The organism is Halomonas sp. BN3-1 (genome assembly GCF_003056325.1).
In the GTDB taxonomy this organism is placed as follows: domain Bacteria; phylum Pseudomonadota; class Gammaproteobacteria; order Pseudomonadales; family Halomonadaceae; genus Halomonas; species Halomonas litopenaei.
Window position 1 is genome coordinate 513,637 of record NZ_PYVV01000001.1, and the last position, 57,671, is coordinate 571,307.

Consider the following 57,671-nt stretch of genomic DNA (forward strand, 5'->3'; position numbering starts at 1 on the left):
GATCGTCTCAAGTCCGAGCTCGAGTTCAAGGGAAAGCTCGAAGAGCTGATGAAGGAGTTCGACAAGAGCGCATCTGACGTCATCGCCATCCTGGATCCGAAGGCCGCTGCTTCCCCGGCAAAGGCCGCTGCCCCGGCCGCTGGCGGTCGTCGCAAGCGCAAGCTCAAGATCTACAAGAACCCGAATACCGGCGAAGTCGTCGAAACTCGTGGTGGCAATCAGAAGACGTTGAAGGCCTGGAAGGAAGAGCACGGTAATGACACCGTCGAGTCCTGGCTGGTACGTGTAGAAGACTGATGATTGTTTGAGCCGCAGATGAGGCAGTGCCTGGGACGTTGCATCGGTCCGAGACTGTTTCGATCTTCAGGCTTGCGGTGCCAGAAGCCGTCTTGAACCATCGACATGACAGTGACGTCGTCGTATTGTTCGGGACGGTTTCTTTTTGCACGGTATTCCTTGATCGGCTACGTCTCGTTGGAGGCGAAGCCCGAAGCCCGTAGCTTCGACTGCCCCTTGCGATGTTTCTGATTTCCGGGGAGGGGGCGAAGCGTGGCCTCCCACTGCAACAGTGTGATGCAGGAACAGTGTGATCCAGGCGAGGCGGGGCTGTGGCCTTGTCGTTGCCGTTGCCGGTACTTCGCTTGAATTCTGGTATGATGGAACGCAAAAGGTGGCCACCGAAGTGGCCACCAGAAGGGAAGCTTGCGGGCTCGGAGAGGCTAAGCGATCAGTCCTCTTCGAGTAGCGGCAGTCGCAGTTCCAGCCCATACTTGCCTTTGACCAGCTGAGGCGCTTCGCCGCTCAGGTAGACGCCGTGTTCAGACAGGCCGCGACAGGCCATGAACAGCATGGCGCTGGTCAGGTGTGAGCTGTCCTCGAGGGTGATGCAGGCGTGTCGCTGGGCCGGCAGCATGACCAGGCGGAACGGCAGTGGCAGCGCCAGGCGGTGTGCGTGTTCTTCGTCGACGTGGACACCCAGGTCGATACGGGGCGCCTCGCTGGCCAGCGGGTGATCGTGAAGAATAGCGATCGGTGCCGCGTTGGTGAGGCGTGCCGGAAGATCGTAGGCGCCTTCGGCATTACGCTGCCAGTTGTCCAGGTTTTCGATGATTTCGGGCGGCTGATAGAGGCGGGTGACCGCGGCACGCCGCAGCGGCAGGTCGGCCATCTTCACCGAGAAGTGGGGCAGATTGTGGCGCTGGCGATAGAGTTCCAGACGCTGGTTCTGACGGTACTCCCGGGGAGCGACACGGTAGCGGCGCTGGAAGGCGCGGGTGAACGCCGAGTGATTGCGATAGCCGCAGCGTTTGGCGATATCATGCACGCCGTGGGGCGTATGGATCAGCAGCCTGGCGGCCTTCTCGAGTCGCAGCATGTCGCGGTAGGCACTTGGAGAAATGCCGAACGACTGGCGGAAGCGCCGACGCACCTGGGATGAGGAGTACCCCATACGCGTGGCAAGATCTTCGATACTCAGCTGACTGTCCAGGGTTTCCTGGAGCCAGATTTCGGCGCGCATCATCTCGTTGAACATGGTCTTGCCTCCCTGAACCATCGGCGCGGACTCGACCCTCCCTGGGTCCTCGGAGAGCGAATCCGAGCGTCCGTATCGCTGGTCGTTGTAGTCGGAACATCCGCCTGTCCCGAGGTATGATGGTGTAGGTTTGTAGCGTTAGGATACATCCTGTTACGTAGTTATGCAGTCTAGCGCGCCTGTCTGGCAAGTGCAATGTGCCGTTTTGATCGTTTGTGCACAAAACGTCAGTGATGGATTGCATATCTAACATGCTGTTGTGAAAGTAAAAAAGGCGTTATTTTCGAGCCTTTCTTGATAAGGTGGTGCCGCAGGATACTGAACCTGTCGCACCTCCATCGACGTTAACGACTGGTAACAAATGAAATCTCAGAGTTCCCAAAAGCCTATGGACGAACGCGAGAAGCTTCGCCGCTTTCGTGAATTGGATGACGCCTTCGCGGAAGCGCTGCGCAGCCTGGACAACCCTAACAAGGCCGCCGAGATCCCCACCGGCCCTCCGGTCCGCTCCATCGACAGCCTGGAAGAAGAAGAGCAGCGTCGAAAGGAAGAGGACTTCGAGCGGCGGCTGCTGGGCTTGATCCAGGAATATGCCCAGACCCCTGAATCGGTGCGGGAATTGGTTGCCACGCTGCAATCGATGGGGCGCATCGCCTGACCGCATGACCTCTGCCTTTGTCAGGGGTCATCGAGATGGGTCTTGCCGGACTTCAACCTGTGCGATTTTGACAGGGATTTTCCGACGGCTCTGTGGGTAAAGGCCGTGGCGTCTTTGCGCAAATACTGCAAAATGATGTCAGCAATTGCTGATGTCAGCGCTTGCCGACAGGCGCGCGCTGCTTTCGGCGGTTGCCGGAACGCAGGCGTCTAAGGTGGGGTGCAGGTGCTTTGGCAGGTCAGCGGCAAGCCTCGTTGAGCGGACGCTTTGGCGTGCGCCGCACCGGGCCCTTCAGCGGTAGCGAAAGACTCTCAAGCTTGGCAGGAAGGGGGTGTCCTCGAGGCGTTCGTCGCTTCTCCGGGCGCGTTGGCGTTCGGCTGGCGGTTGTGCCGGCGGAAGGTTGTGATGGGGGAGCTGCGCCTGGGGCACAAGCAGGGGTAGCGCCGCATTCATGGCACGCCTGAGGCGACCGTCCGGCAGAGGGTCCCGGTAAAAGAGGTTGGCTCGCATCAGCGGTGCCTGTCGTTGCACCTGGGCCAGGGGCTCGCTGGAAGGAATGCCGGCGAGGCGCTCGAGTTGAATGCGAATGTGCGGTGACTCGGTGTCGAAGGCCATCAGCTTGCGCTCGACTTCGGCCACGCTCAAGCGGGTGATGGAGCGTCCGCTGGCGTACCAGGCCAGACGAACCCGCTCCACCGGCGCTTCGGCAATGGGCAGGGCGCGCCAGGTCTGTTTCAGATGGAGGCGGGCGAGGCCAGCGCCCCCCAGGTGATCATTGAGTTCCGGGTGGCGTATCGGCAGCCTGGCCTTGATCTCGGGTATCAGTTGGGGCGATTGCTGGCGAATGACACTCAGCCGTTCAGAAAACTCCGCCTTGGCCTGGTTCAGCGCCAGAGCTGCCTCGCAGGTGACCGGGTCCGCGGCCACCAGTCCGATATAGCTGCGGGTGACACGGCCGTCCTGGCCGTCGACATACCACAGATCCAGTAACGCCTGGCGCAGCCAGTCCGCATCGGCTGTCTCGCGATCGAAGGACCAGGCAGGAAGGCGTGATGCCTGCCAGCGGTCGACGACCTCTCTGGCGCACGCGATGATCCGATCGAACCCTGCGTCGAGCTCTGCCAATAGCTGGTAGGCGGGCCGTGACGGGGCGCTGGCATTGCCTGGCCGGTCCATCGTTCAGTCCTGGTTGTGCAGGTCGCGTTCGGCTCTGGCGACCCATTCATCGATGCTGGTTTCGTCCATGGCGGGTTCGCCGGCAATGCGATGACTGCCATCGGCCCAGGCCCCCAGGTCAATCAGACGACAGCGCTTGCTGCAGAAGGGGCGATAGCTGTTCTCGGGCGTCCAGAGTACTTCCTTGCGACATTGTGGGCAGGCAACCTTCAAGGTGCCCTGACGAGTGCTGTGTGACATGTGGGGCTCCTGATGCAAGACGTAAACGTCGATAGCGGAAGTGAAAGGCTCAGGCCTTGGCGGCGAGCCTGCGATAGGTGGCATCCAGTGCCTTGACGGCCTCGGAGAGCGCCGCTAGATCACCGTCATTGGTGATGACATCGTCGGCCAGTGACACCCGCTCGTCACGCCCCATCTGCGAGGCCACGATAGCCTTGGCCTGGGCGAGATCGACATCATCGCGCTGGGTAGTGCGTTCGATCTGCAGCGCTTCTGGTACGTCTACCACCAGGGTGCGCTGGACCATGTCCACCTGCCCGGATTCAAACAGCAACGGGGAAACCAGCAGCACATAGGGGGCGTCTTGCTGCCGCAACAGCGACAGTCTCGTGACCAGCCGTTCGCGCACGCGTGGATGGGTGGTCGCTTCAAGCCAGCGGCGTTCCTTTTCGTCTGCAAAGACGAGGGCGCGCAAGGCAGCACGGTCGAGGCGACCTTCTCTGGTCAGTATGGCATCTCCATATCGGTCGACGATGGCCTTGAGGGCCGGCTCGCCCGGGGCGACGACCTCTCGCGCGATATCGTCGGCATCGACCCAGCGAGCGCCGAGATCGCCAAACAGACGGGCTACCGTCGATTTGCCTGAGGCGATGCCACCAGTCAGTCCAATTATCATGCCACCCATACTCCCTTCGTGTGTTCAGCGTAGTGCTTGTGTAGTGCAGTAGCCTGGGCCTTGAGTGCAACGTCGGCAAGCGACGATCAAAGGTTGCAGCGCTGAGAGAACGCAGTTTACGAGGTGCAACTTTCCATTTCGAGACGCCATTCACCCCGTGTCACCGAGCGCAGCGTGTCTTCATGTCAGTCCCGACAGCGCCTGATATCCGGTGAGCAGTTCATTGCCGGCGAGCAGGCCAAGACCGCCGGCCAATACCAGCGAAGGACCGAACGGCAAGGGCTGGCCCTTCAGGTGTCGGGACCTCCACTGTATCAGCAGACCCGAAATTGCACCTAGCAAGGCGGCGATCAATATCACCAGTGGCAACAGTTGCCAGCCGAGCCAGGCGCCGAGTGCGGCAATCAGCTTGACGTCACCAAGCCCCATGCCGTCGCGTCCGGTGAGGACGTGAAAGGCCTTGCCGATGGCCCACAGCACGGCGTAGCCGGCGGTGGCCCCGATCACCGCATCATCCAGACTGGCGGGGCTGAACAGCAGCTGGTAAAGCAGGCCACACCATAACAGGGGAAGGGTAAGGGCGTCGGGAAGCAGTTGGGTGCGCAGATCGATCACCGCCAGGGCCAGCAGCGTCAGGCTGGCGCCGTAAAGCCACAGGGCAGGCCAGGTGGGTCCGTGGAGGATGCAGAAGCAGACCGCGAGCAGGGCGCTGGCCAGTTCCACCAGCGGATACTGGATGCTGATGCGTCCCTGGCAGTTGGCGCAGCGTCCGCGACGCTTGAGCCATCCCAGCAACGGCAGGTTGTCGTGCCAGGCGATGGGTGTGAGACAGCGCGGACAGCGAGAGCGGGGGCGGGCCAGTGACAGTGGCTCCTCGATATCGTCTGACAATTCGAGAGCCGCGCGGGCCTCGGTGCGCCACTGTTGCATCAACATGACCGGAAGGCGGGTGATGACGACATTGAGAAAGCTACCGAGGCATAACCCCAGCAGAGCAACAAGAGCAAGAGAAGCGAAAGTGACATCCGAAAAAAGCAAAAGGAGCTCCGTGGTTCGGGGGCGGTCAAAGGAGGCTATTCTACCGTTGGCAAGAAGCAATTGTCTGGTGATACGACAAGGCAGCGGGTGATGTCAGGGGCCTGGACGTCCCTTGCCGGGCTTCCTGCGTCGCCCTTGGGGTGTCACCTGCTCAGCCATTAGTCTAAAATTGTTCCCTTTTTCCGATCAGGTAAGCGACATGACCCAGACGTTCGGACCCGTGATGCTGGATCTCGATGGCCATGAGCTATCGGCAGAGGAGCGATCGCTGCTCGAGCATCCCGCCACCGGTGGTGTCATCCTGTTTGGACGCAACACTCGAGATGCGCACCAGGTGCGCGAACTGTGCCGGTCGATTCGAGAGGTGCGTCCTGATCTTCTGCTGGGCATCGACCAGGAAGGAGGGCGTGTCCAGCGCCTGAAAGACGGAGTCACCCGGCTGCCGCCGATGTCCCGCCTGGGGCAGGAGTACCTGGACTCACCCGAGACGGCCGTACGGCTGTGCCAGGACGCCGGCTGGCTACTGGGTATGGAAATGGCCGCCTGTGGCCTCGATCTGAGCTTCGCGCCGGTGCTGGATGTCGACGTCGGGCTGTCATCGGTGATCGGTGATCGCAGCTTTGCCGGTGATCCCGAGACCGTGGCGCTGCTGGCGGGTGCCTTTGTCGAGGGGCTGCACGACGCGGGGATGGCGGCGGTCGGCAAGCACTTTCCGGGGCATGGCGGGGTGAAGGCCGATACCCACCATGAAGTCGCGCGTGACGAACGTAGCCTCGATGAACTCCGACAGCACGACCTGGTGCCGTTTCAGTCTCTGGCACCCAAGCTCGATGGCATGATGCCGGCTCATGTGGTGTATCCCGCCTTTGACCCAAGGCCTGCAGGATTCTCGCGCCCCTGGCTTGGCATGCTGCGTGAGAGCCTGGGTTTCAAGGGCCTGATCTTTTCCGATGACCTGACCATGGCCGGCGCTCAGGTCGCCGGTGGGCCGGTGGAGCGCGCCCAGGCGGCCCTCGACGCCGGTTGTGACATGGTGCTGGTGTGCAATGACCGAGCCGCTGCCAAGGCGGTGCTCGATGCCTGCGCCGAGCGTACCGTTCGCCGGGCTTCACGCTTGCGCTATGGCCGCGCTCGTCCTGACCTGGACGCCTTGCCGGCCCTGTCTCGCTGGCGCCGGGTACACGCTCGCCTCGAGGCGATGACTTCCGATTGATGTTTGAAACGAGTTGACTGTTATGCCGAAACTGGACCCTGCCCATAGCGCTTCACGTGACGATATGCGTGAGGTGATGGACACCGCGGATTGCCTGATCAGCCATGATGAAGTCGAGCGTGCGCTCGATCGCATGGCTGAGGAGATTACCCGGGATCTCGGCGATGAACTGCCGGTGTTCTATTGCGTAATGAACGGTGGCTTGATCACTACCGGTCACCTGCTGCCGCGTCTGGGCTTCCCGCTGGAGGTGGACTACCTGCACGCCACTCGCTATCGCGGCAAGACCCGAGGGGGCGAGCTGTTCTGGCGTGTCTCGCCGGAGATTCCCATGGCCGGACGTCATGTGGTGATCGTCGACGATATCCTCGATGAAGGTGCCACCCTGGCGGCCATCCTCGACTATTGCCGCGAGGCCGGCGCCAAGAGCATCTCCACCGCGGTACTGGTGGACAAGAATCACGACCGCAAGGCAGTGCCTGGCCTCAAGGCCGATTACTGCAGCCTGGAGGTCGCCGACCGCTATGTCTTTGGTTTCGGGATGGACATTAAAGGTTACTGGCGCAACGCCCCCGGCATCTTCGCGCCGAAGGGGATGTAGGGTAAGGGCAAGACCGACCGCTACGACTTTGGTTTCGGTCTGCTGATATAAGGTCAGCAAGGGCTATTGGCGCAACGCCCCGGGGATCTTTGCTCCCAAGGGGATGTAAAAAGGTAAGGGCCAGACCGACCGCCAGTGTCCGGCGTCAGCAATACAAGAAGCGCCTCGGGGATACCCTCCGGGGCGCTTCTGTTTTGGGGTGCCAGGTAAGCCAGGAGCTTGGCTTTCAAGTTCTTGGCTTTCAGGTCCTTGGCTTTCAGGTCCTGCTATTCAGGACTCAGGCCAGTCCTAGTTCGTGGGTGGCTTCCTCACGCATCTTGAACTTCTGCACCTTGCCGGTGACGGTCATCGGGAACTCGTCGACGAACTTGACGTAGCGCGGCACCTTGTAGTGCGCGATCTTGCCCTTGCAGAAGGCCTTGAGTCCTTCCTCGTCGAGCTGTTCGCCCTCGCTGAGCTTGACCCAGGCCATGACCTCCTCACCGTACTTCTGGTCGGGTACACCGATGACCTGAACGTCGGAGATGGCGGGATGGGTGTAGAGGAAGTCCTCGATCTCGCGGGGGTAGATGTTCTCGCCACCGCGAATGATCATGTCCTTGATACGCCCGACGATGGCCACATAGCCTTCATCGTCCATGGTCGCCAGATCGCCGGTATGCATCCAGCCGGCGTTGTCGATGGCCTTGGCGGTGGCTTCCTCGTTGTTCCAGTAGCCGAGCATCACGCTGTAGCCACGGGTGCACAGCTCGCCGGTCTCGCCCTTCGGGACCACCGCGCCGCTTTCCGGATGAACCAGCTTGACCTCCAGATGCGGGTGGATGGTGCCCACCGTGGTGACGCGCTTGTCCAGCGGGGCATCGGTGGTGGTCTGGAAGCTGACCGGGCTGGTTTCGGTCATGCCGTAGCAGATGGTCACGTCCTGCATGTTCATCTGGTCGATGACCCGGCGCATCACCTCGATCGGGCAGATGGAGCCTGCCATGATCCCGGTACGCAGCGACGACAGATCGTAGCTTTCGAAGTCCGGATGCTCGAGCTCTGCGATGAACATGGTGGGGACACCGTACAGCGTGGTGGCCTTTTCTTCCGCCACCGCTGCCAGGGTGGTCTCGGGGTCGAAGCCGTCGGCGGGGTAGATCATGGTGGCGCCGTGGGTCACACAGCCCAGGTTACCCATCACCATGCCGAAGCAATGGTAAAGCGGTACCGGAATCACCATGCGGTCCTGATCGGTCAGGTTCATCGCCCTGGCCACGAACATGCCGTTGTTGAGGATGTTGTGGTGGGACAGGGTGGCGCCCTTGGGCGCACCGGTGGTGCCGGAGGTGTACTGGATGTTGATCGGCTCGTCGAACTGCAGACCTGACTGCACCTCGGCCAGTTCCTCGGCGCTGACTTCGTCGCTGCGCTCGAAGATGCGCTCCCAGGCCAGCATGCCTGGCAGGGTCCTGGCCGAGTCGAGGCAGATGACACGCTTGAGCTCGGGCAGTCCGGCCAGTTTGAGCGGGCCAGCCCCCTGGACGTCGTTGAGCTCCGGGGCAAGCTCCGCCAGGGTGGCCACGTAGTCCGATGTCTTGAAGCTGCCCTGGAGGATCAGCGTCGAGGTGCCCGACTGCTTGAGCGCGTAGTCGAGCTCATGGGTGCGGTAACTCGGATTGATGTTGACCAGGATGGCGCCGATCTTGGCGGTGGCGAACTGGGTGATCGTCCATTCAGCGCAGTTGGGTGACCAGATGCCCACCCGGTCGCCTTTCTTGACGCCCATGGCCAGCAGCGCGCGGGCCGCCTGGTTCACCTCGTCCTGGAGCTCGCGCCAACGATAGCGTAGCCCCTGGTGGCGGCTGATCAAGGCGTCCTGGTCGGGGAAGCGGGATACCGTTTCGTCGAAGCAGTCACCGATGGTCTGGCCCTTCAGGGGCAGGTCACTGATGCCGCTGACGTAGCTCACGCTCGAGGGTGAGGGCGCGGTCGAGGGAGCGAGATCGGGAGAGGAAGCAGACTGGCGTGTCATCGTGGCTCTCGTCTTGTCGTCTGGTGATTGCCGTGGGGCAGGGTGTTGTCATTGTTCGGGGCAGAGCATTGGCAGTCAGGGTGTCGCAGCAGGCGAGGGACCAGCAGCCAGTCGTGGAGGACGGGAGCTAGCCCTTCTCGCCGAGCTGACCCAGGGCGTCCCGGGCTCGCCGGTCGACATCGTCCATCTCGAGGCGCATCAGGCGGATATCCTCGAGCTGACGGTCGAGCTCGGCACGCTTCTCGGCGATGATCTCGAGTAGACGCTTGAGCTGGCGGGCGTTTCCGTCCGGCATGGCGTCGTACATCATCACCACCTCGCGTATCTCGGCCAGCGAGAACCCGAGCCGCTTGCCTCTGAGCGTCAGTTTCAGGCGCACCCGATCCTTCTCGCGATAGATGCGCTTCTGACCCTGGCGTCGGGGCGCCAACAGCCCCTCCTGCTCATAGAAGCGGATAGTCCGAGGCGTCACCTCGAACATCTTGGCCAGCTCTCCGATACTGTAGGTGCGGGAGATCGCGGTGGGCTGGCGAGCTTCGCTGGAGGAGCCTGAGGCGCGGTTGGCGCTGGCGGTTTTGCTCATGATGCTCTGTCCTGTTGGGAGGACCCGACGCGGCGGGGTCCTTGGAAAAGACACTAGTCAAAGTTTACGTTAACGTAAAGTGGATGTGGCGAAATTGACCCTCGCCTGGGCAAGGCGCCCCGGTATTCAGGGCCGCAGCGACGTGTACGACTATGGGTTGATAGGTCGAAAACCGAGCAAGTGCTAGGTTGGGTCCCATTGCATGGCGGGGAAGCCGCCCGGCCGGCTGAATGGCCAGCCGAACGGTTCGCTGTCCGACTCGCTGTCTGGCTCGCCATCGACGTCTTGAACATGAGGATGCCACCATGGACTTTTCCCTTACCGACGATCAGAAGGCCCTGGTCGACGCCGCCGCCGACTTTGCCCGAGTCGAACTCAAGGATCACGCCGCCGAGTGGGACGCCACGTCGCACTTTCCGCTGGACGTCATCCGGCGTGCCGGCGAAGCGGGCTTTCTGGGGATCTATACCCCGGAAGAACACGGCGGACTGGGACTCTCGCGCCTGGATGCGTCGCTGATCTTCGAGCAGCTGTCGCAGGGCTGTATCGCCACCACCGCCTACCTGACCATCCACAACATGGTCACCTGGATGATTGCCAACTGGGCCACCGACGGCGTCCGTGATCGCTACGCCGAGGCCATGGTCAGTGGTGAGTGGCTCGGTTCCTATTGCCTTACCGAACCCGGTGCCGGTTCGGATGCCGCCAATCTGCGTACCAAGGCCGTGCGAGACGGTGATGATTATGTCATCGATGGGGCCAAGATGTTCATCTCCGGTGCCGGTTCCACCGAGGTGCTGGTGGTGATGGCGCGCACCGGTGAGCCGGATAGCGGCGCCCGTGGCGTCTCGGCCTTTGTGGTACCGGCGGACGCCGAGGGCGTCAGCTATGGCAAGAACGAGGACAAGATGGGCTGGAAGAGCCAGCCGACTCGACTGGTCAGCTTCGATGGTGTGCGGGTGGCCGCCGACCATCGTCTGGGTGAAGAGGGCGAGGGTTTCCGGTTTGCCATGAAGGGGCTGGACGGTGGCCGTCTCAATATTGCCAGCTGTTCGCTGGGGGCGGCCCAGCATGCGCTGACCCTGGCGCGCGACTACCTCGGCGAGCGCAAGCAATTCGGTCGCGAGCTGTCGTCCTTTCAGGCGCTGCAGTTCCGTCTCGCCGACATGGCCACGGAATTGATGGCGGCCCGTCTGATGGTGCGCCAGGCCGCCTGGCGGCTGGACCAGGGCGATCCCGAGGCGACCGCCCACTGCGCCATGGCCAAGCGCTTTGCCACGGACATCGGCTTCAAGGTCTGCAACGAGGCACTGCAACTCCACGGGGGCTACGGTTACATTCGTGAGTACCCGCTTGAGCGCCTGGTCCGCGATACCCGGGTGCACCAGATTCTCGAGGGGACCAACGAGATCATGCGCCTGATCGTCGGTCGTCGCCTGCTCGCCGACGGCGTGGTCGAATCGCTGCAGTGACGTCGGAGTGAACAGACAGCGCATGGAAAAGAGTGCAAGGAGCCAAACAATGAGTCACGACCTGGTCAGATTCGAACGCCGCCCGGCGGCTGGCGGCGGTTGCATCGGTATCGCCACCCTGAACGCGCCCAAGGCCTTGAACGCCTTGTCGCTCGAGATGATCGAGCTGCTCGACGAAAAACTCGAGGAGTGGGCCCAGGACCCCGATGTTCACGCGGTATGGCTTGACGGTGAGGGGGACAAGGCCTTCTGTGCCGGTGGCGATGTGGTGGCGCTGGTGCGAGAGCTCAAGCGCGAGCAGGAGTCCGGGCGCGATGTCGGCAGCTATGCCAGCCACTACTTTTCCGCCGAGTATCGCCTCGACTATCGGCTACATACCTATCCCAAGCCGTTGCTGGTGTGGGCGGACGGCATCGTCATGGGCGGTGGGCTCGGCCTGACCGCCGGTGGTCGGCATCGTCTGGTGACCGAGACCACTCGGATCGCCATGCCGGAGATCACCATCGGTCTGTATCCGGATATCGGGGCCAGCTGGTTTCTCAACAAGATGCCGCCGGGGGTCGGGCTCTACCTGGGCCTGACCGGTGCCAGCATCAACGCCAGGGACGCCCTCGACCTGGGCATGGCGGATCGTTTCGTCCCGCGCGAGCGGCGCGACGAGCTGCTTGCGCGACTCTGCGACTGCCACTTCGCCCCTGGCCACGTGGATGACGCCGAGGCGCTGGTGTGCGATGTACTCGGTGAATTCGAGGCGCCGGAGAAGGCCCCCGAGGCGCAGGTCTGGCCCCATCTGGATCACATCACCTCGCTGACCCTCAAGGGCCGCGTGGAGGACGCCGTGGCTGCCATCCTGGGCGATGATCGCGACAATGACTGGCTTTCGGCCAATCGCGCACGACTCGAGAAGGGCTGTCCACTGACCGCGCACCTGGCCTGGCGGATGCTCGAGCGACATCGCCACTCCTCGCTGGCCGACGCCTTTCGCGACGAGCTGGTGGTGTCGATCCAGTGCAACGTGCTGGGCGACTTCGCCGAGGGAGTGCGCGCGCTGTTGATCGATAAGGACAAGTCACCGCAGTGGCGGCATCGAGACGTGGCAAGCGTAGGCAGCGCCGATCTGGCGGCGATGTTCGGTGCCCCCTGGGGCAACGGTCCCGGACCACTGGACGACCTTTGATCGCCGCGAAACGCGCCAGCACAACAATCACAATTCGTTAGATAGCCAGGAGACATCTTATGCAAATCGCCTTTATCGGCCTTGGCAACATGGGCGCGCCGATGGCCGCCAATCTGGTCGGCGCGGGCCACCAGGTGCGGGTCTTCGACCTGGTCGAATCGGCCATGGCGACGCTTGAAGAGCAGGGCGCGAGTCGGGCGAGTTCCGCCCTGGAGGCCGCCGAAGGCGCCGAGGTGGTGGTCTCGATGCTGCCGGCGGGGGCGCACGTCAAGGCGCTGTACCTCGGCCGTGACGGTGCCGAGGGACTGCTTGACCAGCTCTCGTCGCGGCCCTTGCTGCTCGATGCCTCCACCATTTCGCCGGACGATGCCCGGCTGGTGGCGGGCGAGGCCGCCAAGCGTGGTCTGGCCTACCTCGATGCGCCGGTGTCTGGCGGTATCGGGGGCGCCAAGGCCGGCACCCTGACCTTTATCGTCGGTGGCGACGCCGACGCCTACGAGCAGGCCCGTCCGGTACTCGAGGCCATGGGCAAGAACCTGTTCCATGCAGGTCCCAGTGGCAGCGGCCAGGTGGCCAAGATCTGCAACAACATGCTGCTTGGCATCCTGATGAGCGGTACCGCCGAGGCGCTGTCTCTGGGGGTCAAGAACGGCATGGATCCGGCCGTGCTATCGGAGATCATGAAGCAGAGCAGCGGCGGCAACTGGGCATTGAACGTCTACAACCCCTGGCCCGGGGTGATGGAGGGTTCCGCCGCCTCACGTGACTATCAGGGCGGCTTCTTGACCGACCTGATGGTCAAGGACCTGGGGCTTGCCTGGGAGCTGGCGCTTGAGTCCCGCGCCAGCGTGCCGATGGGTTCCCAGGCGCGCAACCTGTTCGCGCTGCACAGCGCCCAGGGCAACGGCGGTCTGGATTTTTCCAGCATCCAGTCGCTGTACCGGGCCGGCGAGTCGTCCGGCCAATAGCCGGGCTGACGATGTTCGGGCCTCGTCGTTCGACGTCGAGGCCCGTGATTCGTCATCGCTCGACCAAGGTGGGGGTTGGCAAGATCGACCATTAGGTCTACATTTGGTAAAAATGTAGAAATTCTGGAGCCCCCGCCATGACCAGCATCACCCCCGTTACCTGGGAAGATCCCTTCCGCCTCCTCGATCAACTCGACGAGGAAGAGCGTATGGTCCAGCAGACCGCCCACGACTACTGCCAGGAAAAGCTGCTTCCCCGGGTGCTCGAGGCCAACCGTCACGAGCGCTTCGATCGCGAGATCATGAACGAGATGGGGGAGCTTGGACTGCTCGGCGCCACCATCGATGGCTACGGCTGTGCCGGCATGAACTACGTCAGCTACGGCCTGATTGCCCGCGAGGTCGAGCGGGTCGATTCCGGCTATCGCAGCGCCATGAGCGTGCAGTCGAGCCTGGTCATGTACCCGATCCACGCCTTCGGCAGCGACGCCCAGCGCGATCGCTACCTGCCGAAGCTTGCCAGCGGTGAGTGGGTGGGCTGCTTCGGTCTGACCGAGCCGGACCATGGCTCCGATCCCGGCAGCATGTCGACCCGGGCCTATCGCACCGACTCCGGCTGGCGCCTGAACGGCACCAAGACCTGGATCACCAACTCGCCGATCGCCGACGTCTTCGTGGTCTGGGCGCGGGACGAGGAGGGGGTGGTGCGCGGCTTCGTGCTCGAGAAGGGCATGCCTGGTCTCAGCGCGCCCAAGATCGAGGGCAAATTCAGCCTGCGCGCCTCCATCACCGGCCAGATCGCGATCCAGGACGTCGAGGTCTCCGACGACCAGCGTCTGCCTGGCGTGCAGGGCCTGAAGGGGCCTTTCTCCTGTCTCAACCGCGCCCGCTACGGCATCAGCTGGGGTGCCATGGGCGCCGCCGAGGCCTGCTGGCACGCCGCACGTGACTACACCATGGAGCGCAAGCAGTTCGGCCGCCCGCTGGCCGCCAATCAGCTGATCCAGAAGAAGCTCGCCGACATGCAGACCGAGATCGCCCTGGGCCTGCAGGCGTCGCTGCGGGTGGGGCGGATGATCGACGACGGCCAACTGGTGCCCGAGGCGATTTCGCTGATCAAGCGCAACAACTGTGGCAAGGCGCTGGATATCGCCCGGGTCTCCCGGGACATGCACGGCGGCAACGGCATCAGCGACGAGTACCACGTCATCCGTCACGTCATGAACCTCGAGGCGGTCAACACCTACGAAGGCACCCATGATGTGCATGCCCTGATCCTCGGGCGTGCCCAGACCGGCCTGCAGGCCTTCACCGGGTGAGTGACACCGCCATGCACCAGGCAGACAGCTCAGCGGAGGCCGGCGCCGGCAATACGGCAGGCGGTAGCGGTCCAGGCAAGAGCGCGCAAGCTGCCAGCGCCGCCAGGCCGCTCGAGGGGGTTACGGTGCTGGACATGTCGCGGGTGCTGGCCGGCCCCTGGTGCGGCCAGCTACTCGGCGACCTCGGCGCTCGGGTGATCAAGATCGAGCACCCCGGTCGTGGCGATGACACCCGCGGCTGGGGGCCGCCCTGGCATCAGGGCGAGCCGATCGACGGTGATGCGGTCGAACGCCAGGCCGCCTATTACCTCTGTGCCAATCGTGCCAAGCAGTCGCTGGCGGTGGACATCGCAAGCGCGGATGGCCAGCGCCTGATCAAGGCGTTGGCCAAGGGCGCCGACATCGTGCTCGAGAATTTCAAGGTCGGTGGGCTCGCTCGCTATGGCCTCGACGCTGCCTCGCTGCGAGAGATCAATCCGGCGCTGGTGGTGTGCTCCATCACCGGCTTTGGCCAGACCGGCCCCTACGCCCACCGGGCCGGCTACGACTTCATGATTCAGGCCATGGGCGGCTTGATGAGTCTGACCGGCGACGCCGACGGCATGCCGATGAAGACCGGAGTGGCGATCACCGACGTGATGACCGGGCTTTACGCCACCGTCGGGGTGCTGGCGGCATTGCATCGCCGGCGCGAGACCGGTGAGGGCAGCCACGTAGACCTGGCGCTGCTCGACGTTCAGGTGGCGACCCTGGCCAACCAGGCGCTCAACACCCTGGTCAGCGGTGTAGCACCGCAGCGCTTCGGCAATGCTCATCCGAATATCGTGCCCTACCAGGCGTTTGCCTGCCGCGATGGTCATCTGGTGCTGACCGTGGGCAATGACGCCCAGTTCGCTCGCCTGGCTGAGTTGCTCGGGCACCCCGAATGGGCCGAAGGCGACTACGCCACCAACGAAGGACGGGTCGCCCATCGCCAGGATCTGGTGGCCTTGATCCAGGGCATTCTGAGCGGCGGCGAGCGCGATCACTGGCTCGCCGAATGCGAGGCCCGGGGAATACCGGCGGGGCCCATCCATACCTTGCCGGAAGTGTTCGCCGATCCTCAGGTGCGTCACCGTGGCATGGCCCGAGAGATCGACGGCGTACCCCAGGTCGCCAACCCGCTGCGCTTCGATGGGGCCAGTGCCACCGCCGAGTCCGCGCCACCACGCCTTGGTGAGCACAGCGACAGGGTGCTGACCGAGATGGGGTTGTCTTCAGCGGACATCGAGCGGTTGCGACGGGAAGGCATCATTCGCTAAGCCCCCCAGCAACACCCGAGTGCACAACGGCCAGGCCCGAAGGGGCCTGGCCGTGTTGTTGGCGCGGTCGTCGATGCCAGGGTCGATGCCCTGGTCGACGGCCCGATGGCCGATAACCCGCGGGTGGTGATCAGGTCAGATGGTTGTCCCAGCGTAGCGGCAAGGCGGCCAGTTGGTGATGGCGGCCGCCATCGTCGATACGGTGGACCTCGCCACCGCCGGTGGTGACCAGATAGCCTCCGGCGCCGTCGCAGCGAACACCTGCCGCGTCCTCGATATCGAACTGTGCCAGCAGCTCGCCGCTGTTCCTGCCCAGCACCAGCACCTTGTTGCCCCGTGGAGCGGAAATCGCCGCACTCGGGCGCACCTGGCTGGTCGCCACGCTGGCGGTGTACTGGGCCAGACTCCCTTGCAGGGGCGAAGGCAGCACCTGCTCGCTGAAGCTGCCGTCCGGCGCGCGCCTGGCGATCAGCGGGTGGTCGGTCTCCCACTCGGGGCCCTGGAACTGGTAGCCGGCGACGACGGTGCCGTCGGGGGCGATGTCCAGATGGCGACAGCTCAGCTGGTGGTGGGATGGCCGATGGCGTTCGAGGATCTCGCCGCTATGGCGATCGAGCAGCAGCAGGGCGGGGTCCATGTCCGAGAGGTTGAGCTTGGCCCGCCCGCTGTCGGGATGGGTGCGGATACCGCCCAGCGCCACCACCAGGGTCTCGCCATCGGGCATCAGGCCGACCTCGTGGGGACCGATGCCGTCGAGAAGGTGGTCGCCCACATGCCGGTAGCCTTGCTCGGCGTCGTGCACCTGAACCAGCCCCATGGCGTCGTCGATGCGATTGGCGGTGACGTAGAGCCAGCGTCCACTCGGGTCGAACACGCCGTGGCCGTAGAAGTGCCGGCCCTGTCCTGCGCTGATCTCGAGTGTCGATGCCTGGCGCCTGGCGTCGAGCACATGGAAGCGTTGGCCTGGCCGTCGAGCGAACAGTACCACCTCGTCGCGGCCCGGTCTGAGGCAGCCGCCGTGGCAGCGCTCCGGGCTCGGCAGCAGAAAGTGACCAGCGCCGTTGCGGCGCAGCCCTGCCAGGTGGTGTCCACCGTCGCTGTCGTCCACCGCGCTGAAGTACCACTGCCGGCGGCCATCATCGTCCAGTGCCCACAGACTGGCCGGCAGGCCGGTGGCGGCGAGTCCCAGCAGCGACGCCTTGAGCAGGCGCCGCCGGGACAGAGAAGGAAGTGACGCCACCGGGTCAGTCTCCGTCGCTGGAATTGAAGCCCTTGACCACCCCCAGGGCGGGGGCGATCTGATCATCGAGCAGCGCCCGCAGCTGGGCCACCTCCAGGTAGAGGGTCGCCAGTTCTTGTTGTGCTGCCGGGGAGCTGGCATCGCCATCTGAATGTTCGTCCAGCGCGTCGACGATACCGGTATCGATCGCCTCGGCCTGATCGAGCGTGTCCTCCAGCTGGCGAGCAAAGGCGTCGCCCAGCTCGGCATGGCTGGCCTGATCCAGCCAGGTCGCAAGGCCCGGCTGGAAGTACTGCTGCAGGCCCGCCAGGCTGGCGGCCGCCAGGGCCACTGACTGACCACTGCGCCAGGCTTCTGCGCGATAGGCGTTGGGCGCGGCGCCCATCAAGCCGAGCGGCTCGCCGAGGCGTTTGTCCTCCAGAATCTCGAGAGACTGCATCGCACCGTGCAGGGTCGCCTCGTTGTAGCTGACGGTGGCCAGGTAGTGCGGCGCAAAGGCCTGCCAGTCGGCAACCACGGCGTCGCTGACGGCGACCAGGTGGCTGCCGATGGCCCCAGCCAGGGCGCAGGGCAGGGGGTCGCCCAGCGAGCGGCTGGCCATGACGTCGTCGTAGAGCAGCACTTCCAGCGCCGGGAAGCCCTGCTCGGCAACACCGGCCTCGGCGATGTCGTCGGCGCTGACGGGGGTGTCCTGGCGTAGCCTGGCACCGACGCGGGTGCCCACAAGATTCTTGGCGTCGGGCCAGAACTGCAGCTGCCAGGCGCGGCTGTCCACCTCGATCGGCCCGAAGTCGACAAAGCGCACCGCTTGCCAGGCCTGGTAGGCCGCAAGCCACTCACTGCGCAGCGCCGGGCGGTCGATCCCGGCCTCGCCGCAGCTGGCCTTCAGGCGTTCGGCCAGTGCCTGAGTCCGGCTCGCCAGTTGCCGATAGCCAAGCCCGATATCGTGATGCCAGACGCTGCGCGGGGGACTTTCGTTCCCTGCATCGTGCGCGGTGTCAGCGCTGGCGTCAGAGGACCCCTGGGCCAGGGCCGTCCCGGGCCCGCCCAGCGTCAAGCCGGCGGTCGCCAGCAGCAGGGCGGCTGCCAGGGCGCTACCCGAGTGTCGTGGAGAAGTCGTCATAGGGAGTTCAGGAAGTCCAGTAGTTGTTGGCGCTCATGGGCCTCCAGCGCCTTGTACGCATCTCGTGAAGATTCGGCTTCACCGGCGTGCCACAGGATCGCCTCTTCCAGGGTGCGAGCCCGTCCGTCGTGCAGGAAGCCAGCCTGGGGGTTGACGCTCTGGGCCAGGCCGAGACCCCACAGCGGCGGGGTGCGCCACTCATTGCCGTCGGACTGGTACTCGGGGCGACCGTCGGCGAGGCCTTCGCCCATGTCGTGCAGCAGCATGTCGGTGTAGGCCCACAGGGTCTGTCCGGCCAATTCGGCGCGCTCGGTGTCTTCCGGCGTGGTCAGCGACGGGCGATGACAGCTGGCGCAACCCAGGGTGTTGAAGTGATGGGCGCCGGCCTGGACGTCTGGCGAATCCATGTCGCGTCGCTCGGGTACGGCCAGGCTCGAGGCGTAGAAGGTGATGAAGTCGGCGACCTCGTCACTGACTTCGGGATCGCCGCCATCGGGGAAGTCCTCGCAGCCCTGGCCCGGCATGCAGTCTGTGCTCGCGGCCAGGCGCGAGGTCAGGCCCATGTCGCCGGCAAAGGCGTGCAGGCTCTGCTGCTCTACCGTGGGCTCACCGGCCTTCCAGCCGAAACGCCCCAGCACGGTGGCTTGCTGGCGCACGTCCCACACCCGGTTGGGTCGGCCCGAGATGCCATCGCCGTCGGCGTCCTGCTCATCCGCCCAGGCCAGGATCTGCGCCTCGTCGACCACCTCGAGCAGGCCCAGGCCGATCATCGGCGGGGCGACCCGCGGGGACGTCAGCAGATTCTCGGGCAGCTCGCCGTAGGCGGGGTTCTCGATGGAATAGACGGGTGCCGCGAGCACCACGCTGTGCCCGTCGTCGAAGCTGATCTCGCGATCCTCGAGGGTGCGTACCATGTCGGCTTCCGGCGTGGCGCCGGGAATCGCCGCGGTCTGAAGCTGGCGCCCGTAGTGGGGCACCGGAACGGCGCCGGTGCGCCGTACGATGTCATGATCTTCGTCGCTTTCGGCGGGCAGCGACAGGCGCAGGAACAGGGACACCGGCGCCTCGCCAGGGGCCGGAGGGTGACCGCGGCCGTCCTTGATATGGCAGCCCTGGCAACTGTTGGTGTTGATCAGCGGTCCGAGGCCGTCACGGGCATCGGTGCTGGCCGGTGCCACCACCCAGGGGTTGCGGAAAAAGCTGTTGCCGACGCTGAAGTCCAGGCGCTTGGTCATGCTCATGTTGCCAAGGGGCAGCGAGTAGGCATTGTGGTCGAACTGGCTGACCGAGCCTTCGCCACCCGAGCGTGGGTCGTTCTGGATGGGCGGCTCGTCGGCTGGCTCGTCGTTTGCGCTGACCGGCGCGCCGATGACGAGGGCCGCCAGCAACGCTGACAGAGCAGGGGGGAGCGACGGAAATTGACGCATCAGGCGTTTCCTTGAAACAGGTGAGCCGCACGCGGGCCGTGCGGCTTCTTGGGGCGAATGACTCTCATTGCATCATCCGCCAAGGCGTTATCACCTGATCTGGATCAAGCGGGGTCCAGTGACGGGGTCAGAAAGTATGACCGGCGTCGTCGGGCTGCAGCGAGGTGACACCCAGTTCGCCTGCGGCCTGCTCGATGGAGCCGGTCTGGGTGACCAGCGCCAGGATGGCATCGTTGACGATGGCGGCGCCTTGATCATTGCTCGGTGCGATCATCATGTCGAAGGTCATCGGCGAGTCGCTGCGCTCGGCGGTCTCCTTGAGGGTGCCGAGCGCGTCCATGGAGGCCTCGATCTGCTGCTCCAGGGTCTGGGCCAGCTCGCTGTCGCGCTGGGCCAGCAGGGCTTCCACGCCCGGACCTTCCAGGGTGGTACCGTCGATGCGCTGGTAGCTGCCGGTGTAGACGTTCTGGATGCCCTGACCGTTGTAGTAGTGCGAGTTATGAGTGTTGTCGCTGAAGCAGTCGTGCTCGTCCTCGTAGGAGTTGGCCTCCAGCGCGACCTTCATGCGCTCACCGGCGAGCTCCCCCAGTGACAGAGAGCCCATGCCGAAGAGGATGCGGCGCAGGCCTTCTTCAGCCGGTTGCGAGGTCAGTTCGCTGCGGTAGTTGTCGCCGTCTACCGGCGCCCACTGGGCGACCATCCATTCCAGGTCGTTGATCAACAGCTGACTGGCTGCCTTCAGATAGGCCCGGCGGCGGTCGCAGTGGCCGTTGCTGCAGTCTTCGCCCTGGGCGAAGTCGCTGGCGGGGCGTTCGCCGGCGCCGGCCTCGTAGCCGTGCTGATCCTGGCCCCACAGCAGAAACTCGATGGCGTGGTAGCCGGTGGCCACGTTGGCCTCGGAGCCGCCGATCTCGTTGAGCTCGGCCAGCAGCTCCGGGCTCAGGGTACTGACGTCGATCGCTTCGCCGCCGACGTTGATGCGCTCGGAGGCAATGATGTTGGCGGTAGCGCCGGCGTTGCCCAGCTCGTGCTGGTAGCCGTCCTGAGCGACGTAGTCGATCATGCCTTCGTCCAGCGGCCAGGCGTTGAGCTGGCCTTCCCAGTCGTCGACGATGGCGTTGCCGAAGCGGAAGACTTCACTCTGCTGGTAGGGTACCCGCGCCTCTCGCCAGGCCTTCTTGGCCGCTGCCAGGGTCTCGGGGGTCGGCGCGGCCAGCAGGCTGTCGATGGCCTCGTCCAGCGCCTTGGCCGTCTTCAGCGCGTCGCTGTAGGTGGTGTGGGCGAGATCGGTGTAGTGGCTCACCACCGCCTCGGCGGTAACGTCTTCGGCGGCGACGTGGCTAGACACGACAAGGGCACTGGCGGCAATGGCAAGCGCCAGGGGACGGCGGACGAGACGGGAGATCATGGGGCGTTACCTTTTCTCAGGGCGGTTATTCTTGCGCGGCGACGACAGGTAAGGGATGGCTGCGCCGGGGAGTCCACTACGGAAAGAAATAGTAACGAGATTGACTATCATTGCAAGTCGCTGGGTGCGCTGGAACGGTCCGGAGCCTGGTGACTCAGCCCTATGCCCAAGCCCATGGACCCTGCGCTGCGGTGCAGCCGAGCAGGGGCAGCGACTCGACCGGGAGATGGCGGAAAGGAGGCACCTTCCCGCCATGGACCGGCGGACGCAGGCGGGCGTCAGCGCGGTGAGAAGCGGCGGTTGATGCCGGTCTCGGCGATCATGCGGGTGGAGATTTCCTCCACCGAGAAGCGGGTGGCATCGATAAAGGGGATATGCAGCTGGCGGAACATGGATTCGGCCTGGGCGACCTCCTGCATGCACTGGTCCATGCTGCTGTAGCGGCTGTTGGGGCGACGTTCGTGGCGGATGGCGGCAAGCCTGCGCGGGTCGATGGTCAGGCCGAACAGCTTGTGGCGCTGCTTGGCCAGTACCGGCGGCAGCTTCAGGGTGCCGCTGTCGTCCTGGTCGTCTTCGGTCAGCGGATAGTTGGCCGCGCGCACCCCGAACTGCAGCGCCAGGTACAGCGAGGTCGGCGTCTTGCCGCAGCGTGACACCCCGACCAGGATGACATCCGCCTGGTCGTACTGGTGGGTACGGGCGCCGTCGTCGTTGTCGAGGGCGAAGTGTACCGAGTGGATGCGGTCCATATAGACATCGTCGCTGGAGATGGCGTGGGTACGCCCGACGCTGTAGGAGGAGTGGGTGTCCAGCTCGCGCTCCAGCGGCTCGAGGAAGGTCGAGAAGATGTCGACCTTGAAACCCGGTGCCTGGCGAATCACCGCGCGGATCTTCTCGTCGACGATGGTGTCGATGATGATCGGCTGCACGCCGTCGCGCACGGCGGTGGCCTCGATGATGCTGACCAGCGAGCGCGCCTTCTCGATGGTGTCGATGTAGGGCTTGGTCAGCTTGCGGATGTCGACGTTCTCGAACTGGGCCAGCAGGCTGCGGCCCAGGCTCTCGGCGGTGATGCCGGTGCCGTCGGAAATGAAGAAGGCGGTTCGGGTCATGACGATTCCCTTGAAGACAGTGATGGCATTGTCCGTTTACCGCTGCGGTGAGACAAGTTGTCGCTGTTCCAAAGTAAACCTAAGGCGGCACAGGCGTCCCCGACTACAAGATAGGCTGGCTTTCGATCAGCCTCTGAAACGGGGCCTGGCGGTGGGGCCGAGCCAAGCATTCGCGCACCTTTCAGGTACTTTGACGCCAGCATCCGACGCCGTGATTTGCGCGCCCTGGCGGAGACCTCGATAGTGGCGTCAGGGCGCTGACTACAGGAATCGTCGATTTCCCCCGGGTGTTGTAAAAATCCTCCAGTGACTTCGCTCTTAGACCAATGGCGAATATGGCGAGGCGCTGATAGAGTCGCCAGCATCCAGTCATGACGGCGCGTCACGGACGAGGTCGTCGACATCCAAGGGGGTCACGTGGACAAGTACATTCTGTGGTTTGATCAGCTGGGCATGAACGACGTCGAGCGAGTCGGGGGCAAGAATGCTTCCCTGGGCGAGATGATTTCCAACCTGTCCGGCGCCGGCGTCACGGTGCCTGGCGGTTTCGCCACCACCGCCGAGGCCTATCGCGAGTTTCTCTCCCACGAGGGGCTCAACGATCGAATCAACCAGGAGCTTGCGCGTCTCGACGTCGATGACGTCAATGCCCTTGCCGAGGCCGGCAGCAAGATTCGCCAGTGGGTCATCGATACCCCGCTGCCGCCGGCCTTCGAGGCTGCCCTGCGCGAAGCCTACGAGCTGATGCTCGGCAAGCATCCCAACCTCAAGGTGGCGGTGCGCAGCTCCGCTACCGCCGAGGATCTTCCTGACGCGTCCTTCGCCGGCCAGCAGGAAACCTTCCTCAATATCGAAGGCTACGACAACATCAAGCGGGCGGTGCACGAGGTGTTCGCGTCCTTGTTCAACGACCGCGCGATTTCCTACCGGGTGCACCGTGGCTATGCCCACGAGAACGTGGCGCTGTCCGCCGGCGTGCAGAAGATGGTGCGCTCCGAGACCGGGGCCAGCGGCGTGATGTTCACCCTGGACACCGAGTCCGGCTTCCGTGATGCGGTATTCGTGACCTCGTCATGGGGTCTCGGCGAGACCGTGGTGCAGGGCGCGGTGAACCCTGACGAGTTCTACGTCCACAAGACCACCCTGGCGGCAGGCCGCCCGGCGGTGCTGCGGCGTAACCTCGGCTCCAAGCTGATCAAGATGGTCTACACCGGTGATGCCAGCGCCGGCAAGTCGGTGGAGACCGTGGATGTGCCGCTGTCCGATCGTGGCCGCTTCAGCATCAACGATGAACAGGTGATGGCGCTGGCGCGTCAGGCGATGACCATCGAAGAGCACTACGGCCGTCCCATGGACATCGAGTGGGCACTGGATGGTGACGATCAAAAGCTCTACATCGTTCAGGCACGCCCCGAGACCGTGGTGTCCCAGCAGGAGGGCGGCTCGCTGGAGCGCTTCCAGCTCAAGGAGAAGGGGCGCACCCTGGTCACCGGTCGCGCCATCGGTCAGCGCATCGGTCGCGGTGCGGTCAAGGTCATCCTCAGCCCGGACGAGATGGACAAGGTCAACGCCGGGGACGTGCTGGTCACCGACATGACCGACCCGGACTGGGAACCGATCATGAAGCGCGCTTCTGCCATCGTCACCAACCGTGGCGGGCGCACCTGTCACGCGGCGATCATCGCCCGCGAACTGGGTATCCCGGCGGTGGTGGGCTGTGGTGACGCCACCGACGTGCTGCGCGATGGCCGTGAAGTCACCGTGTCCTGCGCCGAGGGCGATGCCGGCCACGTCTACGATGGTCTGCTGGAGTTCGACCGCAACGTCACCAGCGTCGATGCCATGCCGGACATCCCGTTCAAGATCATGATGAACGTGGGCAACCCGGATCGTGCCTTCAGCTTCTCCACCCTGCCCAACGCCGGTGTCGGCCTGGCGCGTCTGGAGTTCATCATCAACCGCATGATCGGCGTTCACCCCAAGGCGCTGCTGGAATACGACACCCTGCCCAGCGAACTGCAGCAGACCATCGATCTGCGTATCGCCGGCTACGACGATCCGGTCAGCTTCTACGTCGACAAGCTGGTGGAGGGTATCTCGACCCTGGCGGCGGCGTTCTATCCGGAGCGGGTCATCGTGCGAATGTCGGACTTCAAGTCCAACGAGTACGAGAACCTGATCGGCGGCAAGCTCTACGAGCCCGGTGAAGAGAACCCGATGCTCGGTTTCCGCGGCGCCTCGCGCTACATCTCCGAGAACTTCCGGCCGTGCTTCGAGCTTGAGTGTCGCGCGATGAAGCGGGTGCGCGACGAGATGGGCCTCGACAACGTCGAGCTGATGATTCCCTTCGTGCGTACCACCGAAGAAGCCAGTGAAGTGGTCGACCTGCTGGCGGCCAATGGCCTCAAGCGCGGCGACAACGGGCTCAAGGTCATCATGATGTGCGAGCTGCCGGCCAACGCCCTGCTGGCCGATGAGTTCCTCGAGTACTTCGATGGTTTCTCCATTGGCTCCAACGATCTGACCCAGTTGACCCTCGGTCTCGACCGTGACTCCGGTATCGTCGCGCACCTGTTCGATGAGCGGAACCCGGCGGTCAAGAAGCTGCTGGCCATGGCGATCCAGGCCTGCAAGGCCAAGGGCAAGTACGTCGGGATCTGCGGCCAGGGGCCGTCTGATCATCCGGAACTGGCCAAGTGGCTGATGGAGCAGGGCATCGACTCGGTGTCGCTGAACCCGGACGCGGTGCTGGAGACCTGGTTCATGCTGGCCGGCGAGACCATCGGCTGAGTATCACCATGCTGTGAGACGGCGACACGATCGCCTGCCTGTCGACGCCGCGGACCTTCCGCGGCGTCGTTGCGTTGTGCGGGTGTGCGAAACTCGCTCAATCGCCTCGAGGGGCTCCCCAAGTGCCCGCTAACTTGGCACCATGGGAAGCTTTTCTTTTCAGGATCTTGTGATGGCGTATCTGTTGGTCATGGGCAGCGTGCTGCTGTCCATCGGGGTGTGCCTGGGCTGGGCCTGCTGGTCGCTGGGGCGCTGGACTCTCGGGCGGCTGCTGCCAGGGGGGCGTCAGTCATCGGGCACGGCAACACAAAAGGCGAAGCCAGGACCCAGGGCCCGCAGTCGCAGCGATGCCCCGACCAAGGCGTCGAGCAAGGCCGCGAACAAGGCCCAGGCCAAGTCAGAACCCAGGCAGGAACCCAGGGCGTCACGGGGCAAGGCTGCTCCGGCAAAGGCGGTCAAGAACAAGGAGCCTACGCCTCCCTGGGCATTGACTCGGGGCCTGTCACGCTTTGGCTCGGCGCTGCCGCTGGGCCTGCTGATGGCGTTGATATACGGTGTGGTACGCCTGGCCGAGAAGGGCATGGCGGCCAGGGCCGAAAGCACCCCTGAGGGCTATCACCAGTTGGTGTCGGTGCTCGGTGTGACCGCCGTGGCACTGCTGGCGCTGGCACTGGTCTCGCGGTTCTGCCGCTGGCGCCTGGATCGCTACGAGCGCCGGCAATAAATCAGCGCTGCTCGTCGGCGGTAAAGGCGGCCGGTGAAACACGCACATGACGCGAGCTTGCGTGCCGTCTCGACGCTCAGGGCCTATGCTGAATCAAGCAATAAAGACTCTCCCGTATTACTCATCACAAAAGGAGCGGTGATGACATCGCGTACTTCGCCACGGTTGGCGCGTCTGGCGTCTTCCATCGTTTGCGGCAATCTGCTGCTGGCCGGCCTGCTGACGACACCGGCACTTGCCCAGGAGGGGTTTGAATACGCCCGCCCGGACATCTCGCCGGAATCGAGTTCCGGCTATCAGGAGAAGCCCGGCTGGTCGACCTCGTCCTTTGCGGTGGCGGCCGCGAACCCTCTGGCCACCGACGCCGGCTATCAGGTGATCAAGGCCGGAGGCTCGGCCATCGATGCCGCCATCGCGGTGCAGATGGTGCTGACGCTGGTGGAACCCCAGTCCAGCGGCATCGGCGGTGGTTCCTTTCTGATGCTGTTCGACGGGGAAGAGGTCCACGCTTTCGATGGCCGTGAAAAGGCCCCGTTGGGCGCCGACGAGTCCCTGTTTCTGAATGCCGACGGCGATCCGATCGACTTCATGACCGCCGTCGAGAGCGGGCGTTCGGTGGGGGTGCCTGGTACCTTGAGGATGCTGGAGCTGGCGCACGACGAATACGGCGAGCTGCCGTGGAAGTCACTGTTTGCGCCGGCCATCACTCTGGCCACGGAGGGTTTCGAGATCAGCCCGCGTCTGCATCAGAGCCTGGTGTCGACGCCAAGCCTTGCCGAGGACGAGATCGCCGGGGCCTACTTCTTCGATGACCAGGGCGAGCCGCTTGAGGCGGGAACGACCCTGCGCAATCCCGCCCTGGCGGCGATTCTGACCAAGGTGGCCGAGGAGGGCAGCTCTGCGTTGCACACCGGCGAGTTTGCCGAGGATCTGGTGTCCCGGGTGCAGAATCACCCGGAGCTGCCCGGTACCCTGAGTCTCGAGGACATGGCGGGTTACGCAGCACTCGAGCGTGAGCCGCTGTGCACTCCCTGGCGTGACTGGGAGGTCTGCGGTTTCCCGCCACCCTCATCGGGACACCTGACCGTGATGCAGATACTCGGCATGATGGAGGCCTTGCCGGAGATCGAGACCGCCATCCACGAGGGCGTGCCCACGGCGGACTGGCTGCATCCGTTTCTCGAGGCCTCGCGGCTGGCCTTTGCCGATCGCGGCCGCTACATCGGTGACAGCGATTTTGTCGAACCCCCCGGCGGTGACTGGAACACGCTGCTGGCACCGGACTATCTGGCCAAGCGCGCCGAGCTGATCAAGCAGCAGAGCATGGGCAGCGGCGAGGCGCGCCCCGGCAACCCCGGTTCGCTGGAGACCGCCTACGCCTCCCAGCCCCAGCAGCCCGAGCACGGCACCAGCCATATCAGCATCGTCGACCCTCGGGGTCAGGCGGTCGCCATGACCTCGAGCATCGAGCAGGCGTTTGGTTCGCGCATCATGGCCAACGGTGGCGGCGAGCTTGATGGCGGCTATCTGCTCAACAATGAGTTGACCGACTTTTCCTTTACTCCGACAGATGAGCAGGGCACACCGATCGCCAACCGGGTGCAGCCCGGCAAGCGGCCGCGTTCGAGCATGAGTCCGACGCTGGTGTTCGAGCGTGAGAGCGGCGAGCTGGTAGCGAGTCTCGGATCTCCCGGAGGCGCCGCGATCATCCACTACACCGCCCAGACGCTGGATGCCATGCTTACGCGTGATGTGGACGCTCAGCAGGCACTCGATCTGCCCCATGCGATCACCACCGGTGGCACCGTCTATCTGGAGCAGGGCCGCTTCCCCGAGGCCACGCTGAGCGATCTGCGGGGGCTTGGCCACGAGGTCGAGACCCGCGAGTTGACCAGCGGGCTGCAGGCGCTGAAGGTCACCGAGGATGGCTTCTATGGGGGTGCCGACCCCCGCCGTGAAGGCGTGGTCATGGGCGACTGAGGCGTGCCATTTCCTCCACGGACTGATGTTGCCCCCGCTTCCGGCTACCGCCGGGGCGGGGGGTCTTCGTTCAGTCGTCGGCTAGCCAGTGGCGCAGCTTGGTCAGCAGTAGCTCGGCGTCGCTCATCCTGCGTCGTTCGCGCAGCAGTGCGCTGAGTCTTTCGGGGCGGTCGGTGATGATGCCGTCCACGCCCATGTCGATAAGTCTGGCCATGCGGCCAGGATCGTTGACCGTCCAGGCGTAGAGCGGCGTCTGGTTGAGGTGGGCGCGTCGCAGTTGATCATCGTCGATCTGGCTGTTGCGCAGGCCGAGCCCGTCGAAGCGACGCTGCGGCAGGCTGCCGGGCAGGGCCCACTCTGCCAGCAGCAGTGTCCTGGCGCGAGGCTCCTGGGCGTCGATCAGGTGGATCTGACGGTACGACAAGGACGCAAGCCAAGTGGTCTCGAATAGCCTGGGATCGCCACAGATCATGCGCGCCAGGCGGTCTTCTGCCTGGTCTCGGCAGTGCAGGCGCCAGCGGCGTTCGGCGTCGAGCTCTGCCACGACCGCCTCGATCAGCGCCTGTTCCTGGCCACGGCTCGGCTTGAGCTCGATGATCAAGTCGGCGCGGCCACGCACCGCAGCCAGGGCCTGGTCGAGCCTGGCCAGGCGTTCGCCGGCGAAGGCATGACTGAAGCCTGATCCGACATCCAGCGTTGCCAACTCCTGCCAGTTCAGGTCGGTGACCCGCCGCGGATCTCCCGCAAGACGCTGCAGCGTGGCATCGTGGCTCAGCACCACGCTGCCGTCGGCACTCAGACGCACATCGATTTCGATCTGATCGGCGCCGTCTTCCAGGGCCTGGCGGATGGCCGACAGGCTGTTTTCCGGCGCTACCTCCGAACTACCCCGGTGGGCGATCACCTCGACCTCGTCATTGAGCTCCTGTCGCTCCACCATCAGCCACGCCTGGGAGACGGCGAATACCAGGATGCCGACCTCCACCGCCCAGGCCAGCCGCCCCGGGTGGGCGTCTGCCGGTGGGGGATCGGGGCGCGGCAGGCGATGGGCGCGGCGCAGGTACAGGCAGGTCGCCAGCAGGGCGTTGAGCACGATCACCGCGAAGGCGACACTGAGCGTCAGCAGGGTTGCGGCGGTGACCACCAGCAGCATGGTCGTGATCACCACCGCGCCGATCTCGGGCAGTGTCGACAAGAGGGGGGCGACCCAGGCGCTGAAGGCGATCGACACCGCCGACGGCAGCACCAGCAGTACCGCCAGCATCGAAAAGATGACCCGCGCAAGTCCCCCCTGGCGGTGCCGGGTCAACTGGTAGCTGCGGCGCATCGCTGCGACAGGCGAGAGACCCTCCAGTACCACGCAGGGCAGCGCCAGCCACCATCGGATGTAGAGTCGCGCCGCCAGCGCGGCCCAGAGTCCGACCAGTGGAAGCAGGGTCGAGGTGTAGAGCCAGAAGGCCGGTGGGCGCACCCGCCGCACATAGTAGGGATCCAGGTGACCGAGCAGGGAATCGTGGACCAGGCTGGCACAGGCGGCGACGAGGGTCAGGGCCAGCAGGTGAATCGACACCTGCAGGCTGGCGAGGCCCAACAGCCTGGGAAGACGATGCAGGCTCTGCCACAGGGCGATCAATGCCTGGCGCGCGTGGGAGCCCTGGCGCTCCACCGCTACCAGCATCATCCCGGCCTGCTGCAGGTAGAGCAGTGTCAGCAGGATGACGGCAAAGGCGAGGATCCAGCTGAAGCCGAGCGGCGACAGCAGCAGCTCGACCGCATCCACCGTGGTGACCAGGGGGCGGCCAACCCGGGAAAGCCAGCCGGCCAGCAGCCAGCCCATGGCCGGCAGCAATGCAGCCGAGGCGAACAGCGTGAACAGTAGATGGTAGGCCAGCAGCGGACGCAGGTGATCATGCAGGCTGGTGTAGACATCCCTGGCAAGCGTCATGAGTCTAAAGTGTGCCGTTGGACGTGGGTAGCAGGAGCAGGGGGCGCTGCGCGCCAAGGGCCCACCGAGTGGGCGATGGCGTCAGTGGTGGGGGGCACAGGCCCCCCGGCGGTCGGTGGACGAAGGAAGAACGATGGTCCTTCAATCGAGTTCGAGGCGGGACTCGGCGACCAGAATGCCGTTGTTGTCGGCGTAGACCCATTGGCCCGGTGCGAAGTCGACACCGGCGAAGGCGACGGGAACATCACGCTGGCCTTCGCCGCGCTTCTCGCTCTTGCGTGGGTGGGCGCCGAGGGCCTGGATGCCCAGGTCGGTCTCCGCCAGGATGTCCACGTCGCGCACGCAGCCATACATGATCACCCCGGCCCAGCCATTGCCGGCCGCCTGTTCCGCGAGCATGTCGCCGAGCATGGCGCAGCGGGTTGACCCGCCTGCGTCCACCACCAGCACTGCGCCGTCTCCTGGTTCGGCGACCGCCTGCTTGACCAGCGAGTTGTCTTCGAAGCACTTGACCGTTTTCACCGGGCCGAAGAAGGCCTCCTGGCCCCCGTAGTTGACGAAGATCGGGTCGCACACCGCCACCTCTGGGTAGGCGTCGCAGATATCGGGCGTGACAATCTGGGTCATTGGAGCGTCTCCGTGGCTAGTCTTGGCATGATGCCACAGGTGTCGATGTTATCCAGCCCCCGGGGGATGACGGGCTGAGGAGGTCGAGCGTGGGAATGGATTTCGGTGATCTCTGATAAATTGTGCGCGAGTCGTCATATCGGTCGTTGAAAAGTGGCGTCGTTTCACCGGCTTGTCCACGTTCAGCCCAGAGATGTGATCGATGCCTTGGCGAAACGCCCTGGCAATCCGCCTGATCTTTTTCCACTGAAGGTACGATGATTTGCCTGGCACCCGAGTGCGAGTGCATGTCGTTGGCCTCCGTTCGCTGTTGGTGAGTTCCTCTCATGATTCCGGCATCAGACCGGCGCTGATCTTTCGTGGTGCTGGCGAATCGATAGCGGGCCGGGCCGAGGGTCGGTCGTGCAAGGCCGGTACTATGCAGCGCTGCAAGCCACGGGGGAAGCCGGAGACGCCAGCGCGAGAGCGGTGTCGCCAGACTCTCCACTTGAATCCAAAGATCCGTTGCGGATAAGGGGATCTTGAGGTCATTGCCGATTTCCGCATAAGCCATCGGCGATGACCAAGTTCGGCCGTCGCAATGCCAGCCGTCCGCATATCTTTGGCCAGGAGAAAGGCGTCACTCGGCCAAGCTCCAGTCGTGCGTTGATCGTGCACGCCGCGGACCCGGCGTCTTTCCTTCTTGGCATCGACACAGGGGATGGCGTCATGGCGAACCAGAGCAGTGATTTCAGGGTGGATGAGGCGGGGCTGGATGACGGCACCCGGGCGGGATCCGTTGCGACCTCGGTAGGGGGCGTCTATGAGCGGCCGCCCGGAGGACAGATCGAGGGCTTTGTCGTCAACGGTGTCGACCTGACCGGTGGCGGCAGCCTCAGCGGTGACTTTGGCACCCTGACGGTGGCGGTGGACGCCCAGGGCAACTATCGCTGGGACTACCAGTTGACCGACAACTCTGACGATCACCGTTCCCAGGGGCGCGGCGACGAGGGCATCAACGATCCGTTCAAGGTGGAAGTGAACGGCGGAAGCCAAGGGGTGCAGACCGACAATCTGCGGATTTTCGTCAAGGATGACGTGCCCGATGCCACCGCCACGGCACCGAGCTCGGTGGCCGAAGGGGAGGTGGCGCGCGGTACCTGGTCGGTCAATGCTGGCGCCGATGGTCTGCGTGAAATGCGCGTCTACGTGTCGGAGGAGATCGGCTTCTACCGTCTGGACACACCCATCGAGTTGTCGGTGGGCACCCTGATCGTGAACTCCGACGGTAGCTGGGAGTTCGAGGCCAGGGACGGGCTCGACCAGACCACCCATCCGGAGCTCGAGTTCACCCTCAGGCCCATCGATAACGATGGGGACCGCGGACGGGCGAAGGTCACAGTAGAGATCACCGACGCCAATGTCCCCACGACGCCAACGAGCGATGATGACCCCTACACCCGGTCTCCCTCGGTGGTGGTCGACGAGGACGGCCTGGCTGGGGGCAACCCCGGAGGCCCTGAGGACGTGGCCGGTGAGGCCACCAGCGCCAGCGCGCGGCTTGGCTATGACTTTGGTGCCGATGGACCTGCCGCCAGCGGGGCCTTCTACTGGACCACGGACGGCCTGCCGACCAATCTGCAGAGCCAGGGCAGCGCCGTCGTCTACGAGGTGTCGGCCGACGGCCTCAGCCTGACCGGCCGTGACGAGGTGAGCGGCGAAGCCGTGTTCACGGTGGTGCGCGCAGATGACTCGGATCTGGTAACGGTGTCCCTGCTGCGCCCGCTGGATCACTTCGCCACCGGCACCGAGGACGACATCGATCTGTCTTTCGGCTACGTGGTGAAGGATGCCGATGGCAGCGAGGCCAAGGGCTATCTGGCGGTCACCGTCGACGACGACACCCCAGTGGTCGTCGACGACTACTCCAGCGCCGGGTCCGGCGAGTCGGTGAACGCGGATGTGCTGGCCAATGACAGCCCGGGCGCCGACCTGGGGCACCTGGTCAGTGCCGAAGTGGTATCGGGCCAGGGGCAGGTGGTGATCAATGACGACCAGACGCTGACCTTCACCCCCGCTGATGATTTCAGCGGCACCGCCCGCATCAAGTACAAGGTGCTGGACTGCGACGGAGACCCGATGGTCGGCCACTGGACCGTCAAGGTCGAGGACACCGATGGCAAGCCGGTGACCAGTGATGTGCATCGCATCGTGCTCGATGAGGATGGATTGCCAGGGGGTAATGCCGGCGGCAATGGCGACGTGGTCGGTGAGCCGATCAGCGCCGTGAGGGACCTCCAGATTGACTTTGGTGCCGATGGACCGGCGGCGGGAGGCGGCTTCGCCTGGAGTGCGGACATCGCGCTGACCGCAGGCCCCCAGAGCCCTACCGACGACAATCCTCGCAGTGATCTCGATGGCCTCACCTCCCAGGGTAGCGAGGTGAGCTTTGAGGTGGTCGATGGGGGGCGCGGCCTGATCGGCCGCAACGAGGCAGGCGAGAGTGTCATTACGGTGAGTCTGGAAGACGGCTCGGACGTGGCTCGCGCCATTCTGCATCGACCCATCGATCATCTGCGGCCGTTCAGCGAGGACAATATCTTCCTTGGTCTGTCCTACACGGTCACCGACGCCGACGGTGACACCGCTCAGGGGCAGCTCGAGCTGCTCATCGATGACGACACCGCAGAGACAGAGGATGACAGCTCGGTATCCGACAATGGTGCTGCGGTGACCCTGGACGTGCTGGCCAATGATGCCGTCGGCGCCGATGGTGGCCGCGTGACAGCCGCCAATGTGGTGGGAGACAGCGAGGTTACCGGCTCGGTAGTGCTCAACCAGGACGGCACCCTGACCTTTACCCCCGACCCCGGCCAGAGTGGTGTGGCCACCGTGCGTTACACCCTGACCGACGGCGATGGCGACCCTCGCTTTGCCGAGTGGACAATCATCGTGGACGCCGACGGTACCCCGACGACGCCGAGTGGTGATGACGTGCCCGTGGCAGTGGTCGATGAGGATGGCCTGGCGGGAGGTATCGCGGGGGGTATCGACGATGTCGCGGGTGAAGCGACTCAGGTGGCCGGAGTGCTTGGCTACGATGCCGGCACGGATGGCGCCGGCGACTTCCGCTGGTTGGCCCCGAGTCCGAGTGGGCTGATCTCCGGGGGCATGCCGGTCATGTTCTCGCTCAGCGGCGATGGTCGCCAGTTGGTGGGCAGCGCAGGCGGCAGCGTCGTCTTGACGGCGGTACTGACCAATCTGCTCACGGGTGCCTATCAGGTCACCCTGGCCGGTCCGCTGGACCACAGCGACCCTGGCTCCGAGGATGACATTGATCTGACCCTGAACTACGTCGTCAGCGATAGTGACGGCGACGAAGCCCAGGGCAGCTTGAATGTCGTGGTCGACGACGATTCGCCGCTGGCGGCGGACGACGCGGCAAGCGCGAGCGGCGGCGCGCCGGTGGTCATCGAGGTGCTCGACAACGATCAAGTGGGTGCCGATGGGGCAAGCGTGACGGCGGCTGCGGTGCGTGGAGGAGACAGCGTCGGTACGGTAAGTGTGAACACCGACGGATCGCTGACCTTCGTCCCCAACCCGACCTTTGGCGGGCAGGCGGTGATCGATTACACCCTGACCGACAACGATGGGGATAGCGCCGAGGCCGAAGCGACGGTCAGCGTCGAAGGTCCTGCGGACGAACTGGTGGTGGGGGACAACGACGACGATAACGAAGCGACAGGGGCCGGCGGCGACGTGCTGATCGGTGATCGAGGTGGCCTGGAGGCGGTGCTGACGCCGGCCACCAACTACAATATTTCGCTGATTGTCGATACCACCGGCAGCATGGTGGTGCCGTCGGGGACGCCAGGCCTGAGTCGACTCGAGCTGGTTCAGGCGGCGCTCAAGAACCTGTTGACCGACCTGGTGGCCCATGACGGCCAGATCAATCTGCAGATCGTCGATTTCGGCACCAATGCCGTCGATCATATCGTCATCGACCTCAGCAGCGCTGACGATATCGCCAATGTGGTGAGCTTCATCGACGGTTTCAGGGCGGAGGGCGGCACCAATCTGGAAGCCGGCATTCGCACTGCATCTGGGTGGCTGGCGGCGCAGGACGCCGATCCCCAATTCGCCGATTTCGAGGACCTGAGCTTCATCCTGACCGATGGTGGGCCCACACACTACACGGATGATGCCGGACGCACGGTGAGCGCCACAGCGATCGACGCCACCGCCATCAAGGAGGCCGCCGACGCCTATACCGAGCTGGCCGCGCTCAGTAGCGTGAGAGCGGTCGGCATCGGTGACGCGACCAGGGAAGATGTTCTCGAGTTTTTCGACAATACGGATGTGTCGGGCACCGGGGCGCTGTCTTACCAGGGCACCGTGGTCGATGGTGTCAGGCTTGCCAATTTCACGCGCGGTTCGACGGACGCGCTGAGGGTAGAGACCTGGACCAAGGTCTCCGACGCCAACACGGTGGCGGCCCAGTTCGGGGGCAAGTTGCGGATCAGGGACAACGCCAATGACGACCAGGCGGCGGAAGTGGTCAGTACCTCTTTCTTCGTCGATGACGATCCCGATGACCAGCTGTATACCTCGCTGCTGTTTCGCTACAGCACCAGTGTGTTCAGTCAGTCGAACGATTCGATGGGTTATGTGGTCGAGGTGCGGGAAGGTGGCCAATGGCAGGAGTACGCCAGCAGTTCACTGACCTACGCCCCGAACTGGACGACGGTCGATACCGGCTTTCTCGAGACGGGGGAGTATCGTCTCCGGTTCCTGGTCGACAGCGGCAACCGCACCAACGACAGTCTCGATATCGATCAGATCCGACTGGAGCAGCGCCTGCTCGACGATGGAGACATTCTCGAGACCGGGCAGGTGGAGGTGGTCAATACCGCCGAAGAACTGGAAGCGGCCCTGTTTGGCGGAGGCAGCCAGGCCGAGTTGGCCGCGCTGGGCGATGATGTCCTGGCAGGCAACGAGGGAGACGATGTCCTGTTCGGCGATACCGTCAACAGCGATGGACTGTCCTGGGTGGATGGCGACAGTGGCGAGAGTTTCCAGGCGGGAGAACACGATGGCTTGGGCTATCTCGGCCTTGTCGAGTTCCTGAGGTGGAGCGTGAATGGTGGGGCGGAGCCGACGGATCAGCAGATCATCGACTACGTCAGGGACAACGTCGAGACCCTGGCTATCGCGGATCGGTCTGACGGTGGCAACGACAGCCTGTCCGGCGGTGCCGGTGAAGACATCCTGAACGGTGGCGGCGGCGACGACCTGCTGATCGGCGGTGCCGATGATGATCTGTTGGTCGGCGGTGCCGGGGCCGATGTCTTCGCCTGGGAGTTTGGTGACGCGGGCAGCACAACGGCACCGGCGCAGGACACCGTGGCCGACTTCACCGTTGGTGAGTATGGCGTTGAGGCCGAGGCCGACCGGCTTGATCTTGCCGATCTTCTTCAGGGCGCCGACGAGGACAATCTGGCGGACTACCTTCAGGCCAGTCAGGACGGGGACGATACCCTGTTGTCCATCAGCAGCGAAGGCAACCTGGCGGCTGGAGGTGGCAACGCCGATCAGGTTGTTGTGCTTCAGGGCGTGCAGATAGGCGCAGACGGTGACGCATTCCTGCAGAACCTGCTCGACGATGGTCAGTTGAGAGTCGAGTAACGCAGGCGAGTAAAGCAGGCCAGGAAAGCAGGCGAGGGAAGGTGGGGTAGGCGGTCAGCCGCCCACCCAGTGACACGGCCTTTGCTGGCAAGGCATGAAAAAGCGCCCCGGGGAGTTGAACGCAACTCGCTCCCCGGGGCGCTTCCTTGTGATTCAAGGCTCGAGTCGGTCTGGCGACAGGCTCGAGCCGTTGACCGTCAGATGGCTCAGGCTTCCTGAGCCACCGGAATCACGTTCGAGGCGGCCTTCTGGTACTCCTCGATTTCGTGGAAGTTCATGTAGCGATAGATCTCGCCGGCCATGGCGTCGAACTCGCCCATGTAGCGGCGGTACTCATCGACGCTCGGCAGGCGACCTTCCACGGCGGCCACGGCGGCCAGTTCGGCGGAGGCCAGGAAGACGTCGGCGCCATCACCCAGACGGTTGGGGAAGTTACGGGTGGAGGTGGACACCACCGTGCTCTTGGCGGCGACGCGGGCCTGGTTACCCATGCACAGCGAGCAACCCGGCATTTCCATGCGCGCGCCGGCGCGGCCGTAGATGCCGTAGTAGCCTTCCTCGGTCAGCTGGTGCTGGTCCATCTTGGTCGGCGGGGCGAGCCACAGCTTGGTCTTCAGGCTGCCGGCGGGCTGCTTCTCGAGCAGCTTGCCGGCGGCACGGAAGTGGCCGATGTTGGTCATGCACGAACCGATGAACACCTCGTCGATGCTCTGACCTGCCACCTCGGACAGCAGACGGGCGTCGTCCGGGTCGTTGGGGGCACACAGCACCGGCTCCTTGAGCTGCTCCAGGTCGATCTCGATGACCTCGGCATACTCGGCGTCGGCGTCTGCGCGCATCAGGCTCGGGTCGGCCAGCCACTCTTCCATGGCCAGGATGCGACGCTCGATGGTGCGCTTGTCACCGTAGCCATTGGCGATCATCCACTTGAGCAGGGTGATGTTCGACTTCAGGTACTCGGAGACAGAGTCTTCGGACAGGGTGATGGTGCAGCCCGCCGCGGAGCGCTCGGCACTGGCATCGGACAGCTCGAAGGCCTGCTCGACGGTAAGATCCTCGAGGCCCTCGATCTCCAGCACGCGACCAGAGAAGGCGTTCTTCTTGCCGGACTTCTCGACGGTCAGAAGCCCCTTCTGGATGGCGTAGTAGGGAATGGCGTGGACCAGGTCACGCAGGGTGACACCAGGCTGACGCTTGCCCTTGAAGCGCACCAGGATGGACTCCGGCATGTCCAGCGGCATGACACCGGTGGCAGCGGCGAAGGCCACCAGGCCAGAGCCCGCCGGGAAGGAGATACCCATCGGGAAACGCGTGTGGGAGTCACCGCCGGTGCCGACGGTGTCCGGCAGCAGCATGCGGTTCAGCCAGGAGTGGATGATGCCGTCGCCCGGGCGCAACGATACGCCGCCACGGTTCATGATGAAGTCCGGCAGGGTGTGGTGGGTTTCCACGTCCACCGGCTTCGGGTAGGCACTGGTGTGGCAGAACGACTGCATGACCAGATCCGCCTGGAAGCCCAGGCAGGCCAGGTCCTTGAGCTCGTCACGGGTCATCGGACCGGTGGTGTCCTGAGAGCCGACGGTGGTCATCTTCGGCTCGCAGTACATGCCGGGACGCACGCCTTCCAGGCCGCAGGCCTTGCCGACCATCTTCTGGGCCAGGGTGAAGCCCTTGCCGGTGTCCTTGGGCTGCTCGGGCAGGCGGAAGACGTCGGACTGCTCCAGACCCAGCGCCTTGCGCGCGTTGTCGGTCAGACCGCGACCGATGATCAGCGGGATACGGCCGCCTGCGCGGACCTCGTCGAGGATGACCTGAGTCTTCAGCTCGAAGGTAGAGATGACTTCGTCGGTGTCGTGACGGCAGACCTTGCCTTCGTAGGGGTAGACGTCGATGACGTCGCCCATTTCCATCTTCGACACATCCATCTCGACCGGCAGGGCGCCGGCGTCTTCCATGGTGTTGAAGAAGATCGGGGCGATCTTGCCGCCGAAGCAGAAGCCACCGGCGCGCTTGTTGGGCACATTGGGGATGTCGTCGCCGAAGAACCACAGCACCGAGTTGGTGGCGGACTTGCGCGAGGAACCGGTACCCACCACATCGCCGACGTAGGCCACCGGGAAGCCCTTGGCCTTGACCGCTTCGATCTGCGCCATGGGGCCCTTGGTGCCGGGGACTTCGGGCTCGATGCCGTCACGCTCGTTCTTGAGCATGGCGTTGGCATGCAGCGGAATATCCGGACGTGACCAGGCGTCGGGGGCCGGGGAGAGGTCGTCGGTGTTGGTCTCGCCGGGCACCTTGAACACGGTCAGGGTGATCTTGTCGGCCAGTGCCGGCTTGGACAGGAACCATTCGGCGTCGGCCCAGGACTGCATCACGTCCTTGGCCACCTCGTTGCCGGCCTTGGCGCGGTCGGCGACGTCGTGGAAGGCGTCGAACATCAGCAGGGTGTGCTTGAGCTGCTCGCCGGCTTCCTTGGCAAGCTCGGCATCATCGAGCAGTTCGACCAGGGTCGCGATGTTGTAACCACCCTGCATGGTGCCCAGCAGCTTGACGGCATGCACCTTGTCGATGAGCGGAGATTCGGCTTCGCCCTTGGCCAGGGCGGTCAGGAAACCGGCCTTGACGTAGGCGGCCTCGTCCACCCCGGGCGGAACGCGGTTGGTCAGCAGATCGAGGACAGTCTCTTCTTCTCCGGCGGGCGGCGCCTTGAGCAGTTCGACCAGTTCGGCGACCTGTTCGGCGTTCAGCGGCTTGGGGGGAATGCCTTCCTGGGCACGCTCTTCGACATGTTGGCGATAGGCTTCAAGCACGTGGGGGCCCTCATTGGTTTGTGGTGGTCACGCTCGAACGCGTCTCGCTCGAACGTGAGGGACACGCTGTCAACGGTGGCCGGGATTCTAGAATAAACTGTCGACAATGTTAAGAGAGCCCGTCATGACGGGCTTTGAACTTTGGTCGCCGAGGCCGGTTCGTGCCTATTCGACTGGGGTAGGGGTGTGTCCGCTCGAGGCAGGCGTTACCATGTGCCGATTCAATTTTTAGCACGATGAGGTGTCCGACGATGACCCAAGTTGTGGTGTCGCCCTGCGTCGGGCTGTGTTCGACCACGGTGGGCGATAACGTCTGCCGCGGCTGTCAGCGCCATGATCAGGAAATTCTGCGCTGGTTCTCGCTGGATGGTGAGGAGCGTGAGAGGCGGATCGGAGAACTGGACGCTCTGCGTATCGAGGTGGCCGCGAATTTCGTCGAGGTGATCGACGAAGACCTGCTGGAGCGCCAGATGCGACGCCATCGCGTGCGTTTTCGTTCGTCCCAGCCGGCGGCGTCGCGGGTGATAGAGCTGCTGAGGGTGGGGCGTGATCGTATCGGCGACCTGGCAGCCTACGGTATCGTGCTGCGCCCAGGTGTGCCGGACCAGCCTCAGCAGTTGTACGCCGCCATCAGCCAGGCCCTTCAGCAGGCCGCCGAAGAACGTCGGACACTTCATCTCGAGTCCGGGCCCGATGGGGCCCCGCAATGGAAACCGCTTTCATGAATGTCACCATCAGCCCCGACCATGACACCTCGCTGCCTGAGGAGCTTCTCGATTTCCTGCCGTGTGCGACACCGAATGCATGGGTCGATTGGGCGCTGGACAATGAAACCCTGTTGTTGATCGATCACGCCCAGTGCGAGAAGAAAGCGGCGTCTACGGCCATGAGTCTGATGTATCGCTACGTGGATCACGTCGACCTGCTGACCAAGATGTCGCAATTGGCCCGTGAAGAGCTTCTGCACTTCGAGCAGGTCGTGAAAATCATGCGCGCCAGGGGGATTGAGTACCGCCATCTCAGCGCATCGCGCTATGCTGAAGGACTGAGGGAACTGGTCAGGCGCGATGAGCCGGAGCGTCTGGTGGATGTGCTGATCGTCGGTGCCTTGATCGAGGCGCGCAGTTGTGAACGCTTTGCGCGACTTATTCCACATCTCGACGACGAACTTGCCAAGTTCTACCGAGGTCTGGTTAAGTCGGAAGGACGCCACTTCGAGGACTACATCACACTGGCGAGCCAGCTTTCAGACGCGCCGATAGAAGCGCGCATTGCGGTCTTCAAGGCCCGCGAAGAGCAACTTGTGACGACCCCGGACGTCGCCTTTCGATTTCACAGCGGTGTGCCGGCCTGAGGCCGATAGCACCGCCACGCAGGGACACCATCATGCGGGACGCCCAACACGATGCTTCCCAGATAACGGACCAGGACCACCTGGCACTCTTTGGGCACTTTTCCCTCAACCTGGGAGACGATGTCCTCGTTCAATTCAGCTACGACAAGGTCAAGGCGCTGCTGGTCTACCTGCTGCTGCATCAGCAGCCGGTCAACCGCGCGACCCTGGCCGAACTGCTGTGGCCTGACCAGGGGTTGTCCTCCGGTCGCACCAACCTGAGACATGCCCTTCACTGTCTGCGCCAGTCGCTGGGGGATGAGGCCGACAAGGTGTTGACGGTGTCGCGCCAGACCATCGCCTTTCAACTGCCGGCGCAATGGGGGTTCGATGTTCATGACCTGCAGAGGCTGCTGGAGGGTAATCGTGACATCGACACCCTGGAAGAATTGCTGGGGTTGTATCGAGGCGACCTGGTGGAGGAGCTGCAGCTACCGGCCTGTCCCGACTTCCAGCGTTGGCTGATTCAGGTGCGCAACGAGTGGCGCCAGCGAGTCATTCGCTTCGCTGAAGACGTGCTCGATCAGGAAGGCAGCATCCCCGATGCGCTGTTGCAGGAGCTGGTCAGCCGATTTTCCGGCTACGCCCCCTTTCATGAAAAGCTGGTGCGCCAACTGGCCGAGCAAGGCCAGATGGCGGCGGCGCATGAGCAGTACAACGCCTTCCTGCAGTTGCTGGCGCTGTCCGGGCAACAGCCAGACCCCAGTTTCCTGCAGTTGGCTTGCTATTGGTCCGACGGGCAGCCCGAAAACCCGTCCTTGTCGCCCAAGGGCGCCTTCTCGCGGACCCTGGCGATGGACAGTCCGCCGCTCGGCGAAGAGGAGGTCGAGCACCGGCAGCTGTCGGTCATGGCGATTCGCCTGACACTGGACGGCGACATGGGCAGCCGGGCCGAGACACGGGCCTGTCTGGCATTGCAGATTGAACTGATGCGCTGGCTTGAGAAGCAGTGCCACCATCTGGGTGGCTTCTGGTTGCCCGGTGCCACGGGCGGGCTGGGGCTTGCCTGTTTCGGTACCCATGGGCCGGCGCATCAGCTGGCCGAACTGGTGGCCCTGTACGAACACTGTCGACGTCTGTTGGCGGAAGAGTCGCAGCGACACTGGACCGGTGAAGGGAGCCTGCCCCGCATGACCCTGGCGGCGGGCCTGAACAGCGGCCAGGTGGTCTATCTGCCGTCGCGCCACCTGGTGGATCCGCTGGGTCAGGTGACCCAGCGGGCACTCGACCTGATGAGCGCCGCCGAGGGCAGCGAACTCGTCATTTCTCAGGAGGCCAGCCAGCACATGCCGCCGGCGCTGGACCTGCAACCGAGGTTGTTTTCCCGGTTGGTGGCAAGCGACGGCCGAGTCCGCCTGCGTGCCCTGGTGCTGGGCACCAATGAGGGCGGCCGTGACGCGACGCCACCAAGCCTGGTGGGGCGCGAGAACGCGCTGCGCATGCTGCGCGACGCCCTGGCGCGGGCCGGTATCGGTCTGCGTCAGAGCGTGCTGGTGAAGGGGCCATCGGGGCTTGGCAAGTCGGCACTGCTGGTGGGGTTTCGTCACCTTGAGCAGAGTCGCGACGCCACCATCTGCTGGCAGCCCAACACCCGCATGTCGGTGCAGGAATCCTATGGTGTGGCGCGCCACCTGGTGCGCTGGCATCTGGGGGGCGAGATCGACAGCGAGGGCCTGGCCGCGTTGGTCGAGCGCCTGGGGCTAAGCGAGCTGGATGACGACGATATTCGTTGGCTCGAAGAGGCCATGGGTATTCGCGAACCTCACGAAGTCTCGCTGCTGGCGCAGAGCAGCGAGGCGGTGGAAGCGGTGGTGGCGCTTCTGCATGGGCTGATTCATGAGCTGTCACAGGAACGTCCGCTGGTACTGATGATCGACGACTTGCAGTGGGTCGACGAGCCATCGTTCAAGGTGCTGGCCGGCCTCCAAGCGCGGCTGCCGATCAACTGTCCGCTGTTGTTGATCGCCAGCCATCATGGTCGTGAATCCTTGCCCACCCGACTGCACTGGGATCAGCAGATTGCGCTTGGCAGGCTCGATGCCATGCAGTCATCGCGGCTGTTGACCCAGCTGGCTCGGCGCTATCGGCTGCATCTGTCGCCGCGCCTGCGAGGCCAGATCATCGAGCGCTGCGATGGCGTCCCGCTCTACCTGCAGGAGATCTGTCGTCGTCTCGACATGGACCGGCGGGAAGGGCGTAGCGTCCAGCTCGACGAACTGCCCCACGGCCTGCTTGGCCTGTTGACCAGTCGCATCGATCAACTGGATGGCGATCGCGAAGTGGCGCACATCGCGGCGGTGCTGGGTCGCCACTTCCGCTTCGACTTTCTGGCCGAGTGCAGTGGTTGGGAGCCGGAACGGCTGAGCCGGGCGCTGGAAGAAATGCGTCGACTCGAGATCATCGAGCCGTCCGATGGTGATGTGGGCGCGCGAGAATTTCAGTTCACCCACCAGCTTCTGCATGAGGCAGCCTATCTTTCCTGTCCGCGTGACGTGCGGGTCGACATGCATCGCCGCGTGGTTCAGTTGATCGAAGAACGTTTCCCGGTGTGGATCAGTCGTCATCCCGGTGACTTCGCCATGCACCTGCGGCGCAGCGGTCACTACGCTCGAGGCGCGCGCTACTTCGAGCTTGCCGCCCGGGAGGCGCTCAAGGTCAGTGCCAATCGCACGGCGCTGAAGATGGCCGACGCCGGCCTCGCCAGTCTGCGCCAGGTCGAGCCTCAGGCTGAGCGTGAAATCAGCCTGCTGACGGTGCGTGGTCAGGCCGCTTTCGCTCTGGAGGGGCATGGTTCGCCTACCGCCCACGAGAGCTTCGTCAAGGCACGCGAGCTGCTGGCTGAGTGCACCACCGACCTCGAGGATGAGGACGATCTCGAGCAGGCGTTCCTGGTCAAGTGGGGACTATGGGTTGGCTGCAGTCAGCGCAACGCCCACGCCGACGCCTTTCTGCTGGCCTCGCGGCTGAACGATCTCGCCTTGCGCCTTGAGGACCCGCGCTACCAGCGCCTGGCCGACTACGCCGGGGCAAGCTGTGAGTACTGGGCTGGCAGAATTCGCCAGGCCTATGACCATCTGGAAGAGCTGGATCCGCTGAATAAGCCGATGATGATCGAGTGGTTGCCGTTCTCTGACCACCCGCAGGTGGCGGCTGCCTGCTTCCAGGGATGGGCGCTGTGTCTGCGTGGCGACTACCAGCGGGCGGAACGCCATGTGGAATCGGCCATCCGCCTGGCGGAAGAGATCCATCATCCCGGCAGTCTGGCGATGGCGCTGATGTACGCCTCTGCGTTGTACCGCCAGCTTGGGCATGTCCACGAGGCGGCCAATCGGGCCCAGCGAGCGTATGAGCTCACCGGCAGCTCCGATCTGCACCTATGGCAGGTCGCCTCCCGTGCGGTACTGGGATGGCAGCAGGCGTTGGCGGGGAGTCGTGAAGGCCTGCAGCAGCTTCAGGCGGCCCACGAGGAACTGGCGGAAGTGACCGGCCGGGACCCGAGTCAGCGTCCGAACCTGTGGTACGTGGACGCCTGTCTTGCCATGGGGGAGCTGGAGCAGGCCGAAGACTATCTGGATCAGTGTCTGCTGATGGCCCGAGAGCGCACGACGTTGTTTGTCCCGGAGCTTGCCACCCAGTTGGCGCTGGTACGCCACCGCCTGGGTCGCGACGCCGAAGCGGTACGGACCCTCGCCGAGCAGGCGCGCACCCAGGCGGAGCGGGACGGCAACCTTCATCAATTGCTCGGGGCCCTGGAAGTCTGGCTGACGTGTGTCGATCCTGACGACGATGCGGTTCGAAGCGAGTTTCGCCGCCTGCTGTCCCAGGTCAGCCTGAGTGATGCGCCGGTGTTGATGCGCTGGCGAAGCCTGCTCGATCGTCGGGTATCGCAGACCACCGACGCTTGATGCGCGAGCTGCCCATTCACTGACGTCTCACCGACAGGACGACGCCCGACTGGCTTGGCCAGTCGGGCGTTTCTGTTTGTTTCTCCCAGGCGCCTCGCGCTGTCAGCTCAAGGCGTCCCCAGTCTGCGTGTTCTCGCCGCCAGCGCTCCTGTGCAAGGGCCAATTTCGCACCAGGTTGTTCCGAAATCAGCACGAAATAGACGAGAAAGCGTACAAAAGTGGCAGCCGAAAGCATGACTTTCTATGGTGACTAGGAGGAAAGCAGTATCTCGGAAGGTGCATTACTTGATCGTAGCGACTATTGGCCATTGGTACAGTGTGTAACGACGTGTAACGTAAGTAGTATTCTTCGTACCAGTTTACTAGCCATTGTCTTACGCTCCGTTACGAAAAATTCGAGGTCACCGTGCCTGTTACCATCGCTACTGTCAGCTCACTGCAAGGAAACGCCTGGGTCAAACGGCCGAATGGCGACGTCATCGCTCTGGAAGAAGGGGATCGTCTGGAGGTCGGCGATATCGTCATCACGGCGGACGGCGCCCTCGTGACGCTGCAGTTTGCGGACGGCAGGCCCGCTGTCACTCTGGTCGATGCGCAGCAGGTTTCGTTGCCCGAGGAGATGGGGCAGGGCGATGCTTCCTCGGTCGAGGTTCTGGACCAGGAGCAAGTAGCGGAGCTGTTGCGGCTGCTTGAGTCGGAGGTGCCCGATCTGCTTGAGGCGATAGAGGCGCCTGGCGTGGGGGAAAGTGGCGGTGGCGCGGAAGAGGGCTTCGATTTCGTGCGCCTGTTGCGCATCTCCGAGTCTGTTGATCCCCAGAGCTACTCCTTTGGTGGGGCGGGAGCAGTGGAGTCGCTGGAGCCGGTAGAGGGCGGTGGGACTCCCGTCGCCGACGACGAAGAGGTTTTCCTGGCGGAAGGTGAGCCCGATCTACCGCCGATCGAAGAGGGAGAGGGCTCTGTTTCGGCCGGAGACAACAGCGTCGTTGAAGGAAGTGGCCAATCTGTCACCGGCAGCGTGACAGTGACGGCTCCTGCCGGTGTGGCGCGTGTTGCTGTCTCGGGCGTCGATGTATCGGGCGCTTCGGCCGCAACGCCAGTCCTGATCGATGGGCAGCACGGTACCCTTGCGATCACCGGCTTCGATCCTGATACCGGGACGATCGACTACGTCTATACCGAAGACGGCCAGCCAGCCGACCACTCTGCTGGCGACGACAGCGTATTTGATCGCTTCGAGGTGGTGGTGACCGACAACCGGGGGGCGCAAGCCAGTGACAGCCTGGACATTGCCATTGTCGATTCTGTGCCGACGGCTCTTGATGATGACGCGCTCATCGGTGAAGACAGCAGCGTGCCGCTGACCGGCAGTGTTCTTGGTAACGACGATCCTGGCGAAGATGGCCTGGCAACAGTCAGCTTTTTATCGACTCAGGGTCGCTACGGCAGTCTGATCGACAACGGTGATGGTACCTGGAGCTACAGTGTTGACTCCGACAGCGCCCCGGTGCAGGCGCTCAAGGACGGTGACACGCTGTCCGAGACGTTCAGCTACACCATCACCGACGGCGATGGTGACAGCGATACCGCGACCCTGACGATCACCATCAAAGGTGACGATGATGCCCCGCCGACGGTGACCATCCCCGATCGTAACGGCCCAAGCGATGGAGCTGATCCGAATGAGGCTGGCGCCGGCGAGCATAGCGTGGTGGAAGGTAGCAAGGCCACGGTCACTGGCACCATGACCGTGGCGGCGGAGGCCGGCATCACCGACGTTAGCCTGGGCGGTGAGGATATCACCGGGGCCAGGGCGGGCGATGACACGACCCATGTGACCCTCGAGGGTGCCCATGGCAGCGTGACGGTGACCCACTTTGATGGGGCCAGTGGCCAGATCACCTACACCTACACCGAGGATGGCGAGGCCGCCGATCACCGTGGCAGTGATCCGGTGCTGGACAGCTTTGTGCTGCAAGTCACTGACAACGAGGGTGATGTGGCCAGCGACAGCCTGGACATCAACATCCTCGATACCGTGCCGTTGGCTGAAGATGACGCTGCCCGGGTCGGTGAAGACAGCAGTGCGCCGGTTTCCGGTGACCTGCTGGATAATGACCTCGCCAGGGCCGATGGACTGAGTTTCGAAGGTTTCGACGACACCTCAGCAAAATATGGCACCTTCACCGATCACGGTGATGGCACCTGGAGCTACTCCGTCAATACGGTGAATGCGGCGGTGCAGGCCCTTGATGATGGCGAGCATCTGTTAGAGACCTTCAACTACACCGTCAGGGACGCCGATGGTGATATCAGCACTGCGACCTTGACCGTGCTGATCGACGGCAGCACGGATGGCGATCCCAATGTGGTGATTCAGGACAGCGATGGTGACGTCACGGCCGGCGACAACAGCGTAGTGGAAGGCAGTGGTGAGACGGTCTCTGGCGCGATGCTGCTGACAGCCAGCGCAGGAATCGGCACTGCGACCATCGCCGGGTCGGATATTACAAAGGCTACCGCCGACAATCCGGTGGTGATAGAAACCGACCAGGGCAAGCTTGAGATCATCGGCTTTGACAATGGTGCCGTTGATTATCGCTATACCGAGAACTCGCAAGGCGCGGATCACAGCGCCGGCGATGACAGTGTTGTCGATCGCTTCGAGGTAGTAGTCACAGACACCGCCGGTGAAAGCCGTTCCGACAGTCTAGACATCAACATCCTCGATACCGAGCCCGAGGCCGTGGCCGACACCACCAGTACCGGCGAAGACACCCCGGTCAGCTACAACGTGCTGAAGAATGATGACGGCACCAGCGACACCCAGGGTGCCGATGGTGCGACCCTGACCGAGGCCAGGGTGCAGGGCGGTGATAGTGTGGGTTCGGTGAGCTTCACCAGCGATGGCAACGTCACCTTTACCCCGGCGGCGGGCTTCGAAGGCCAGGCGGTCATCGACTACACCCTCACCGACGGCGACGGTGATACCGCGGCCTCGACCCTGACCGTGACGGTGGCGGCGGACTCCACACCGACCATCGACCCGAGCGGCCCGGACGGTGATCCGACGACCGCCGATGGCGCCTATAGCGTGCAGGAAGCAGGGCTTGATGGCGGTGCAGATCAGTCCCCGGGTAGTAACGCCGCCAGCAACAGCGAAACCACCAGCGGCCAGTTCAAGAGCAGCACCGGCAACGATGCCCTGGCGCGCTATGAGGTAAAGGACAAGGACGGCGACTGGGTCGAGATCAATGGCGATGGCACCACGGTCGCCGGTGATTACGGCACCCTGACGGTGAACACCGACGGCAGCTGGTCGTACACCCTGACAAGCAGCGCGAGTCAGGACGACAAGGGCAAAACGGGTCTGGACGATAGCGTGCCCGAGACCTTCGGCGTGCGGGTGGTGGACAGCGACGGTGATACCTCCGCCCCGGCCGATCTCACTATCGCCATCGGTGACGATGGCCCGAGTGCGGTGGCCGACACCACCAGCACCGCCGAGGACACGGCGGTCAGCTACAACGTGCTCAACAACAGTGATGACACCAGCGACACCCAGGGTGCCGATGGTGCCACCCTGACCACCGCCACTCTGCGCAATCCGAGCCAGGGCAGCGTGAGCTTCACCAGCGATGGCAGCGTCACCTTTACCCCGGCGGCGGGCTTCGAAGGCCAGGCGGTGATCGACTACACCCTCACCGATGGCGACGGTGATACCGCGTCCTCGACCCTGACCGTGACGGTGGCGGCCGACTCCACGCCGACCATCGACCCGAGCGGCCCGGACGGTGATCCGACGACCGCCGATGGCGCCTATAGCGTGCAGGAAGCGGGGCTTAATGGCGGTGCAGATCAGTCCCCGGGCAGTAACGCCGCCAGCAACAGCGAGACCACCGACGGCCAGTTCCAGAGCAGCACCGGCAACGATGACCTGGTGCGCTACGAGGTGAAGGACAAGGACGGCGACTGGGTCGAGATCAATGGCGATGGCACCACGGTCGCCGGTGATTACGGCACCCTGACGGTGAACACCGACGGCAACTGGTCGTACACCCTGACAAGCAGCGCGAGTCAGGACGACAAGGACAAAACGGGTCTGGACGATAGCGTGCCCGAGACCTTCGGCGTGCGGGTGGTGGACAGCGATGGCGATACCTCCGACCCGGCCGATCTCACTATCGCCATCGGTGACGATGGCCCGAGTGCGGTGGCCGACACCACCAGCACCGCCGAGGACACGGCGGTCAGCTACAACGTGCTCAACAACAGTGATGACACCAGCGACACCCAGGGTGCCGATGGTGCCACCCTGACCACCGCCGCTCTGCGCAATCCGAGCCAGGGCAGCGTGAGCTTTACCAGCGATGGCAACGTCACCTTTACCCCGGCGGCGGGCTTCGAAGGCCAGGCGGTGATCGACTACACCCTCACCGATGGCGACGGTGATACCGCGGCCTCGACCCTGACCGTGACGGTGGCGGCGGACTCCACACCGACCATCGACCCGAGCGGCCCGGACGGTGATCCGACGACCGCCGATGGCGCCTATAGCGTGCTGGAAGCAGGGCTGGACGGCGGAACGAATCAGCCTGCCGGCAGTAACGCCGCCAGCAACAGCGAGAGCACCAGCGGCCAGTTCCAGAGCAGCACCGGCAACGATGACCTGGCCCGCTATGAGGTGCAGAACAGCGACGGCGACTGGGTCCCGATCAATGCCGATGACACCACGGTCGCCGGTGATTACGGCACCCTGACGGTGAACACCGACGGCAGCTGGTCGTACACCCTGACAAGCAGCGCACGTCAGGACGACAAGGACAAAACGGGTCTGGACGATAGCGTGCCCGAGACCTTCGGTGTGCGGGTGGTAGACAGCGACGGCGATACCTCCGACCCGGCCAATCTCACCATCGACATCGGTGACGATGGCCCGAGTGCGGTGGCCGACACCACCAGCACCGCCGAGGACACGGCGGTCAGCTACAACGTGCTGAAGAATGATGACGGCACCAGCGACACCCAGGGTGCCGACGGCGCCTCCCTGACCACCGCCACTCTGCGCAATCCGAGCCAGGGCAGCGTGAGCTTCACCAGCGACGGCAGCGTCACCTTTACCCCGGCGGCGGGCTTCGAAGGCCAGGCGGTGATCGACTACACCCTCACCGACGGTGACGGTGATACCGCGTCCTCGACCCTGACCGTGACGGTGGCGGCCGACTCCACGCCGACCATCGACCCGAGTGGCCCGGATGGTGATCCGGCGACTGACGATGGCGCCTACAGCGTGCAGGAAGCAGGGCTGGATGGCGGTGCAGGTCAGTCTCCGGGCAGTAACGCGGCCAGCAACAGCGAAACCACCGACGGCCAGTTCAAGAGCAGCACCGGCAACGATGACCTGGCCCGCTACGAGGTGCAGAACAGCGACGGCGACTGGGTCGAGATCAACGCCAATGGCACCACGGTCACCGGCGATTACGGCACCCTGACGGTGAACACCGACGGCAACTGGTCGTACACCCTGACAAGCAGCGCGAGTCAGGACGACAAGGGCAAAACGGGGCTGGACGATAGCGTGCCCGAGACCTTCGGTGTGCGGGGGGTGGACAGCGACGGTGATACCTCCGACCCGGCCAATCTCACTATCGCCATCGGTGACGATGGCCCGAGTGCGGTGGCCGACACCACCAGCACCGCCGAGGACACGGCGGTCAGCTACAACGTGCTGAATAATGATGACGGCACCAGCGACACCCAGGGCGCCGATGGCGCCACCCTGACCACCGGCACTCTGCGCAATCCGAGCCAGGGCAGCGTGAGCTTCACCAGCGACGGCAACGTCACCTTTACCCCGGCGGCGGGCTTTGAAGGCCAGGCGGTGATCGACTACACCCTCACCGACGGCGACGGTGATACCGCGTCCTCGACCCTGACCGTGACGGTGGCGGCCGACTCCACGCCGACCATCGACCCGAGTGGCCCGGATGGTGATCCGGCGACCGCCGATGGCGCCTACAGCGTGCAGGAAGCAGGGCTGGATGGCGGTGCAGGTCAGTCTCCAGGTAGCGACGCGGCCAGCAACAGCGAGACCACCAACGGCCAGTTCAAGAGCAGCACCGGCAACGATGACCTGGCGCGCTACGAGGTGCAGAACAGCGACGGCGACTGGGTCGAGATCAACGCCGATGGCACCACGGTCGCCGGTGATTACGGCAGCCTGACGGTGAACACCGACGGTAGCTGGTCGTACACCTTGACCGACAACGTCACCCACAGCGGCACCAATCAGACCGGCCTGGACGATAGCCTGGCCGAGACCTTCGGTGTGCGGGTGGTAGACAGCGACGGCGATACCTCCGACCCGGCCAATCTCACTATCGACATCGGTGACGATGGCCCGAGTGCGGTGGCTGACACCACCAGCACCGCCGAGGATACGGCGGTCAGCTACAACGTGCTGAATAATGATGACGGCACCAGCGACACCCAGGGTGCCGATGGTGCCACCCTGACCGACGTCCGCGTGCAGGGCGGGGCCAGTGTGGGTTCGGTGAGCTTCGCGCCCAATGGCGAGATCACCTTTACCCCGGCGGCGGGCTTCGAAGGCCAGGCGGTGATCGACTACACCCTCACCGACGGTGACGGTGATACCGCGTCCTCGACCCTGACCGTGACGGTGGCGGCCGACTCCACGCCGACCATCGACCCGAGCGGCCCGGACGGTGATCCGACGACCGCCGATGGCGCCTATAGCGTGCAGGAAGCGGGGCTTAATGGCGGTGCAGATCAGTCCCCGGGCAGTAACGCCGCCAGCAACAGCGAGACCACCAGCGGCCAGTTCAAGAGCAGCACCGGCAACGATGACCTAGCGCGCTATGAGGTAAAGGACAGCGACGGCAACTGGGTCGAGATCAACGCCGATGGCACCACGGTCACCGGCGATTACGGCAGTCTGACGGTGAACACCGACGGCAGCTGGTCGTACACCCTGACAAGCAGCGCGAGTCAGGACGACAAGGACAAAACGGGTCTGGATGACAGCGTGCCCGAGACCTTCGGCGTGCGGGTGGTGGACAGCGATGGCGATACCTCCGCCCCGGCCAATCTCACTATCGACATCGGTGACGATGGCCCGAGTGCCGTGGCCGACACCACCAGCACCGCCGAGGACACGGCGGTCAGCTACAACGTGCTGAAGAATGATGACGGCACCAGCGACACCCAGGGCGCCGACGGCGCCACCCTGACCACCGCCACTCTGCGCAATCCGAGCCAGGGCAGCGTGAGCTTCACCAGCGATGGCAACGTCACCTTTACCCCGGCGGCGGGCTTCGAAGGCCAGGCGGTGATCGACTACACCCTCACCGACGGTGACGGTGACACCGCGTCCTCGACCCTGACCGTGACGGTGGCGGCAGACTCCACGCCGACCACACCGTCGACCGACACCGATCCGACCACCGAGAGCCCCGTGGCGACCGTCGATGAAGATGGTTTGTCCGGTGGCAACAAGGGCGGCACTGGCGATGTGGGCGGACAGTTCACCGTCGCCACCGGAAATCTGGGTTATCGCTTTGGCGACGATGGTGCGGCCAGCAGCAAGGCTTTCCAATGGAATCTGAAGGATCTGCCCGACCTCTATACAGCAGATGGACGTAAGGTGGAGTTCGCACTAGTCGACGGTGGACATACCGTGGCCGGCAGCGTAGCCGGCGCCAGCGGCGCCGAGCCAGTCATCACCATCAAGCTGACCGATCAGGCCACAGGAGGTTATGAGGTAACCCTGCACCAGGCGATTGAGCACGCCGAAGGCAAGGACGAAAATGACCTGTCGTTCAATGTCGGCTACACCGTGACGGATGCCGATGGTAGCCAGGCTGACGGCAAGTTGTCGGTGGTGATCGATGACGATACGCCTCAGGCATTCGAGGCTCAGCATGGTGTTCTCACTAGCGGCATGCTGGGTGACGTCAATTTTTCCGATACCGCAGGGGCTGATGGGGCCGACTCTGTAGTATTCACTTCTTCCATTGATGGAACGGAAGTGGCAAGCCTGAATGGCGGGAGGGTAGTCACTTCCAATGGTGACAGCCTCACCTATGAACTCAGCAGCGATGGCAAGACGCTGGAAGCGAAGTCTGCTGGTGGTGACGTGGCGTTTGAAGTTGGCCTGACAGCAGATGGAGCCCGCTATGAGGTCACTGTCCACGATAGTGGAATCAAGGCCATAGTTAGCACCTCCCTGTCGGTTGCTGATGATGGCAACAAACTCACTCCTCAGGGGAATGGACACAGCTTTATCAGCTTCGACGGCGAAGCCGGCGCCCCCGATGTCCTCGTATCTAACTGGACGTTTCGGACTGGCGCCGGTGCTGAGGGTGAGGCAGGCTCAATTGTTGTAGATCAGGGCCGCCTGGGCCAAGGCAGCAATGCGACGACTGGTGATGGGGAAGTTATCCGATTCGATTTTGTCGACAACCTGGCAGTGTCGGGTAGCGAGGCGAGTTGGGATAATCATCGTGGTGCCACGCATTTCGAACAGACGATTTATCGGGGTGACACCAATACCGGCGGACCCAAGCTTCAGCTTTCAGCCTTTTCATTGGCGCCGGATGAGGATAGCACCAGCGGAAACCCCTATGAACTGAACAGAGAAGAGAAACTTGCACTCCAGGCTGGCGATGTGCGTTTCTTCAATGCTTCGGGCACCGATGTCACTTCTCTAGTGACGATTGCCGAGAACGCGGACGGTTCGCTATCGATTAGCGAAATTCCTGACGGTGCCAGGCTGACGCTGACCTCTGATGAGGCTTTCGAGGCCTTGGAGTTTGAGGGACTGGGTGACAAATACCAGTTCACGCAGGGTGACGATTTTGCCTTCACTTGGCTGGATCAAGGCCTGACGTTGCCATTGGAAGGTACGGATGGTGACGGTGACAAGGCCGAAGGCAGCCTTGAGCTTACTCTGCCGGGCAGGGTTCAGTTGGCCGGACTCGACCCTTTCGCTTCCGAACTGGTCGTCAGCGAGGCCAACCTGGCCGATGGTAGTCAGCGCAATAGCAGCGAACTGACACGCGCCGGCAGCTTCGACATCGGTACGCCGGATGGACTCGAGACGCTTAGCATCGGCGGTCGAAGCCTGGCGCTTGCCGACCTGCAAGCCTTGTCCGGCGATCCCGTCGCCCTGGATACCCCTTACGGCACTCTGACCTTGACGGGATACAGCGGTGATGCGAGCGGAGGTACGCTCAGCTACGAGTATCTGCTGGAGCGTAAGGTCGACAACGACAGTCAGAGCGGGGCCACGGATACGGAATTCGCGGATACCTTCGCTGTTGAGGTGGTTGATGTCCGGGGCAATACGGCGTCTGGCGAATTGGATGTCGCCATCATCGATGATACCCCGTCTGATTTTGTGGCAGACACCGGGCTCCTGGTGACGGGCTCCAGCGGCCATATCAACCTCGAAGAGGCCGGCGCGGATGGTCTTCGTGATATCGGCTTCGACGCCTCGCTCGATGGCCAACGAGTGTTTGACCAGGACGGTAACGCGCTTTTCCTGGTGACTCAGCCGCTATTCTGGAAGTTGAGTGCCGACGGCTCGACCATGCAAGCCGTCGCTGGCGACACAGTGGCCTTTGAAGTGGGCCTGTCCGACGATGGCTCACAGTACGATGTGACCAGCTTCGAGCGTATCAATACAGGATGGACTCGTTCAGACTTCAAGACGAACGAGACGACAGCCCTGGGTGGCTCACATCGCGTCTACAGGACTGCGGATGATGATGAGGCCGATGTATTGATCACCGGCTTCGATACAAGCTTGAATCGGCATGTTGCTGTAGAAGCTCAGAATCCGGGCTATGCCAACCGGTTGTACGTTCGCAGCAACGCCGAGTCTCCCCAGAGCACAGGCAACAATGAACTCATTCGCTTTGATTTCGTCGATTCCGCCAGCCTTAGAAGCGGTGAAGGCCTGTCCTGGGGAGACCATCAGGCGGTCTACGCCTTCAGCTTTGGTGCCAATCCGGGAGGGGCGGCCAGCCAGCAGTACTCCACCGTAATTCTGGAGGCGATCGCCTATGCCGATGATGACGGCGGTTCGGGGTCTCCTTACCGACAGTCCGGCGATGTTCTCCGGTTGACGGCTGACGATGTCCGGGTGGGCCCTCCAGGGAGCCAGCCTGCTTCTGTCAGTATCCAGGAGCTGGCCGATGGCAGGATTAAGGTCAGCGGTATTTCCTCGGGTGACTTCGTGCACCTGAATACCAGTGGCAGTGCGCCCTTCGAGGCGGTCAATCTTTATGGTGACACTGACGCCAACAGCTTTTACCTGACGGGTGCCCAGTACAACTCGTTGCCTGAGGCCGGCAGCATCGACATCGCCCTGAGTGCGACCGACAACGACGGGGATGCCGCCAGCGGCACGCTGACGCTGGAAAACAGGGAGGCAGCGATCCCGTCCACGCCGGAAAGTGATGGCGATCCGAGCACCCTGAACCCGACGGCCACCCTCGACGAGGATGGCCTGACCGGTGGCAACGCTGGCGGCAGCGGCGATGTGGCGGGTGAGGACACGGTCACGACCGGTACACTGGGCTACAGCTTTGGCGGCGATGGCGCTGCGGCGAGCGGGGCCTTTTCCTGGAACGTCGCGAGCCTGCCGGGCGATCTGAAGACGGTAGATGGTCGAGCGGTAAGCTTCCAGTTGAGCAGCGATGGCCACACCCTGACCGGCACAGCGAGCGATGGCAGTGGCGGCAGCGAAGACGTGGTTACCATCGCCTTGACCGATCAGAGCAGTGGAGCCTATCAGGTGACGCTGCACCAGGCGCTCGCTCATGCAGCCGGTAACGACGAAAACGATCTGCTGTTCGATGCCACCTATACCATCGTCGACGCCGATGGCAGCCAGGCCGATGGTGCCCTGTCAGTGGTCATCGATGACGATGCCCCGGTGGCCGCGAGCGATACTAATGCCACCATCGAGAACATGGCGCCGGTCTCCGGCAACGTGATCGGTGGTCCGGGGGCATCCAGCGGTGATCAGGCCGATGCCCCCGGTGCTGACTGGGCCAGCGTCACCGCCGTCAGCCTGGGTTCTACCACGGTGTCCTCGTTGAATGCTGACGGCAAGCTGGTGATTCAGGGGCAGTACGGCACCCTGACGCTCGATGCCCAGGGCGGATATAGCTACGCGCTGGATAGTGACAATGCCGAGGTCGCGGCGCTCGACAAGGGGCAGACCGTCGATGAGAGCTTTACCTATACGCTGACCGATGGAGACGGCGATGCCAGTGATGCCAACCTGACCATTACCGTGACAGCTACCGACGACGATGCCCTGGTGGTTGGCACGAACCGTGACAACAGCGTTCAGGGCGGTGGTGGAAATGACGTCCTGATCGGTGACACCGGCGGCAAGTACAGCGTGGTTGAGCCGGCTCAGAACTACAACCTGTCCTTTATCCTGGATACGTCGGGCAGCATGGCGTTTGAGCTTGGCGATACCGGCAAGACGCGGCTTGAGGTCGCGGTAGAGGCGCTCAAGGCCAAGCTGGATGAGCTCGCGACGTTTGAGGGGGGCATTAATGTACAACTTGTCGGTTTTGCCGAGACCGCAAAGTCGGAGCAGTTCTTGAACTTGTCGCAGGACAACGTCCAGGATGCCAAGGACTTTCTGGATTCTTTAGTGGCGAAAGATGGCACCAATTACGAAGAAGCGTTTAGCGAAGCTAATTCGTGGATGAGCCAGCAAAGTACCAGTGACTTCGACAATGTGACCTACTTCTTGAGTGATGGAAGTCCAACTATCCATAACACGGATAGCGGAGTCAGCGGGGCGAGCAATGACACTTCTTTCTCGAACGTCTCTCAAGGGGTTGATGCGTATCACCGGCTTGCTTCAATCAGTCAGGTTGAAGCGGTTGGCATCGGCGACGACGTCAATCGTGAGATCCTTAAAGTGGTCGACAATACCACTGTCGATGGCAAGCTCGAGTTGGTGCCCATTCCGCTGGATACCGGCGCGCTTGTAAATGAAGTGACCCTCGCTACCTTCGCAGCGGGCGATACCGGCAGCCTGGGTCAATCGAACGATTGGGAGAAGACAAGCGGGAGCGGCTCGGTTTCTATCGAGAGGAACCTGAGAGGCGAGTACTTGCGAATCGCTGACACTGGTACCACCGATGGCGCCACCACTGTGGTCAGTGACAGTTTCGTGGTGCCTATGACTGCCAGCGATAATGATTTCTATAGTATTGCCTTTACCTATGAAACGAGCAACTCCGCCCCTCCAGCAGTCTTTCATGTGCAAGACCACTTTGTCTGGCGTGTGGAGCAGCTGGAGGATAACGGAAGTTGGGTGACGGTCGCAAATAGCTTCGAGCCTCCGGTTGGTTCAAGCCTGACCACTCAGATCATGACCAATAGCTTGAAAGGTGGAACCTACCGCCTGGCGTTTGATGTTGAGAATATGGTTAACAGCGGAGAGTTCGTGTTAGCAGTGCATAATATAGAGCAGAATCTATACAGCTACACTGACGACGAACTGGTGCCAGCCGGTGAAGATCTTATCGTCAATTCCGCCGAGGAGTTCGAGACCGCACTCGATGGTGGCTCGTCTTCCGATGTGCCGCAGGAGGTTGGAAACGACCATCTGATCGGGGGTGCGGGGGACGATATCCTGTTCGGCGATCAGATCGAACCCGCAGGCGTCGGTGGTGAGGCCGGTAGTGGCTATGACGGTCTGGTCGACCATCTGACCCGCCAGAACGGTGCGGAGCCGACCCAGGAAGAGACGCTCGACTTCATCAAGGCCAACTACGACAAGCTGATCGATACGACCCGTACCGATGGCGGTCAGGACCGTCTGGAAGGCGGGCAGGGAGACGATCAACTGTTTGCCAGTGCCAACGATGACATCTTGATCGGCGGCGCCGGTGACGACTTCCTGCTGGGTGGACTGGGGTCCGACACCTTCGAATGGAATCTGGGAGACGCCGGCAGTGCCACCGACCCAGCCCTCGATGTGGTCAGCGATTTCCACCTCAAGGACCCGACCCTGAGCATGGACCCGGAGGCCGACAAGCTGTCACTGGGGGATCTGCTCAACGACTTTGACTCCTCGAGCACCGACCCTGAACAGTCGGCGCTGGATAGCTTTGTCTTTGCCCAGGAAGAGAACGGGGACACCGTGCTCTACATCAAGAGCGATGGCGGGCTCGATGATCAGCATGGCAACGCCGATCAGAAGATCACCCTGAGCGGTGTCAGCATGGACGGTCAGTCGTCGGAGGCCTTCCTGACGATGCTGCGTAATAACGGCCAGCTCGACGTGGAGTAGACCTGGGTCGTCATGACCAGGGTTGTCATGAAGGTCGTTATAAGGAAGACCGGGCCACCTTTGGGTGGCCCGGTCTTTTCTAGTTGGTGGATCACTGATGAGGATGCAGTGGAGAGGGCGTCAGCAGGGAGCGCGGTAATGAGGGTTGCCTGAACATAGACAACCGGTGCAGAAGACACTGAGCGACGGCTACTCGGAGTAAGTCAGCCTGATTCAGGTCAGCCCGACT

At 63.5% G+C, this 57,671-nt stretch carries 33 protein-coding genes (2 of these 33 only partly in view); 17 read left to right on the plus strand and 16 right to left on the minus strand.

Features of this window, described 5'->3' with window-relative positions; genetic code table 11:
• Positions 1 to 297, plus strand: partial view of a histone-like nucleoid-structuring protein, MvaT/MvaU family gene (locus C9F12_RS02155; RefSeq protein WP_108133796.1) — the 3' portion only. It extends 84 nt beyond the left edge of the window; 297 of the gene's 381 nt are visible here — the last part of the coding sequence; its start codon lies off the left edge, out of view; its stop codon occupies positions 295 to 297.
• Positions 298 to 727: 430 nt separating this feature from the next.
• On the opposite strand, the gene C9F12_RS02160 is transcribed toward C9F12_RS02155, so the two are convergent.
• The gene (locus C9F12_RS02160; protein WP_045992373.1) at positions 728 to 1,534 is read right to left on the minus strand and encodes a helix-turn-helix transcriptional regulator; all 807 of its coding nucleotides are present in this window, start codon (positions 1,532 to 1,534) and stop codon (positions 728 to 730) included.
• Positions 1,535 to 1,895: 361 nt separating this feature from the next.
• On the opposite strand from C9F12_RS02160, the gene C9F12_RS02165 reads away from it, so the two are divergent.
• Entirely contained in the window at positions 1,896 to 2,192 is a 297-nt protein-coding gene (locus C9F12_RS02165) for a hypothetical protein (RefSeq protein ID WP_045992371.1), read from the plus strand.
• 291 nt (positions 2,193 to 2,483) lie between these two features.
• On the opposite strand, the gene C9F12_RS02170 is transcribed toward C9F12_RS02165, so the two are convergent.
• From C9F12_RS02170 to C9F12_RS02185, 4 genes are all read right to left on the minus strand, one after another.
• Positions 2,484 to 3,368 carry a DNA replication terminus site-binding protein gene (locus C9F12_RS02170; protein WP_108447812.1) on the minus strand — a complete coding sequence of 295 codons (885 nt, stop codon included), beginning with the start codon at positions 3,366 to 3,368 and terminating at the stop codon, positions 2,484 to 2,486.
• A gap of 3 nt (positions 3,369 to 3,371) precedes the next feature.
• Complete coding sequence (gene yacG / locus C9F12_RS02175; protein ID WP_045992369.1) at positions 3,372 to 3,608, minus strand: DNA gyrase inhibitor YacG; 237 nt, start codon at positions 3,606 to 3,608, stop codon at positions 3,372 to 3,374.
• 49 nt (positions 3,609 to 3,657) lie between these two features.
• Entirely contained in the window at positions 3,658 to 4,263 is a 606-nt protein-coding gene (gene coaE / locus C9F12_RS02180; RefSeq protein WP_108447986.1) for a dephospho-CoA kinase, read from the minus strand.
• A 180-nt stretch (positions 4,264 to 4,443) separates the two neighbouring features.
• Positions 4,444 to 5,301 (minus strand): A24 family peptidase, encoded by an 858-nt coding sequence (locus C9F12_RS02185; protein WP_240184139.1) that lies wholly within the window; start codon positions 5,299 to 5,301, stop codon positions 4,444 to 4,446.
• A gap of 199 nt (positions 5,302 to 5,500) precedes the next feature.
• Here C9F12_RS02185 and nagZ point away from each other — a divergent pair, with 199 nt between their 5' ends.
• Entirely contained in the window at positions 5,501 to 6,514 is a 1,014-nt protein-coding gene (nagZ, locus tag C9F12_RS02190; protein ID WP_108133799.1) for a beta-N-acetylhexosaminidase, read from the plus strand.
• Between the two features lie 22 nt (positions 6,515 to 6,536).
• Positions 6,537 to 7,115 carry a hypoxanthine-guanine phosphoribosyltransferase gene (locus C9F12_RS02195; protein WP_045992365.1) on the plus strand — a complete coding sequence of 193 codons (579 nt, stop codon included), beginning with the start codon at positions 6,537 to 6,539 and terminating at the stop codon, positions 7,113 to 7,115.
• Between the two features lie 277 nt (positions 7,116 to 7,392).
• Here C9F12_RS02195 and C9F12_RS02200 read toward each other — a convergent pair whose 3' ends face one another.
• Both C9F12_RS02200 and C9F12_RS02205 read right to left on the minus strand, forming a co-directional pair.
• Positions 7,393 to 9,129, minus strand: a complete 1,737-nt coding sequence (locus tag C9F12_RS02200; protein ID WP_108447813.1) for an AMP-binding protein — start codon at positions 9,127 to 9,129, stop codon at positions 7,393 to 7,395.
• A 127-nt stretch (positions 9,130 to 9,256) separates the two neighbouring features.
• Complete coding sequence (locus C9F12_RS02205) at positions 9,257 to 9,712, minus strand: MerR family DNA-binding transcriptional regulator (protein WP_083970354.1); 456 nt, start codon at positions 9,710 to 9,712, stop codon at positions 9,257 to 9,259.
• A 305-nt stretch (positions 9,713 to 10,017) separates the two neighbouring features.
• On the opposite strand from C9F12_RS02205, the gene C9F12_RS02210 reads away from it, so the two are divergent.
• From C9F12_RS02210 to C9F12_RS02230, 5 genes are all read left to right on the plus strand, one after another.
• Entirely contained in the window at positions 10,018 to 11,184 is a 1,167-nt protein-coding gene (locus tag C9F12_RS02210; RefSeq protein WP_108447814.1) for an acyl-CoA dehydrogenase family protein, read from the plus strand.
• Between the two features lie 49 nt (positions 11,185 to 11,233).
• Entirely contained in the window at positions 11,234 to 12,361 is a 1,128-nt protein-coding gene (locus C9F12_RS02215) for an enoyl-CoA hydratase/isomerase family protein (RefSeq protein WP_108447815.1), read from the plus strand.
• A gap of 59 nt (positions 12,362 to 12,420) precedes the next feature.
• Positions 12,421 to 13,329 carry a 3-hydroxyisobutyrate dehydrogenase gene (mmsB, locus tag C9F12_RS02220; RefSeq protein ID WP_108447816.1) on the plus strand — a complete coding sequence of 303 codons (909 nt, stop codon included), beginning with the start codon at positions 12,421 to 12,423 and terminating at the stop codon, positions 13,327 to 13,329.
• A gap of 137 nt (positions 13,330 to 13,466) precedes the next feature.
• Positions 13,467 to 14,648, plus strand: coding sequence for an acyl-CoA dehydrogenase (locus tag C9F12_RS02225; protein WP_108447817.1), 1,182 nt, complete (start codon positions 13,467 to 13,469; stop codon positions 14,646 to 14,648).
• Entirely contained in the window at positions 14,645 to 15,949 is a 1,305-nt protein-coding gene (locus tag C9F12_RS02230) for a CaiB/BaiF CoA-transferase family protein (protein WP_260425371.1), read from the plus strand. The genes C9F12_RS02225 and C9F12_RS02230 overlap by 4 nt, the downstream gene beginning before the upstream one ends.
• Positions 15,950 to 16,079: 130 nt before the next feature.
• Here the strand turns inward: C9F12_RS02230 and C9F12_RS02235 are convergent, their stop codons facing one another.
• From C9F12_RS02235 to C9F12_RS02255, 5 genes are all read right to left on the minus strand, one after another.
• Entirely contained in the window at positions 16,080 to 17,189 is a 1,110-nt protein-coding gene (locus C9F12_RS02235) for a DUF1513 domain-containing protein (RefSeq protein ID WP_240184140.1), read from the minus strand.
• A 4-nt stretch (positions 17,190 to 17,193) separates the two neighbouring features.
• On the minus strand, positions 17,194 to 18,312 hold the full coding sequence (locus C9F12_RS02240) for an imelysin family protein (RefSeq protein WP_108447820.1): 1,119 nt from the start codon (positions 18,310 to 18,312) through the stop codon (positions 17,194 to 17,196).
• Positions 18,309 to 19,739, minus strand: coding sequence for a di-heme oxidoredictase family protein (locus C9F12_RS02245; protein WP_108447821.1), 1,431 nt, complete (start codon positions 19,737 to 19,739; stop codon positions 18,309 to 18,311). The genes C9F12_RS02240 and C9F12_RS02245 overlap by 4 nt, the downstream gene beginning before the upstream one ends.
• A 127-nt stretch (positions 19,740 to 19,866) precedes the next feature.
• The gene (locus tag C9F12_RS02250; protein WP_108447822.1) at positions 19,867 to 21,147 is read right to left on the minus strand and encodes an imelysin family protein; all 1,281 of its coding nucleotides are present in this window, start codon (positions 21,145 to 21,147) and stop codon (positions 19,867 to 19,869) included.
• 278 nt (positions 21,148 to 21,425) lie between these two features.
• Positions 21,426 to 22,259 carry a pyruvate, water dikinase regulatory protein gene (locus C9F12_RS02255; RefSeq protein ID WP_045994921.1) on the minus strand — a complete coding sequence of 278 codons (834 nt, stop codon included), beginning with the start codon at positions 22,257 to 22,259 and terminating at the stop codon, positions 21,426 to 21,428.
• Between the two features lie 417 nt (positions 22,260 to 22,676).
• Here C9F12_RS02255 and ppsA point away from each other — a divergent pair, with 417 nt between their 5' ends.
• The 3 genes from ppsA (at position 22,677) to ggt (ending at position 27,753) form a co-directional block, all read left to right on the plus strand.
• Positions 22,677 to 25,049, plus strand: coding sequence for a phosphoenolpyruvate synthase (gene ppsA, locus C9F12_RS02260; RefSeq protein WP_045994922.1), 2,373 nt, complete (start codon positions 22,677 to 22,679; stop codon positions 25,047 to 25,049).
• Between the two features lie 172 nt (positions 25,050 to 25,221).
• Positions 25,222 to 25,773, plus strand: a complete 552-nt coding sequence (locus C9F12_RS02265; RefSeq protein WP_108447823.1) for a hypothetical protein — start codon at positions 25,222 to 25,224, stop codon at positions 25,771 to 25,773.
• 141 nt (positions 25,774 to 25,914) lie between these two features.
• Positions 25,915 to 27,753 (plus strand): gamma-glutamyltransferase, encoded by a 1,839-nt coding sequence (gene ggt / locus C9F12_RS02270; RefSeq protein ID WP_108447824.1) that lies wholly within the window; start codon positions 25,915 to 25,917, stop codon positions 27,751 to 27,753.
• Positions 27,754 to 27,823: 70 nt separating this feature from the next.
• Here the strand turns inward: ggt and C9F12_RS02275 are convergent, their stop codons facing one another.
• Together C9F12_RS02275 and rraA are read right to left on the minus strand one after the other, a co-directional pair.
• Complete coding sequence (locus tag C9F12_RS02275) at positions 27,824 to 29,698, minus strand: glycerophosphodiester phosphodiesterase family protein (protein WP_108447825.1); 1,875 nt, start codon at positions 29,696 to 29,698, stop codon at positions 27,824 to 27,826.
• A 141-nt stretch (positions 29,699 to 29,839) separates the two neighbouring features.
• Positions 29,840 to 30,325: a ribonuclease E activity regulator RraA gene (rraA, locus tag C9F12_RS02280; RefSeq protein ID WP_045994927.1), complete on the minus strand. Its 486-nt coding sequence runs from the start codon at positions 30,323 to 30,325 to the stop codon at positions 29,840 to 29,842.
• A gap of 708 nt (positions 30,326 to 31,033) precedes the next feature.
• Here rraA and C9F12_RS02285 point away from each other — a divergent pair.
• Positions 31,034 to 35,989 carry a tandem-95 repeat protein gene (locus C9F12_RS02285; protein WP_162816370.1) on the plus strand — a complete coding sequence of 1,652 codons (4,956 nt, stop codon included), beginning with the start codon at positions 31,034 to 31,036 and terminating at the stop codon, positions 35,987 to 35,989.
• A 206-nt stretch (positions 35,990 to 36,195) separates the two neighbouring features.
• On the opposite strand, the gene acnB is transcribed toward C9F12_RS02285, so the two are convergent.
• Positions 36,196 to 38,799: a bifunctional aconitate hydratase 2/2-methylisocitrate dehydratase gene (gene acnB, locus C9F12_RS02290; protein WP_108133813.1), complete on the minus strand. Its 2,604-nt coding sequence runs from the start codon at positions 38,797 to 38,799 to the stop codon at positions 36,196 to 36,198.
• A gap of 251 nt (positions 38,800 to 39,050) precedes the next feature.
• Here acnB and C9F12_RS02295 point away from each other — a divergent pair, with 251 nt between their 5' ends.
• The 4 genes from C9F12_RS02295 to C9F12_RS02310 all read left to right on the plus strand — a co-directional run bounded on the left by C9F12_RS02295 (position 39,051) and on the right by C9F12_RS02310 (position 57,442).
• Positions 39,051 to 39,524 (plus strand): DUF1289 domain-containing protein, encoded by a 474-nt coding sequence (locus C9F12_RS02295; protein ID WP_108447827.1) that lies wholly within the window; start codon positions 39,051 to 39,053, stop codon positions 39,522 to 39,524.
• Positions 39,521 to 40,153: a tRNA-(ms[2]io[6]A)-hydroxylase gene (locus C9F12_RS02300; protein ID WP_108447828.1), complete on the plus strand. Its 633-nt coding sequence runs from the start codon at positions 39,521 to 39,523 to the stop codon at positions 40,151 to 40,153. The genes C9F12_RS02295 and C9F12_RS02300 overlap by 4 nt, the downstream gene beginning before the upstream one ends.
• A 32-nt stretch (positions 40,154 to 40,185) precedes the next feature.
• Positions 40,186 to 44,097 carry an AAA family ATPase gene (locus C9F12_RS02305; protein WP_108133815.1) on the plus strand — a complete coding sequence of 1,304 codons (3,912 nt, stop codon included), beginning with the start codon at positions 40,186 to 40,188 and terminating at the stop codon, positions 44,095 to 44,097.
• A 406-nt stretch (positions 44,098 to 44,503) separates the two neighbouring features.
• Entirely contained in the window at positions 44,504 to 57,442 is a 12,939-nt protein-coding gene (locus tag C9F12_RS02310) for a retention module-containing protein (protein ID WP_108447829.1), read from the plus strand.
• Positions 57,443 to 57,670: 228 nt separating this feature from the next.
• Here the strand turns inward: C9F12_RS02310 and C9F12_RS02315 are convergent, their stop codons facing one another.
• Position 57,671 carries a 1-nt sliver of a YkgJ family cysteine cluster protein gene (locus C9F12_RS02315; RefSeq protein ID WP_108447830.1) on the minus strand. Its footprint extends 305 nt past the window's final position, so only 1 of the gene's 306 nt is visible here; its start codon lies off the right edge, out of view; only part of the stop codon is in view: it crosses the right edge, with 1 base visible at position 57,671.

What these genes read in the sequence shown, in the direction of transcription:
- C9F12_RS02200 (WP_108447813.1), bottom strand. Translation starts at nt 9,129, where the DNA reads ATGACACGCCAGTCTGCTTCCTCTCCCGATCTCGCTCCCTCGACCGCG.
- C9F12_RS02300 (WP_108447828.1), top strand. Translation starts at nt 39,521, where the DNA reads ATGAATGTCACCATCAGCCCCGACCATGACACCTCGCTGCCTGAGGAG.
- C9F12_RS02305 (WP_108133815.1), top strand. Translation starts at nt 40,186, where the DNA reads ATGCGGGACGCCCAACACGATGCTTCCCAGATAACGGACCAGGACCAC.
- C9F12_RS02275 (WP_108447825.1), bottom strand. Translation starts at nt 29,698, where the DNA reads ATGACGCTTGCCAGGGATGTCTACACCAGCCTGCATGATCACCTGCGT.
- C9F12_RS02245 (WP_108447821.1), bottom strand. Translation starts at nt 19,739, where the DNA reads ATGCGTCAATTTCCGTCGCTCCCCCCTGCTCTGTCAGCGTTGCTGGCG.
- C9F12_RS02170 (WP_108447812.1), bottom strand. Translation starts at nt 3,368, where the DNA reads ATGGACCGGCCAGGCAATGCCAGCGCCCCGTCACGGCCCGCCTACCAG.
- C9F12_RS02250 (WP_108447822.1), bottom strand. Translation starts at nt 21,147, where the DNA reads ATGATCTCCCGTCTCGTCCGCCGTCCCCTGGCGCTTGCCATTGCCGCC.
- nagZ (WP_108133799.1), top strand. Translation starts at nt 5,501, where the DNA reads ATGACCCAGACGTTCGGACCCGTGATGCTGGATCTCGATGGCCATGAG.
- C9F12_RS02160 (WP_045992373.1), bottom strand. Translation starts at nt 1,534, where the DNA reads ATGTTCAACGAGATGATGCGCGCCGAAATCTGGCTCCAGGAAACCCTG.
- C9F12_RS02240 (WP_108447820.1), bottom strand. Translation starts at nt 18,312, where the DNA reads ATGACGACTTCTCCACGACACTCGGGTAGCGCCCTGGCAGCCGCCCTG.
- C9F12_RS02225 (WP_108447817.1), top strand. Translation starts at nt 13,467, where the DNA reads ATGACCAGCATCACCCCCGTTACCTGGGAAGATCCCTTCCGCCTCCTC.
- C9F12_RS02210 (WP_108447814.1), top strand. Translation starts at nt 10,018, where the DNA reads ATGGACTTTTCCCTTACCGACGATCAGAAGGCCCTGGTCGACGCCGCC.
- C9F12_RS02255 (WP_045994921.1), bottom strand. Translation starts at nt 22,259, where the DNA reads ATGACCCGAACCGCCTTCTTCATTTCCGACGGCACCGGCATCACCGCC.
- ggt (WP_108447824.1), top strand. Translation starts at nt 25,915, where the DNA reads ATGACATCGCGTACTTCGCCACGGTTGGCGCGTCTGGCGTCTTCCATC.
- C9F12_RS02215 (WP_108447815.1), top strand. Translation starts at nt 11,234, where the DNA reads ATGAGTCACGACCTGGTCAGATTCGAACGCCGCCCGGCGGCTGGCGGC.
- coaE (WP_108447986.1), bottom strand. Translation starts at nt 4,263, where the DNA reads ATGATAATTGGACTGACTGGTGGCATCGCCTCAGGCAAATCGACGGTA.
- C9F12_RS02195 (WP_045992365.1), top strand. Translation starts at nt 6,537, where the DNA reads ATGCCGAAACTGGACCCTGCCCATAGCGCTTCACGTGACGATATGCGT.
- C9F12_RS02165 (WP_045992371.1), top strand. Translation starts at nt 1,896, where the DNA reads ATGAAATCTCAGAGTTCCCAAAAGCCTATGGACGAACGCGAGAAGCTT.
- yacG (WP_045992369.1), bottom strand. Translation starts at nt 3,608, where the DNA reads ATGTCACACAGCACTCGTCAGGGCACCTTGAAGGTTGCCTGCCCACAA.
- C9F12_RS02285 (WP_162816370.1), top strand. Translation starts at nt 31,034, where the DNA reads ATGGCGAACCAGAGCAGTGATTTCAGGGTGGATGAGGCGGGGCTGGAT.
- C9F12_RS02205 (WP_083970354.1), bottom strand. Translation starts at nt 9,712, where the DNA reads ATGAGCAAAACCGCCAGCGCCAACCGCGCCTCAGGCTCCTCCAGCGAA.
- rraA (WP_045994927.1), bottom strand. Translation starts at nt 30,325, where the DNA reads ATGACCCAGATTGTCACGCCCGATATCTGCGACGCCTACCCAGAGGTG.
- C9F12_RS02295 (WP_108447827.1), top strand. Translation starts at nt 39,051, where the DNA reads ATGACCCAAGTTGTGGTGTCGCCCTGCGTCGGGCTGTGTTCGACCACG.
- C9F12_RS02265 (WP_108447823.1), top strand. Translation starts at nt 25,222, where the DNA reads ATGGCGTATCTGTTGGTCATGGGCAGCGTGCTGCTGTCCATCGGGGTG.
- mmsB (WP_108447816.1), top strand. Translation starts at nt 12,421, where the DNA reads ATGCAAATCGCCTTTATCGGCCTTGGCAACATGGGCGCGCCGATGGCC.